The 57,671-nt window shown below is 34.4% G+C and carries 43 protein-coding genes (1 of these 43 running past the window's edge); 20 read left to right on the top strand and 23 right to left on the bottom strand.

The window, feature by feature from the left end:
* The 4 genes from VB776_RS19540 to VB776_RS19525 all read right to left on the bottom strand — a co-directional run.
* On the bottom strand, window positions 1-2,572 hold the 5' portion of the coding sequence (locus VB776_RS19540) for a M1 family aminopeptidase (protein WP_323698552.1). The gene continues 1,061 nt to the left of window position 1, outside the view; only the first 2,572 of its 3,633 coding nucleotides appear in the window; its start codon is at window positions 2,570-2,572; its stop codon lies beyond the left edge, outside the window.
* A 12-nt stretch (window positions 2,573-2,584) separates the two neighbouring features.
* On the bottom strand, window positions 2,585-3,457 hold the full coding sequence (locus tag VB776_RS19535; protein WP_323698551.1) for an ABC transporter ATP-binding protein: 873 nt from the start codon (window positions 3,455-3,457) through the stop codon (window positions 2,585-2,587).
* 162 nt (window positions 3,458-3,619) lie between these two features.
* Window positions 3,620-3,982 (bottom strand): transmembrane 220 family protein, encoded by a 363-nt coding sequence (locus VB776_RS19530; protein ID WP_323698550.1) that lies wholly within the window; start codon window positions 3,980-3,982, stop codon window positions 3,620-3,622.
* Window positions 3,983-4,103: 121 nt separating this feature from the next.
* Window positions 4,104-4,835 (bottom strand): tetratricopeptide repeat protein, encoded by a 732-nt coding sequence (locus VB776_RS19525; RefSeq protein WP_323698549.1) that lies wholly within the window; start codon window positions 4,833-4,835, stop codon window positions 4,104-4,106.
* 466 nt (window positions 4,836-5,301) lie between these two features.
* Here VB776_RS19525 and fsa point away from each other — a divergent pair, with 466 nt between their 5' ends.
* Window positions 5,302-5,958 carry a fructose-6-phosphate aldolase gene (gene fsa, locus VB776_RS19520; protein ID WP_323295119.1) on the top strand — a complete coding sequence of 219 codons (657 nt, stop codon included), beginning with the start codon at window positions 5,302-5,304 and terminating at the stop codon, window positions 5,956-5,958.
* 216 nt (window positions 5,959-6,174) lie between these two features.
* Here the strand turns inward: fsa and VB776_RS19515 are convergent, their stop codons facing one another.
* Window positions 6,175-8,592, bottom strand: a complete 2,418-nt coding sequence (locus VB776_RS19515; protein ID WP_323698548.1) for a TonB-dependent receptor — start codon at window positions 8,590-8,592, stop codon at window positions 6,175-6,177.
* Between the two features lie 365 nt (window positions 8,593-8,957).
* Between VB776_RS19515 and VB776_RS19510 the strand changes: the two genes are divergently transcribed.
* From VB776_RS19510 to porX, 3 genes are all read left to right on the top strand, one after another.
* Entirely contained in the window at window positions 8,958-9,641 is a 684-nt protein-coding gene (locus VB776_RS19510; protein WP_323698547.1) for a cell division ATP-binding protein FtsE, read from the top strand.
* 53 nt (window positions 9,642-9,694) lie between these two features.
* Entirely contained in the window at window positions 9,695-10,681 is a 987-nt protein-coding gene (locus tag VB776_RS19505; RefSeq protein ID WP_323698546.1) for a DUF1028 domain-containing protein, read from the top strand.
* Window positions 10,682-10,782: 101 nt separating this feature from the next.
* Window positions 10,783-12,354, top strand: coding sequence for a T9SS response regulator signal transducer PorX (porX, locus tag VB776_RS19500; RefSeq protein WP_323698545.1), 1,572 nt, complete (start codon window positions 10,783-10,785; stop codon window positions 12,352-12,354).
* 120 nt (window positions 12,355-12,474) lie between these two features.
* On the opposite strand, the gene VB776_RS19495 is transcribed toward porX, so the two are convergent.
* The 14 genes from VB776_RS19495 to VB776_RS19430 form a co-directional block, all read right to left on the bottom strand.
* Window positions 12,475-13,944 carry a Gfo/Idh/MocA family protein gene (locus VB776_RS19495; protein ID WP_323698544.1) on the bottom strand — a complete coding sequence of 490 codons (1,470 nt, stop codon included), beginning with the start codon at window positions 13,942-13,944 and terminating at the stop codon, window positions 12,475-12,477.
* 96 nt (window positions 13,945-14,040) lie between these two features.
* Window positions 14,041-14,916, bottom strand: coding sequence for a hypothetical protein (locus tag VB776_RS19490; protein WP_323698543.1), 876 nt, complete (start codon window positions 14,914-14,916; stop codon window positions 14,041-14,043).
* 33 nt (window positions 14,917-14,949) lie between these two features.
* Window positions 14,950-15,255, bottom strand: a complete 306-nt coding sequence (locus tag VB776_RS19485; RefSeq protein WP_184133426.1) for a DUF4286 family protein — start codon at window positions 15,253-15,255, stop codon at window positions 14,950-14,952.
* Window positions 15,256-15,402: 147 nt separating this feature from the next.
* Window positions 15,403-16,128 carry a gliding motility-associated ABC transporter permease subunit GldF gene (gene gldF / locus VB776_RS19480; protein WP_323698542.1) on the bottom strand — a complete coding sequence of 242 codons (726 nt, stop codon included), beginning with the start codon at window positions 16,126-16,128 and terminating at the stop codon, window positions 15,403-15,405.
* A 65-nt stretch (window positions 16,129-16,193) separates the two neighbouring features.
* Window positions 16,194-16,727 (bottom strand): DUF4199 domain-containing protein, encoded by a 534-nt coding sequence (locus tag VB776_RS19475; protein WP_323698541.1) that lies wholly within the window; start codon window positions 16,725-16,727, stop codon window positions 16,194-16,196.
* 3 nt (window positions 16,728-16,730) lie between these two features.
* Window positions 16,731-17,282, bottom strand: coding sequence for a DUF4199 domain-containing protein (locus tag VB776_RS19470; protein WP_323698540.1), 552 nt, complete (start codon window positions 17,280-17,282; stop codon window positions 16,731-16,733).
* Window positions 17,283-17,436: 154 nt separating this feature from the next.
* Complete coding sequence (locus VB776_RS19465) at window positions 17,437-18,705, bottom strand: dihydroorotase (protein WP_323698539.1); 1,269 nt, start codon at window positions 18,703-18,705, stop codon at window positions 17,437-17,439.
* A 106-nt stretch (window positions 18,706-18,811) separates the two neighbouring features.
* Window positions 18,812-19,192 (bottom strand): glycine cleavage system protein GcvH, encoded by a 381-nt coding sequence (gene gcvH / locus VB776_RS19460; RefSeq protein WP_323698538.1) that lies wholly within the window; start codon window positions 19,190-19,192, stop codon window positions 18,812-18,814.
* A 93-nt stretch (window positions 19,193-19,285) separates the two neighbouring features.
* Window positions 19,286-26,548, bottom strand: coding sequence for a T9SS outer membrane translocon Sov/SprA (sov, locus tag VB776_RS19455; RefSeq protein ID WP_323698537.1), 7,263 nt, complete (start codon window positions 26,546-26,548; stop codon window positions 19,286-19,288).
* 263 nt (window positions 26,549-26,811) lie between these two features.
* Complete coding sequence (gene ruvA / locus VB776_RS19450) at window positions 26,812-27,405, bottom strand: Holliday junction branch migration protein RuvA (RefSeq protein WP_323698536.1); 594 nt, start codon at window positions 27,403-27,405, stop codon at window positions 26,812-26,814.
* 154 nt (window positions 27,406-27,559) lie between these two features.
* Window positions 27,560-29,101, bottom strand: a complete 1,542-nt coding sequence (locus tag VB776_RS19445; protein ID WP_323698535.1) for a lytic transglycosylase domain-containing protein — start codon at window positions 29,099-29,101, stop codon at window positions 27,560-27,562.
* 307 nt (window positions 29,102-29,408) lie between these two features.
* Window positions 29,409-30,827, bottom strand: a complete 1,419-nt coding sequence (gene gatA, locus VB776_RS19440; protein WP_323698534.1) for an Asp-tRNA(Asn)/Glu-tRNA(Gln) amidotransferase subunit GatA — start codon at window positions 30,825-30,827, stop codon at window positions 29,409-29,411.
* A 163-nt stretch (window positions 30,828-30,990) separates the two neighbouring features.
* Window positions 30,991-31,200 (bottom strand): Sec-independent protein translocase subunit TatA/TatB, encoded by a 210-nt coding sequence (locus VB776_RS19435; RefSeq protein WP_323688883.1) that lies wholly within the window; start codon window positions 31,198-31,200, stop codon window positions 30,991-30,993.
* A gap of 108 nt (window positions 31,201-31,308) precedes the next feature.
* Window positions 31,309-31,743, bottom strand: a complete 435-nt coding sequence (locus VB776_RS19430; RefSeq protein WP_323698533.1) for a YkvA family protein — start codon at window positions 31,741-31,743, stop codon at window positions 31,309-31,311.
* A 193-nt stretch (window positions 31,744-31,936) separates the two neighbouring features.
* On the opposite strand from VB776_RS19430, the gene mdh reads away from it, so the two are divergent.
* Window positions 31,937-32,875: a malate dehydrogenase gene (gene mdh / locus VB776_RS19425; protein WP_323698532.1), complete on the top strand. Its 939-nt coding sequence runs from the start codon at window positions 31,937-31,939 to the stop codon at window positions 32,873-32,875.
* Between the two features lie 55 nt (window positions 32,876-32,930).
* On the opposite strand, the gene VB776_RS19420 is transcribed toward mdh, so the two are convergent.
* The 3 genes from VB776_RS19420 to VB776_RS19410 form a co-directional block, all read right to left on the bottom strand.
* Window positions 32,931-33,356: a hypothetical protein gene (locus tag VB776_RS19420; protein ID WP_323698531.1), complete on the bottom strand. Its 426-nt coding sequence runs from the start codon at window positions 33,354-33,356 to the stop codon at window positions 32,931-32,933.
* A gap of 30 nt (window positions 33,357-33,386) precedes the next feature.
* On the bottom strand, window positions 33,387-34,415 hold the full coding sequence (locus VB776_RS19415) for an acyltransferase family protein (protein WP_323698530.1): 1,029 nt from the start codon (window positions 34,413-34,415) through the stop codon (window positions 33,387-33,389).
* 100 nt (window positions 34,416-34,515) lie between these two features.
* Window positions 34,516-35,757, bottom strand: a complete 1,242-nt coding sequence (locus VB776_RS19410) for an ABC transporter permease (RefSeq protein ID WP_323698529.1) — start codon at window positions 35,755-35,757, stop codon at window positions 34,516-34,518.
* 188 nt (window positions 35,758-35,945) lie between these two features.
* Here VB776_RS19410 and VB776_RS19405 point away from each other — a divergent pair, with 188 nt between their 5' ends.
* The 13 genes from VB776_RS19405 (at window position 35,946) to VB776_RS19345 (ending at window position 53,752) form a co-directional block, all read left to right on the top strand.
* Complete coding sequence (locus tag VB776_RS19405; protein WP_323698528.1) at window positions 35,946-38,891, top strand: FAD-binding and (Fe-S)-binding domain-containing protein; 2,946 nt, start codon at window positions 35,946-35,948, stop codon at window positions 38,889-38,891.
* 412 nt (window positions 38,892-39,303) lie between these two features.
* On the top strand, window positions 39,304-40,071 hold the full coding sequence (locus VB776_RS19400; protein ID WP_323688876.1) for a DeoR/GlpR family DNA-binding transcription regulator: 768 nt from the start codon (window positions 39,304-39,306) through the stop codon (window positions 40,069-40,071).
* 357 nt (window positions 40,072-40,428) lie between these two features.
* Window positions 40,429-41,838: an L-fucose/L-arabinose isomerase family protein gene (locus tag VB776_RS19395; RefSeq protein ID WP_323698527.1), complete on the top strand. Its 1,410-nt coding sequence runs from the start codon at window positions 40,429-40,431 to the stop codon at window positions 41,836-41,838.
* Window positions 41,839-41,894: 56 nt separating this feature from the next.
* Window positions 41,895-43,496: a DUF1593 domain-containing protein gene (locus VB776_RS19390; RefSeq protein ID WP_323698526.1), complete on the top strand. Its 1,602-nt coding sequence runs from the start codon at window positions 41,895-41,897 to the stop codon at window positions 43,494-43,496.
* A 100-nt stretch (window positions 43,497-43,596) separates the two neighbouring features.
* A complete protein-coding gene (locus VB776_RS19385) occupies window positions 43,597-44,430 on the top strand; it encodes a transketolase (RefSeq protein WP_323698525.1) in 834 nt (277 codons plus the stop codon).
* Between the two features lie 21 nt (window positions 44,431-44,451).
* Window positions 44,452-45,417 (top strand): transketolase family protein, encoded by a 966-nt coding sequence (locus tag VB776_RS19380; RefSeq protein ID WP_323698524.1) that lies wholly within the window; start codon window positions 44,452-44,454, stop codon window positions 45,415-45,417.
* A 27-nt stretch (window positions 45,418-45,444) separates the two neighbouring features.
* Window positions 45,445-47,052 (top strand): DUF5060 domain-containing protein, encoded by a 1,608-nt coding sequence (locus VB776_RS19375; RefSeq protein WP_323698523.1) that lies wholly within the window; start codon window positions 45,445-45,447, stop codon window positions 47,050-47,052.
* A 1-nt stretch (window position 47,053) separates the two neighbouring features.
* Window positions 47,054-47,989, top strand: coding sequence for a D-ribose ABC transporter substrate-binding protein (locus VB776_RS19370; RefSeq protein WP_323698522.1), 936 nt, complete (start codon window positions 47,054-47,056; stop codon window positions 47,987-47,989).
* Between the two features lie 86 nt (window positions 47,990-48,075).
* A complete protein-coding gene (locus VB776_RS19365; RefSeq protein ID WP_323698521.1) occupies window positions 48,076-48,699 on the top strand; it encodes a DUF2291 domain-containing protein in 624 nt (207 codons plus the stop codon).
* Between the two features lie 12 nt (window positions 48,700-48,711).
* Window positions 48,712-50,208: a sugar ABC transporter ATP-binding protein gene (locus tag VB776_RS19360; RefSeq protein WP_323698520.1), complete on the top strand. Its 1,497-nt coding sequence runs from the start codon at window positions 48,712-48,714 to the stop codon at window positions 50,206-50,208.
* 38 nt (window positions 50,209-50,246) lie between these two features.
* Window positions 50,247-51,221 carry an ABC transporter permease gene (locus tag VB776_RS19355; RefSeq protein ID WP_323698519.1) on the top strand — a complete coding sequence of 325 codons (975 nt, stop codon included), beginning with the start codon at window positions 50,247-50,249 and terminating at the stop codon, window positions 51,219-51,221.
* Window positions 51,222-51,226: 5 nt separating this feature from the next.
* Window positions 51,227-52,714 carry an FGGY family carbohydrate kinase gene (locus tag VB776_RS19350; RefSeq protein WP_323698518.1) on the top strand — a complete coding sequence of 496 codons (1,488 nt, stop codon included), beginning with the start codon at window positions 51,227-51,229 and terminating at the stop codon, window positions 52,712-52,714.
* Between the two features lie 321 nt (window positions 52,715-53,035).
* Window positions 53,036-53,752 carry an OmpA family protein gene (locus VB776_RS19345; RefSeq protein WP_323698517.1) on the top strand — a complete coding sequence of 239 codons (717 nt, stop codon included), beginning with the start codon at window positions 53,036-53,038 and terminating at the stop codon, window positions 53,750-53,752.
* A gap of 592 nt (window positions 53,753-54,344) precedes the next feature.
* Here VB776_RS19345 and VB776_RS19340 read toward each other — a convergent pair.
* The gene (locus tag VB776_RS19340; protein WP_323698516.1) at window positions 54,345-54,800 is read right to left on the bottom strand and encodes a hypothetical protein; all 456 of its coding nucleotides are present in this window, start codon (window positions 54,798-54,800) and stop codon (window positions 54,345-54,347) included.
* 940 nt (window positions 54,801-55,740) lie between these two features.
* Here VB776_RS19340 and VB776_RS19335 point away from each other — a divergent pair.
* Entirely contained in the window at window positions 55,741-56,520 is a 780-nt protein-coding gene (locus VB776_RS19335; protein ID WP_323698515.1) for an alpha/beta fold hydrolase, read from the top strand.
* Window positions 56,521-56,624: 104 nt separating this feature from the next.
* The gene (locus tag VB776_RS19330) at window positions 56,625-57,491 is read left to right on the top strand and encodes a bestrophin family protein (protein WP_323698514.1); all 867 of its coding nucleotides are present in this window, start codon (window positions 56,625-56,627) and stop codon (window positions 57,489-57,491) included.
* Window positions 57,492-57,671: the final 180 nt, after the last annotated feature.

Here is a 57,671-nt window from a genome sequence, read left to right as displayed (position 1 = left end):
TTACATTCTTCCATTTATCACGTTTAATTTCGTATTTAGCAGAAATAATAGAGTAAAAATTCACCATCGGAACATCCATTTTATAATGGAAATACTTACGATTTTGCTCTTCCCAAGTTTTCTGTAAATAGCCTGGAGCAATGGCAGTTTGGTCTTTACTGGTACCAATTACCATTTCAAAACGGATATAATCTGAATCATCACCAAACAAACTCTGTGAAAGCCCAATTTGATTATTCTGTTCCATCATTCTTTCTTTTTCTGGCAATTTATACTTTTTACGAGTATCGTCATCGCCAATTTCAAAGTCTTCGCCATAACCTAAAGAAGGGAAATAGTTATTGTTGAAGAATGTTCCATTATATACTACATTGGTATTAGAACCATTGGCTACAAAACCTTTGGTTTCAAATTTAGTTTTGAAGCTCATCTTCACAGAATCGCCAACAGCTAAAGGTTTATTTAATTGATAAATCGTAAACCCGAAATTATCATAAGCCTTTTTTACTTTAGAACCGCCCTCAAATTTCAAGTACTCAATCTTCATATTATGCAAAATATCATTCTGGATAAGAATATCGCTTAATGCTTTGTTTGTTTTATTTTTTAACCAAAAGTAACCTTCAGCAGTAAAATCACGCTCTTCAGGATATACTTCTACTTTTAGATTTACATCTACAATTCTAGGTTGTGGAGCATTGTCAAATTGTTTTTTCAAGGTTTTTTCATAATCTACTTGTATTTTCTCTTGGTCTTCTTTGGTAGTGTATTTATTCAGTTTATTCGTGTTATAATACACATAAAAACCTGTAGAAATAAAAACAACCAAAGTGCTGACAGCCAAAGTAAGAATCGGTTTACTTAAACGAAGTTGACCAATTTTTATACGAGTTTTCATTAAGGATTCTGTTCCTCTTACGCTCAATAAAACTGATAAAATAAAGAGGATAGCTACAAAAGCCAGCCAATAGAGTTTCATCCATGAGAATGATGAAACAAAATGTCCGTATTTGTTCATGTCAGAATATCCACCTAAACTACCGCTGTTGAATGAAAATAGTGGGTGTTCGATACCAGCACCACTCATGAACATATTAATGATAAAGAACACAAACATCAAAGCAAAACCCACTAATTTGTTGTTGGCAATGGTCTGAATGAAAAATGAGAGCAACGTAAAGGCTACTAAAAAGATAAGTTCGTCGGTAAAAAGTGTTTCAAAATAGAGTGGTAATTCAAAATTAAAATAGCCATGTGCTACCTGAACAGATACTCCAAAGAAAATCAAGCCTAACAGTAAAGCAACATAAATAAAGATTAATCCAATGAATTTGGAGAGTAATCCAACCCAATCTGGAACTGGTAAAGCATCAATAATAAGATTAATATTGACAGTTCTTTCTCTCCAAATTAATTCGCCAGAGTAAAAAACGACGATAATTAAAAAGAACAAATCAAATTCTGACAAAAAGCCTAAAACGTTGGCTGTGATAGGATAGGAGCTTGTTCCATACATTTCTCCAAAATAGAAAGAATTGATGGTTAAATCTGCAAAACCAACAAAAACAATGGCAATAAATGGAATCTCTTTAATGACCATTTTGGCATAAAAAACAGATTGCTGCCAAAGTTGAGTAAGATTTGCCGAGAAATTGGTGAATTGATGAACGATTGGGATTACTACGTTTTCAGGTTTGATAACCGAAACTTCTTCTTTAACGATTTTCTTTTTCTTGAACCATGAAGAAGTAACCACATTAAAACTAAAAGCATAATAAGTAATGGCTAAAATAACAAAGCCTACGCCACACCAAAGTACACGATTCCAGAGCATCATGCCTTCAAGTGGAATCAGAAGATTATTTTTCTGTGCTGGTGTCCAGTACTGAGTATAGATTTGGAAGGTTCTGATTGCGAAAGGGTCAACTAAGGATGCGAGGTCTTTATTTTCTAAATCTTGGGTAATTGTACCTGTGATTTCGTACAAGACAAATAAAATAATCCCTTGTGTGTAAATTAATAAAGGTTTTCTGCTGAGTGTTCCAGCCGCAAAGTAAATAGTGGCTTGAATAAAAAGATTAGTAATACCATAAAAAATAAATGGCTGAAAATAATGCCAAGCATCAAAAGCGTGCATGGTTTTTTCTTTCCAAGATGGATCCCAAGGGAGGAATTTACCAAGCGAAAATCCTAGCATAAAAGCTATCCAAATAGAAGAGTAAATCAAGACCATTACAAAAAAAGAACCCCAGAAACGTCCCATCAAATAATCGAACTTCGACATGGTGGTGGTAAACATTAAGGATTCTGTTTTGTGTTCAAAGTCACGTAAAACGGCTACGCCCATCACTGCTGAACTAATAAAAGTTACCGCAAATGTCATGATGATGGTCATGAAGGAAAGCGAGTAAGGAGAATTGGCTTGTAATTGCCCACCACCCAAACCACCGATGGTAACGTATTTTGAAGTTGCCGCAGCAAAACAAAGAATAAATAAAATCAGGAAATATAGATAAGTAGCTGCTCTGTTCTTTCGATAGCTAAATTCAAAACGTAAAATTTCTAAAAACATAGTCGTGTTGGTTTAGGCATTAGCGAAAATTTTTGCAAAATAAACATCTTCTAAATCTCCATTAACAGCATCAAAAGTGCCATCTGGATTACTGTCAGCCAAAACATGAATCACAGGTGAACCGCCTATGAGTTTATCAGAAATCAAAGTGAAATTTTTCTTATAATCTTCTAATTCAGCTTTATGAATGCGTTTTCGCCAGATTTTTCCTTCAATTTCTTGAATTGCATCAAAAGGATTTCCTTTATAAAGTACTTGTCCTTTGTTGAAAACCGCCATATCTTGACACAACTCTTTTACGTCTTCTACGATGTGTGTAGAAAGTATCACAATGGTATTTTCGCCTAATTCCGATAATAAATTCAAGAAACGGTTACGTTCTGCGGGGTCGAGTCCTGCTGTGGGTTCGTCAACGATGATTAATTTCGGACTTGCCAAAAGTGCTTGAGCAATACCAAAACGTTGTTTCATTCCACCAGAATAACCACCTAAATTCTTTTTACGTGCCTCCCAAAGATTTGTTTTTTGAAGAAGTGATTCTACCAATTCTTTACGTTCTTTAGAATTCGTGATTCCTTTCAAAACCGCTAAATGATTCAATAAAGTAACCGCATCAACCTTTGGATACACACCAAATTCTTGTGGTAAATAGCCAAGGGTTTTGCGTACTTCTTCTTTTTGGGTAAGTACGTTAATATCTCCTAACGTGATTGTCCCAGTATCTGCTTCTTGGAGTGTTGCGATGGTACGCATCAAGGAAGATTTTCCTGCTCCGTTTGGTCCTAATAAGCCAAACATCCCTTGATTGATGGTTAGATTAACGTTTTGAAGTGCTTGAACGCCATTGGAATAGGTCTTGTTCAGGTTTGTAATAGTAAGTTGCATAAAGTTTGGAGTTTGAATTTTATACAAATTACAATTTAACCTTTATTAATTGTTCTGTTTATGATGAATATGTTGATAATTAGATAAATGGCAAAAAAACAGGCAAAGCACAGAAAATAAATTTCTAATGCTTTGCCTGTTGAATTTACATTTTATTGAAAATTATTTTGCTTTAGGTTTGAAAAAGTACATTCCTAGAAATAAGATAAAAGCAAAAGTACAAATCCAAAGTCCGCAAGCTTCACGGGCTAATTCTTGATTGATGGTTTTCATGGATAATCCGCCACCTTCCGAGAAAAAGCCTTCCCAAGAAGTCATTTGGAACCAAGTATTTAATCCTGCTACAAAAGACATAATGGCAACAACCACTAATAATTCTGGATTACTTTTTTCTTGATAGGCCTTTATTGAACAATATGCCGCCACCAAATAAATCGGAATCCAAAGTACTGGGTCGGGGTCATTGTATTGCCAACCTGCAAAAAGCAAGAAAATCATGGTAAAAACTATTCCGAAGTATTTCATCTTTATGAATTGTGAGTTAAGAATTGTGAGTGATGAGTTTTTTTTTTGTCCTTGCCTAAAATAGGTTAGCATCAAATTCTTAAAGCTTATCGCCTATCGCTTACAGCCTACAGCCCAAAAACTATTTACAAAAAGAATCTATCGCCAATTTAGCATCAGGATAACCCAAACGATTTGCCATTTTGAAATTTAAACAACTATCGTCCGATTGTCCTCTTTTTTGTTGTACAATTCCTAAACCATAATATGCTTTAGCGAATTTATTATCTACTTTCACCGCCGCAGTGAAATCGGCTAAAGATTTATCAAAGTCCCCAAATTGAAAGTAAATATTTCCACGATTATACAAAGCATTTACTTCTTTAGGGTCTAATTGAATTGCTTTGTCGAAATCTACAATCGCTTCTTCAGATTTGTGCAAAGCAGCTAAGATTATTCCTCTTTTTACATACAACTCTGCTGTGTCTGGTTGGATTGTAATGGCTTTAGAGCAATCTTGAAAAGCACCTTCCCAATCCGATTTTTCCATTTTTACTGATGCTCGGTTAAAGTAAGGTTGGTAATTGTTTGGATCTAATTTAATGGCTTGTTCATAATCTAATAATGCCGTTGTGAAATCTTTTAATTCAAAATTGGCTGCACCACGCATATTGAAGGCTTTAGCATTATTGGGGTCTTTGTCGATAGCTTGATTCAAGTATTCGATGGCTTCTCTAGCTTTTCCTTGTTTTAATTGTTCTTTCGCTTTTTCTAAAAAAGCATCAGACGAACCCGTGCAATTCACTAAAAGAATGGAAAAAGAGGCTAAATAAAGCGAAAATGAAATTTTTTTTAAAATATTTTTGAGTGTCATAATAGTATGTTAATTAACTGTAAATCAAAAGGTCATCGTATTAATCAGTCAAAATTGACTTGATTTTATCAGAAAACTTTCCTCAAAGTTGCGGTGAAGGTTTTGAAAAAACAACAAAACCTGCCATCTTTGTGACGGCAAATTACCAGCTCCCTCCGAATCCCCCAGGTCTTGACCGAAGCAAGGGTAGGCAGGTTGTAGCGGTGAATTTGCCTTTTTTTGTTTTATGACCATTCATTTACTTCATCTGGCTTTACAAAATTATCTGTAAATCATTTTTCTTTCTTTAGAAAAAATAACTGTTCTATACTGTTATAATTTTTCAGAAAAATGTCTGCTTTCTCAAATGCTTTTCCTAATTTTGTAAACAGTATTTACAAAGAATCAATATCAAGCTTTATTCCTTGAATTTACTTTCGTTTTTAATTAGCGTTTAACTAATATATTTCTCAAAAAACAAATCATCATGAAATTTTTTATTGACACAGCCAATCTCAAAGAAATCCAAGAAGCACAGGATTTAGGTGTATTAGATGGAGTAACTACCAATCCTTCGTTAATGGCTAAAGAAGGTATTAGCGGTAAAAACAACGTTCTTAAACATTACAAAGCAATTTGTGATATCGTTGAGGGAGATGTTTCTGCGGAAGTAATTGCTACTGATTTTGAAGGAATGATTCGTGAAGGAGAAGAATTAGCAGAATTAGATGAGAAAATTGTTGTTAAAATTCCGATGATTAAAGACGGAGTAAAAGCATTAAAGTATTTCTCAGAAAAAGGAATTAAAACTAACTGTACATTGATTTTCTCTGCTGGTCAAGCTTTATTGGCGGCTAAAGCGGGAGCGTCTTATGTTTCTCCATTCATTGGTCGTTTAGATGATATTTCATTCGACGGTATTCAATTAATCGAGCAAATTCGTACTATTTATGATAACTATGGTTTTGATACTGAAATCTTAGCGGCTTCGGTTCGTAACCCAATTCATATTATCAGATGTGCTGAAATCGGTGCTGATGTTATGACTGGTCCACTTTCTGCGATGTTAGCGTTATTGAACCATCCATTAACGGATAGCGGTTTGGCTAAATTCTTAGCTGACCATGCTAAAACGAATGCTTAGTTAGCTATCGGTCTTCGGAACTCGGATTTCAGCTTTCGGAATTAATAAAAAGCTCTTCAAACATCAAAGTTTGAAGAGCTTTTTTTATTGGCTTTCGGATGTTTGCTTTCGGAAGTCGGACTTGTGAGAAAATATTCTTTAAAATCTGAAAATCGACATCAGAGTTCCAAAAGCTTAAAGCAGAAAGCCGACGACCGACAGCTGAAAGCTTAAAAACTAATTAATCGGTACAAGTACTTTTACACTAATATTTCTTCCCATGTTATAAACGCCTTGTCTGCCAGTTGTTTGATTTACATCCAAATACTTCAATCTACTTTGGTGACTTTGATAAGCATTATCCAATAAATTATTGACGTTCAGGTAAACTGAAAATAAAGCTTTCTTCTTCAAATTTGTAATCGTAGCACCCGTTCCAACATTTACTAATGAGTAAGCTGGTGTTTGGGTTTCCGTATTATATGCCAACAGTGCATTGTTCTGTTGTTGATTATGCTCTAATTCTACAGAAAAATAAGTGTTTCTAAGATGCTTCCCCAAAGTATTTTTTGTCAGTTTAATATTACTCAACCATCTTGGCGGAGGCATAAATGGTAGGTACTTCGCAGAATCATTTTTTGCAGAAAGATTTACGCCATTCACAGATGAATAACTTTGTGTAAAACTAAACCAACGTGCCGACGCAGGATTATAAGTAACTACAGCTTCCAAACCCAAAAGTCTAGCATTGCCTTGTTGATAACGAAAAACAGGTACACCATTAATGATGGAATCTTTTCCTGAAATATTCTGTACACGTTCTGAAAAAGTATAATGATTGATACGATTGCTGAACAAATTTACATCAATGTAGAGCGAGCTATTTTCAAAAGTAAAACCTAAATCATTTTGTAACGATACTTCAGATTGTTGATTAATATTTCCGATTTCGTAACGGAAAGTGCCTGCATGTTCACCATTCGATGAAATTTCAGGTACAGATGGCGCTCTAAAACCTCTGGCAACGTTTGTTTTAACAGAAAGTAAATCATTGATTTTATAAACTGCACCAAAACTCCCTGTTGCATTTTGAAATGTTTTATTGAAACCAGCAAAACGTTCGCTAGTATTGTCCGATGGTTTTGTTTGGAATTTTCCTTCAGAATCAATGTATAATTTATGAATATCTAATTGACGAATATCAAATCTTAATCCGCCACTTATGATTAACTTATCGAATTTCTTTTTAGAAAATACAAATACTCCGTTATCGAATAAATTAAAATTAGGATACAAAGTTTCGTTACCACGATTGTTCATCGTTTGTGCCATTCCGTTTGTTCCGATTGTTACTTCAAAATTATTTTTTTCTGGAAAGTTAAATCTTGCATCATAATAAAGCGTTTGCAAATAGAAGTATAAATCGGCTTCAAAAGGTTTTAAAACATTACCATATTCTCTTCTGTGATTTTGTGAGTAAGCTACATTCAAACTCAAAGAACTTTTTCCTAACATTAAATAATTGTTCCATGATGCTTTATAATTGCTTAGTGATTGTGAGTTTGAGGGATTGATAGAAGGGCTTTTTAATTCTTGTTCAGTTACTCTTAAAATCTTACTTTGTCCGTCTAATAATACTTGTTTTGTAAAATACCCTTCTGCATCTCTCAAACCATCGATGATATTAATATCTTGTCCAAATTTTGAAAAATAGATTCTTGAAAAACCCCATTTTTTATTTAACCCAATCATTCCAGAATAGTTAAGTTCCTGAAATTTAGAACCATTTACCAATCCATCAAAAGCATTTTGATAGTTCCCAGCATTTTTATTGCTGAATCTACTCGTCCAAACAAAACCATTTTTGTTACCGCCCAGATTTGCCGAAAATCCATGTAAGCCATTGTTCGTCTGGTAATTATACAAAACACTTCCATTAATTTTCTCAGATTCTGTTGGTGTTGGCGAAATCACAGAAATTACTCCTCCTAAACCATCTGAGCCATACATGAGCGAACCTGCTCCACGAATAATTTCATAACGTTCAATAGAAAATTCGTCAATATGCAAACTATGTTCCTCTCCCCATTGATTATCTTCCTGCCGAACGCCATCATGAACGGTGATTACTCTATTAAAGCCCAAACCTCGAATAATAGGTTTTGAAAGTGTTGGGCCAGTCATGATTTGCGAAACGCCAGGCAATTTCACAATCGCATCAACTAAATTGGTTGAAGTACTTTGTAACCATTGCGCTCTTGAAAGTGCAGCGATTGGCACTGGACTTTCTTTCACTAACGTTTTAATACCTGCACCAGTTATTACTACTTCTTCTAATGAAGTAGCCGAATTTTCCATTTCAAAATCTTGCTTTGTTGCGGTTTTTACGCTTACTTTTTTAGTAATAGTCTTCAAAGAAACATAACTTACTTGTAGCGTAAATTCGCCTTTGGGTAAGTTTTTAATTTGATAAAAACCATTCACATCTGTATTTGTTCCAGTTCGTAACTCAGGAATATAAACGTTCGCTCCAATAATGACTTCGTTAGTTTCATTCAGTACTACTTTTCCTGAAATGACATTTTGTCCAAAGGATTCAATTAAACTAAAGTAACAAATAATGGAATAAAGTATTGGCTTGAAAAAGTTTCTCATTTTGCGATTCTAATTAATAGTTTAGGTTAGTCTAAAAATTATTCAAATGTAAGGCATAAAAATTAATTAGCTACCATAAAATAAAGGTTTTTTTTATTTTTTCTGATGAATGATAAGATGAATGGCTTTGTAAATCAGATGATTAATGAATTTGGAACTGCCTCAAGAAGAAAGTTTGTGAACATCTTGTTTAGATTAATATTGTCAAAAAAGTATTCTAAAATATTTTTTAAGAAAATTTTCAGCAGGAATTTAGACGATAGCCTAGCCTGTACTTTAGGGGGAAATTATCGGACTAAACACAAAAAGTATTTATTGTTATCATTTTGTCAGTATATTTGAAAAAATAACATATCAAGCAAAAAATGTTTACATCAGAACCCGTAGTTGTCATTCAGAGTGCATTTATATATCAAAACGAGCGAATTGTTTTAAACGACGTTAACTTTAGTATTAACAAAGGAGAATTTGTTTTTTTAATAGGAAGAACAGGAAGCGGAAAAAGTTCGTTGTTAAAAACATTATATGCTGATCTTTGGCTTCAACAAGGAAAAGCTAAAGTAGCTGGGTTTACTATCGAAACCATGAAGGCTGCTGAACGTCCTTTTCTTCGTCGAAAAATTGGTGTTGTTTTTCAAGACTTTCAATTGTTTATGGATAGAAATGTGCAAGAAAATTTGATGTGGGTTTTGGAAGCAACAGGTTGGACTGATAGTGCTAGAATGAAAGCAAGAGTTGCAGAAGTACTTATGCAAGTAGGTATGTCAACTTCTCGTGATAAAATGCCTCATCAACTTTCTGGTGGTGAACAACAAAGAGTAGTCATTGCAAGAGCTTTATTAAATGAACCACAAATACTCTTTGCCGATGAACCAACTGGAAATCTTGACCCAGAAGTATCAGGACAAATTATTGAGCTTTTCCATGAAATCAACAAAGCGGGAACAGCAATTTTAATGGCCACACATGATTTTGATATGATTCGTAAATTCCCTGCTCGTATTCTGAAATGTGAAAATGGACAGGTGAAAGAACAACCTCAAGTGTAAATTATTTAGAAGTATTTTGTCGGAAAAATGTAGCAATTAATAATTTTAAACCTATGAAAAAAGTATTAGCATTTATAACGTTTCTCTATTTTACGAGTAATACTTTCGCTCAATTTTCTAAAAACTCAGAGCCTTTTGCACATACGTTTTCAATCGTCGCTCGTGATACCAAAACAGGAGAAATGGCTGTTGGTGTACAAAGCCACTGGTTTAGTGTAGGAACGGCAGTTTCATGGGGACAAGCTGGCGTTGGCGTGGTTGCTACACAAAGTTTTGTTAATAAGTCATTCGGAATAAGAGGTTTGGCATTAATGAAAAATGGCAAAACTGCCCAAGAAACGATGGATATTTTACTGTCGAACGATGGAGGGAAAGAGGTTCGTCAAGTAGGTATTATTGATGCTAAAGGAAACGTTGCAGTACATACAGGTAAAAATTGTGTTGACTTTGCAGGACATATCAAAGGGACTAATTACTCGGTTCAGAGTAATATGATGCTCAATAATAAAGTACCTGCTGCTATGGCTAAAGCTTTTGAAGAAAACTGGAAATTGCCACTGGGTGAAAGAGTTTTAAAAGCCTTGGAAGCTGGACAAGCAGTGGGAGGCGACATCAGAGGAAAACAATCGGCGGCTTTATTAGTAGTAAAAGGTACTTCAACTAATAAACCTTGGGATGAAGACCATTTGGTAGATTTACGAGTTGACGACCACCAAACACCACTGGTTGAATTGGCAAGATTGTTGAAAATTAAAAGAGCATACAACCACATGGATGCTGGTGATTTAGCCACTGAAACCAATGATATGAAAAAAGCCATGGAGGAGTACAATGCTGCCATGAAACTATTTCCTAATAATTTAGAAATGCAATACTGGACAGCTATCACGATGGCTAATAATAAAAGTATTATCAAAGCTTCAGAGATACTTCACAAGATTTATTTGAAAGAACCCAATTGGCGAGAGATGACAAAACGCTTGCCGAAAGCAGGATTATTAAAAGTTTCGGACTTGGATTTTAAAGAATTAACAAGATAATATTTAACTAAAATTAACAAAAAATACAGCAATAAAACGCTGTATTTTCCATTTTAAGTGAACAGTACTGAAATCAGTAATGAAAACAATCCATTTTAATTATGCAATATTCAATTCTATGGGCAGACGATGAAATCGATTTGCTTAAGCCATATATCATGTTTTTGACCCAAAAAGGCTACGATGTTACACCTGTGAATTCTGGTGCGGATGCTTTAGAAGAAGTAGAAAAAAAGAAATTTGATGTAGTTTTTTTAGATGAAAATATGCCCGGAATGACGGGGCTTGAGGTACTTCCTAAAATCAAACAATTGAAGCCTAATTTGCCAGTTGTGATGATTACCAAGTCTGAAGAAGAGGATATTATGGAGGAGGCAATTGGTTCTAAAATTGCTGATTATTTAATTAAACCATTGAATCCCAATCAGATACTTCTTTCGGTTAAGAAAATATTAGATAAGAAAAGATTAGAAGAAGAAAAAACGAATCTTTCTTATCAGCAAGAATTCCGCCAGTTAGCGATGCGCTATCAAGATAAGATGGATCATGCAGAGTGGGCTGATGTGTATAAAAAATTACTTTTCTGGGAATTGGAAATCGATAGAACTGAGAACAAGTCGATGGCAGAAGTAATGAATATGCAGAAATCTGAAGCGAACGCTAACTTCTCAAGATTTATCACAGAAAATTATGAGAATTGGCTAAACGAACCCAAAGGAAATAATCCAGTTTTGTCGCATCAATTGATGAGAAAAAAAGTATTTCCTTTACTCAGAGAAGACTCTCCGCTTTTCTTTGTTTTAATTGATAATTTGCGCTTTGACCAGTGGAAAGTACTAGAAGGTTTGATTCAAGATTATTTTTCTGTCGAAGAAGAATCAACCTATTATTCTATTTTACCAACAACAACAGCTTATGCAAGAAATTCAATTTTCTCAGGTTTGATGCCTTCTGAAATTGAAAAACAATATCCAAAACATTGGGTACAAGATATTGGTGATAGTGAAGACGAAGAAGGTTTTAATCAACATGAAGAGTTTTTCTTTCAAGAACAAATTCGTAAAAGTAGAATGCCTTTTGCGGTAAAATCTTCTTACCATAAAGTTATTCATAATAACCAAGGGAAAAGTTTGGTAGAGAACTTCTCTAAATTGACACAAAATCATCTTAATGTGGTGGTGTATAACTTTGTAGATATGCTTTCTCATGCCAGAACAGACATGGCAATGATTAAAGAATTAGCCCCTGATGAATCTGGTTATAGAAGTTTAACGGCTAGTTGGTTTACACACTCACCTTTGTTTGATTTACTCAAGAAGATTTCTGACAAAAAAGGAAGATTAATTATCACAACCGACCACGGAATGATTCGTGTACAGAATCCAGTAAAAATTGTAGGAGACCGTTCTGTAAATACTAATTTACGCTATAAACAAGGAAGAAATTTAAATTGGGACGATGAAAACCATTTATTAGTTTGTAGAAAACCAGAGCGTTTTTTCTTGCCTAAAGTAAATGTTTCGACTACTTATGTGTTCACAAAAGAAGATTACTTCTTTGCGTATCCGAACAATTACAATCATTACGTCAGCCATTATAGAAATACTTTTCAGCATGGTGGTATTTCGTTAGAGGAATGTATTATTCCATTTGTGTATTTAACGGCGAAATAATTTATAAATATTGAGTAATTACAGCATTTAGAAATCAAAGAAGCGGTCGAAAAACTAATTTTCGACCGCTTCTTTGATTTTAAACTTCGTAGTAATTCGTGTTTATTAACATCAGAAAAACTACAAATCTGCAATTTTCCAGCCTTGACGATATTCACGACCAACGAATTGGTTTGCATCATCAAAGTTTGTGATTTTCATATCTCCACCATTCCAGATTAGTTTATTTCTTCCGTAGAAATCAAAATTGCCTCTCTCATTCTTTTTACGAAGCATATAACTACGAATTGCCAAATTACCCATTAAAACAGTTTCGGTAAGTGGACCTGAATAATCGAATGAAGATGTCAAGCCTTTATGTTCTTTACTTTCATAACCCGCTTTACAAGCTTCAGTCCAACTGATTTGATGTCCATATTCTGGTAAAGATTTTACTTCTGTGGTTGGTTTTGGCATTTCAATTCTTTCACCAGAGTTCAAGTAAATTTTAGGGTCATTTCCATACATTCCGATGGTCATGATGCCTTTCGTTCCTGTTAAAATAATACCATTTGCTCCACCATCATTACTGATGGCTTCATTGGCAGGAATTAATTCAGGGTGCATTGGTCTGATACCACCATCCATCCAAATCATCTTCATTGGTGATTTATTCTTTTTTGTAGCAGGGAATTTAATCTCGACGTGCGATGATGGTGGACAACCTTCAGGAATATATTCAGGAGTCCAATCTTTGATAAATACTGCACCAACACTACATTCTACTTCTGTTGGATAACCCAAACCAAGGATTCTAAAAGCAGAATCAATTGTATGACAACCAATATCACCTAAAGCTCCTGTACCAAAATTCCACCAACCACGCCATTTGAATGGATGATAAAGTGGATGATAGTCAACCCATTGAGCAGGCCCAACCCAAGTATCCCAGTCTTTAGGAGACATTGATTCTACCAAAGGTGGTTTGTCGGTAGGAACAGGAATTCCTTGTGGCCAAACAGGGCGGTTTGTCCAGATATTTACTGTATGTACATTTCCGATTTTCCCTTCTTCAAACCATTTAATCGCAACGTTTTGTGCAGGATTTGAAGAACCCTGATTACCCATTTGTGTAACTACTTTATATTTTCTAGCAGCATTTGTTAGTAATCGTGCCTCAGCGATATTGTGCGTCAATGGTTTTTGGACATATACATGTTTTCCCATTTGCATACATTGCATAGCAGCATAAGCATGGAAATGGTCGGGAGTAGAAATCGTTACGGCATCAATATCCGAACGCATTTCATCTAACATTACTCTGAAATCACGGTATTTTTTGGCATTAGGGAATTTGTCAAAAGCAGTTTTAGCTCTTGCAAAATCTACATCACAAAGAGCAACTACATTAGACGCACCATTATTATAAGCATTGATAATATCTGAAGTCCCTTTACCACCAGCACCAATGGCTGCTATATTGAGCTTATCACTTGGAGCAATGAAACCTTTGCCAAGTACATGGCGAGGTACAATAAAAAAACTACCCAAGGCCAATGAACTCGTTTTGAGGAAATCCCGTCTTGAGTTTTGTTGTTTAGTATCTGACATAATTAAATTGGATTTTGTTTGAGAATAATGCTACAAATTAGCTTTATTATCCCAAACAATTATCCTGATTTAACGATAAAATAGTCAGTGAAAATATTATTTACTTAGTTTTAAATGATAGCCTACACTTGGGAATAAGTAAACATTATTATCATTATCAGAGAGACCTGTAGGAACAAGAATGTTTATATCAAAGGCATGTCTTGGTCTATCAAAACGCAAACCAGCTGAAAAGACAAAACCGTCTTCAACACTTAGTCCATTGCCAATTGCGAAGAAGTTTTCGGTGAAAAAAGTGAGATTAGGAGACGTTTTTTTCATGTATCCTAATGATAGCCCGAAACCACCATTAGTATCTTCTGTGAAGAAAACAGGACTTACATTAAAAAAGCTTTCTTTTTTGCCAAAACTAAATGATGGAATAATGATAGAAGTACTTCCAATTTCTTTTCCACCCATGTGATTTCCTGTGACTGAGAAATTGAATTTATCTTTTGAAATTATGTTTACTTTGGCTTTTATTGAATAGAATTGCGTAGGAATAACGGTAAAAAAACCAAAACCCAAGCTCAATTTTTCGCCTAAAGCTGCTGCAAATTCACTGTAATAGAACAGAATATTATGATATTCTATAGCTTCCTTTTCCATCGCAAAACCAGTAGGAGCAACAAGAAGTCGATTCACAAAACGATTGGGATAATAAGGTTTATTACTTGCAGGTTTGTTTTTGTCGTACAATTCAACACTTAAAATCTGAGCAACATCAACCGTTATTAAACCCAAATTTTCGGTTTGAATTTTACTTTGAACAGTATTTTGTTCAATAATTCTGCCTAATAATTGTGAGCCATCTTTTAAGCGAATGATGTATAAATTTGGGGTAGTTTTTGTGCTATCAGCTTTATAAAAATCTTGTGCATTTACCGTAAAACAAGCTGAAAGAAGTGTCAATAAGAGTAGTAATGTTTTCATTGGTTAGATTTTTAGAGGTTTTAAGCATACTAACTAAGAAATATCTTGGAGTAAACTTGGGAAGAAAACGTATTTACCACGATAGCGTTTATCAACCGCATCGTTCAAATCGTCTAAATAATCGTTTTCAAAAACTTCAAAGCCTTCTATACTATCGAAAAAATATTGGAATGAATACGTAACGCCACCGTTATCAATTTCCGTTAATAATTTCAATATTTTAAAGCTTTTCGGAAAGCCTGTCATCATTACATTTGGAACATGCGTACTTCTCATCCAATCCAAAAAATCCTGTTCTGAATTGACGTCGATATTATATGTGATATTGTGAAATAACATAAGGGTGAATTTTAACTCAAAGCTTTGAGCTTTCAGCCCTGAGCTTTGAACGGTAATAATTGTTTTCTTTTCTCTCTCAAATCTTCAAGCAACAAAATATAAAGTCCTTATTCAAGGTCTTGACTCTAAAATCTTGCTTCTTGTATCTTACAGTCTAATCGTCGATAATTTCAACTTCGTTCCCCAAAGTGCCAAGAAAATTACCGAAACGAAATAAATAACATTTCTGGAATCAATCAAACCCCTTCCAAGGGCATCATATTGATAATCTAACCCAAATTGAGCAAAAACATAAGCAAAGTCGCCCAAGAAAGGTAATTGAGCTAATTGTCCGATTCCATAATAAAGTATCAAACATATCGTAAATGCTAAAATAAATGCTGTTACTTGGTTATCAGTCAAAGAAGAAGTAAATATGCCAATTGCAGCAAAAACACAAGCCAAAAAGAAAAGTCCTAAATATGAACTCAGCACGGCAGCAGAATCAATATTTCCTTGCGGATTTCCTAACTGATAAACCGAATAATAATATAAAGTAGTAGGTAAAAGTGCTAGAAAAACCAAATAGCAACTTGCAAAGTATTTTCCTAAAATGATTTGCCAAGTGGAAAGTGGTTTGGTAAATAGTAATTCAATCGTGCCAGATTTTACTTCTTCTGCAAAAGCCCGCATCGTTGTAGCAGGAATCAAAAACAAGAAAATAAAAGGAGCAATTTGGAAAAAAGATGATAAATCTGCAAAGCCATAATCAAGAATATTATCCTTAAAAAACCATACGAACAATCCTGTTGCGGTAAAAAATACACCAATAACGATATAACCAACAATTGAACTTAGGAAAGTATTTACTTCTTTTTTGAAGATTTGATACATGGTAATTTAAAATTTGATAATGAATTGTTTGCTCTGTCATCAATAACTCTATCGTTTAGGAAAGATTATTCAAAAATTGATTTTTCTTTTTTAAGAATGGCAGAAATCACCAAAGAAACGATTAAACCACCTATAAATCCAACTATAACATTAATAATAAATAAAAAACTAGGGTCAGTTAAATAAGCAATCATTTTTTCATTCAATTCCATCTGTGCATCTGTAGCACCTTGTTCCTCCATTCTTTGTCTCATTACATTGGCTTGTTTTAACATATCTGAATTATCAATGTATTTTACATAAATAATATTGAAACCGCCTGAAACTACGCCCCAAATAGTGCCAGAAAGCAAACCAATACCTAAACCTTCACTGTAGCTCATGAAGCCATTGTTTTGACTCTTGTAGTCGTTCATGGCTAATACTTGTATCAAACAGGTGAAAGCAAAAGAGATTAAAGATAGAAAGAAAACTATGGATGTGTTTTCACTGTTTTTAATGCCTAAAAGTTGTGTAGCGACAGATAAAATGATGGAGATAATTCCAGCGATAATTCCCCACTTTAAAGCAATTCTGGTAGTTGTAGTTTGATTTTCCATTGTTTAAGGTTTTTTTATGTATTGATATTGTCTTCTAAAATACAAAGAAATCATAATAGAAACTAAGACACCCAATGGAGTTTTTCCTTTTAAACCAATTATTTCATCGATAGCAATATCTTTTGGTGATAGAATTTTAAAAGCTTCAACAATCGTCTTAAAAGAGGCAATTCCCATTTCTTTAACGTAGCCGTTTTTTACAGCTGGAACATTCAGCATATCAATAGTTTGCTTGATATAATCTGCCAAAATAGTATTTCCACTAGTGCTTAACCAAAAATATAAACCTAAAGCACTCACACAAGCACCAAAAATATTGGTAAGATTTGCTACTGCAAAGCCTTCCCAAAAATGAAGTGTTTCATCTGGATTACTTTTACGATAATTTTTTACAGCAAAAACCATGACTATAATGCTGAAAAACATAGAAGGTGCTTTTTTGCCATCCAGCGGAATTTGTCCTAAATTATTAATCAAAAGACAGTACGCCAAAGTAAGTAGCCCAGCAATAAAACCGTATATGATAATTGTTTTTGTAAACGATTTGTTAAACATTTTTGTGTTGGTAAAATGGGTTTGTTTTTTGCTTTAGGCTATAAGCAGTTGACTATAGGCTTTAAATTTTGTCGAATCTAATGGTAGTTAAAGGTCTCCCAATCTTTAATTAAAAGCTTACATCCTACTGCCTAAAGCATATTGCCTACAGCAACTAAACTATTACGCTTATCGCTTTTCCTCTTAATGTTTTCCCAATAAAAGGAGAGTTTTTGGAAGCAGAAATGATTCTCTTCTCACGATAAACCCATTCTTCATCTTCAGAGAAAACAGTTAAGTTGGCTTTTTCTCCAACTGCAATTGTTGGAATAGGAAGTTGGAGTATTTTGCGAGGATTCACAGTGATTTTTTCAATCAATTCTTCTAGCGAAATTTTTTCGTTATAAGTATTAATGGCAGCGAAAAGGGTTTCTAAACCGATTACGCCAAATTCAGCCATGTCGAATTCTAATTTTTTAGATTCTTCATCCTGCGGATTATGGTCAGAAGCGATGGCATCAATTGTTCCATCTTCCAAGCCTTCCCAAAGTGCATCAAGGTCTTCCTGAGTACGGAATGGAGGATTTACTTTAAAATTGGTATTGAAATCTGCCAAATCATTTTCCGTAAAGCAAAGCTGATGTGCATAAACATCACAAGTAATTGGCAAGCCAATATCTTTCCCCATTCTGATTAAATTAACAGATTCAGCAGAAGAGATTCCAGAGAAATGTAAAATACTTTTATCAACTGGCAATTCAGTAAAAGGCGTATTCAAAACATATTCCAGAAGTTTTAAATCACGCATTAACATAATTTCTTCTGCCATTTGAGGCATTCCTTTCATTCCTAAAAAAGTACTCATTAGTCCATCGTGCATTTGTCCGAAATGAGTAAGATTGCTGTCTTCGGGACGATTGATAAGTACTCCACCAAATTGTGAAAGGTATTGTAATGTTTTTAAGAAAATATCAGGATTTTGGATGGGATGCTCACCATCTGTAAAAGCTACAGCACCCGCTTGGTGGAGGTCAATCATCTCAGTGAAATCTTTTCCTTCACATTTTAACGTAACAGCCGCCATTGGGTGAAATTTTACTTTTTCACCAGCTCTTTTTAAATAATTGACACTCTCACGAGATTGAACAACAGGCTTGGTATTAGGTAATAAAGCAATTTCAGAAAAACCACCTGCTAAGGCTGCGGCTTCCATAGATTGAAAACTCTCTTTGTACTCGTTACCAGGTTCTTTTGGATGAACTCGCAAATCGAACCAACCAATTGATACGCAAATATTTTTACCTTCAATGATTTCATCGGCTTCTAAATTGATTTCATTTTCAATGTGAAGAATGTTACCATTTTCGACAAAAATATCTTTCACCTGACCGTTGAGGTCGCTGTTTTTACTAACTATTTTAACGGAACGAATAAGAGTTTTCATATTTATGTTTTACCACAGATTGAAAAAAGAGGTTGTTTTGATCTTGAGCTTTTTGTATCAAAAAAAAGCCCTGATTGTCAGGGCTTTATAAAGTATCTGTTTTGGATTAATGTCCAACGTGTTCTTTGTAAGTATCTGCATCCATCAATGCTTCAACATCAGCGATGTCAGCAACCTTCATTTTAATCATCCAACCTTCACCAAAAGGGTCAGAATTTACTAATTCAGGAGCATTAACTAAAGCCTCGTTTACTTCTAAAATTTCACCAGCGATTGGTAAAAATAAATCAGAAACAGTTTTAACGGCTTCTACTGAACCAAAAATTTCGTCTTGTGCTAAGGCTTGTCCTGCTGTTTCAATTTCTACATATACAATATCACCTAATTCACTTTGTGCAAAATCTGTGATGCCTACTATAGCAATATCACCTTCTAATTTTACCCATTCGTGTTCTTTTGTATAACGAAGCTCTGCTGGAAAATTCATCTTTGTTGGTTTTTTGTTGATTTTTGAATTGGGTCGCAAGTTAAATTAAAATTAGTAAAGTTCAAAAAGCTTCTGAATCAATCTGTCGATGATTTATTCTGATAAACTGAATCTTACTTGGAAACCTGCCGCAATGGTTGAACGATAATAAGAGTTTGAAACAAACGGATTATTGAACATTTTATCAAAGTAAACATTCACACTCAGCCTTTTATTGACATTATAACTTGCTTGTGGACGGAACTGGAAATTCATAAATCCTTGAGTAACTACCGTTTCAGCATCTAGTTTTCTTTGAATAGTTCTTGTATCACGGATTGTTAAATTGGCACTAAATTTCAAATCGTTTGGTAATCTTACTCTTCGTCCATTTACTCTGAAAGGCACTAGCATATTTGCTCTGGTAAAGCCCATTCCAACCGTTAAATCTTTATTAGAAAGTTCATTTACTTGTGAATTTGCCAAGTTTAACCCAACATTTCTATCTTGATTGTATTCTATTTTTAATGAAATTTTACTTTTTGTAATCGCATTAAAACCAATGAATGGTGCAAAACGTTCTTCAAATTTTATGGTACTCATTACAAAAACAGGAATTAAAGTGCCATCTGAATTTACTTTCGATGAAAGTGGATACATTAAATTATTCAAATTCAATTGGAAAGGGTCTGTATATTCTAAAGACGACACAAAATTTCCAACACTATAAGTTGAAGTATAAGCATGACTGATAGAAATGTTAGAGAACGTTCTTTTAAACCAACCAATATTTGCTAAACCGTTATAATCAACTCGCCAGTTTGGAAGTGGTAAATTTACAAAAGGGGAGAAGCTCACTTTGTTGGGTGAAACGCCACTGTATGCCGCAAAAAATGCTGGAATCAATACATCTTGAGAATTGATATTATATTCGCCTGAACCTGCTTTTTGTGCATTTAAACGGTCTAAAATAATTTGTCGGTTACTTCTGAAACGATTAAAAATAACGGAATTATTATCAGGAGAATTACTATCAAATGTTGTCAAGAATGATAAAAATGACATGCTATAATTTCCTGAACGAACAGGACTTTGGCTTTGGAATTCTCCACCAACAGTTGCTGGTCTGAAAAATTCTTGATAATTATCTGACCTACTCCATTTTCCTTCCAACTGAATTTTAAAATCTCTGAAAGGTTCTAAAGCACTTCTGTATGTCAAATTTTGTGTTCTTGTTTGTAAAAAAGGGACATTTTGAACGGTACTTTTGGTAAGCCAGCCATTTTCTGCCGCTCTGAAACGGATGTCTCCATCTTGGCTACCCGTAATAAAACCAAGACCAGGAGCAGAACTTTGATTGTTCATTCCTAATAATCCTGGATTCGGCATAAATCCAGCCAAAGTAGTTGACTCGTCGATGTTATAATTAATATTAATGCCACGAATCGTCATTAATAAACGAGTAATACTTTTCAGAATATTCGCTTGTGGTTTTACTATATCTTCGTCATCGCCTGGGCTTCTAGCAATATTTTTTCGTTCAACTCGTGGTTGATTAGCAATTCTCAAAGCACGTACTCTGTTGTACAAAGCCACTAAATCTATTTTTCCTGTGATACCTCTGTTCCGAGTATTTTTAATGATATTCCCGAAAGGAGTACCCAAAGAGTCAACAATATTGTAAGAATTGGCAGCATAAGTATAACCGAATTTATGGTTATAATCAGCAGTCATCCAATCTGTCAACGGTGATTTATTCAGAGGTAAACGCCAAACAGTATTCATCTGTTGGTCATAGTTTTTTGTTCTACCGAATCGTCTTAAATTAGCCGCAACTGAATCTCTATCTTTCTGTGTTTCCAAACCGCCATAAGGCTCATCAATGATGGCATTTGCCGTTGCATTATAATTGACTGTTACATTTTTAGTTAAATTCCAACCTAAATTATAGTAGCGATTAAATAACCAATACTTTTCAAAAAGTGGGGCAACGCCATCCGTCGTAAGAGTGGGAATTCCACTGCTTCCAGCTTGTGTTACTTCAGCATTTCGTAATTGTGTTTTTACAAAACTTCTGTCCATATCCGCTCTGAAAGTAATAGAATTTGGCAAAGGAGATAAGTTGAAATCTTTCACCCAACGCAATAAAGGATGATTACTTTTCATACCTTTGAACGGTTCAATCGACTTTGGATTGCCTGTAAAAGTATAAGTAAGTCCACCACGATGTGAGGTTTGTCTATACTCATCAATTGTCGTATTACTTCTTTTTAATTCTGCAAAAGCATAAGTAAAAGTCAGGTTTTCAACATCCCAAGCATGAGATTTCGCCGTAGGATTTGTCTTTACTTTCCTGATATTGGTTAGATTTAAGCCTTTTCGTTCAGAATTGTCTTGCACCATTCTTTTGTATCTTTCACGTTCTACTGGGTCAGTAATGGTGGCGAGTGTACTATCCAATAAAATATCTGGGTCGAGTGGATTGAAAGTTGGACTTACATTTCTTCTATCATAACTCACATACAAAGGAATTTTCAAACCCCACTTTTCAGGCAAAAGTTTATCAACATTGATATTCGCTGCGATTCCGTATTCAACCGTTGTTTCTCTGGCACGTTCTGAAATTTTAGATTGTACTCCGCCAAAACCATAATTTTTGAATGAACCATTCATGGTTACATTAGCAAAATCTGCCAATTTTAACCCTAATTTTCCAATAGCAGCTTGTCCAGAAGTTTGGTCGAAACCAGACGCTCTTAATTCATCTACCCAAATACAAAATGTTTTTGCTTGTTCATCTGCCGATTTTGGATTTCGTACACCAATCATTGTGGTAAGAATAGCACTTTGGTCTGGGCGACCTACAACCGTCACAAAATAAGTATGTCCATTATTGCCGATTACTTCTTTACGATATGGACTATTCAAACTGATTCCCAATCGGTCTCTTTCAGTTTTTACACTTTTAATAATAGCGAATGGAATATCAATTTCGTTTTCTTCTCGCCAAACTTCTTCAGAAGTAACCGAACTTGCATAACGAGTTTGTTTTAAGCCTTTTGTTTCAATTTCGTAATAATTGTCTGTTAAATCAGTCCCAATTCTGATGAAGGCAGATACTTTATCTTCCACATCATTATTTGGGCTGTTCATGTGGACAAACATTCTTAGGTTTTTGTAATTGATAAAATCAAATAAAGTATTTTTAAAACCCGCTCTTGAATCGCCATCTCTTAAACCATCCACGCATAAACTTAAAGACTGTTCGTTCAATTGTGAATTGCTAATTGTCGTAATATCTCTGTCACGAACAAAGCCAGGTGGCACAGCATAAGGAACAGTATTTGCACCTTTATTCGCTGGTCCATTTTCTTCAATATTTACTGTTGTAATTCTAAAGTTAGCATCATAAGGTTCTGGAACATCCTGTAAGCCTCTTGGTGTAAGTTCGCCAGTATATTTACGATATTGGAAACCAGAAAGCTGGAAAGCGGCAAAACGGAAAACAACGGGTTGTTCCCAACCTGTTAGGAAAGTACGGATAAATCTCATTGATTTAAAGCCATTTACATTTCCCACTTTTGAAGTATAATCTTTAATTGGAATTCTGAATAAAAACCAATCTACGCCATTTTCAGTGATTTTATCAACGATGTAATTTTGCCCAACTACCATTTTTTCTTGCTTAATATCAAGTTCATATTGGTAATATGCTTGGTTGTCGTTTACAGTATTATCATTGTTCAAATCCTCACGGTCGGGCTGCTGATTACTCGATTCTGTATAACCAGAATTTGTATTGGCTGTAGCAGATGTAGTAGGAGAGTTGTTTTCAAGCCCCAAGTAATTTTTATAACGTAAAATTACACTTGAAGTATTGTTATATTTTTCGTTCAAGTAATGAACAAAGTCATCACCAGCAGGGTCAGTTTCGAATTCCAATAAAGCAGTTTGGTCAGTTACTTTTGTACGAACTTCGTTTAGATAAGTACTAAAAAAACGTTGTTCATCAAATTCATCAGTCGATGCAGAGGCTCTGTTTGGCAAACCATCCAAGCCAATATCTTGTAAACTTCTATCGCTATTGTTTGAAAATGCGTTCGTTACGAATTGCTGTTTGGGTGCTAAACCCCAAGTAGTTCTTTCAACGTTTGCAGAAGTACCTGTTACGATTTTTTCACCTGCTGGAATACCATTTTCAAAGTTTGAGAAACCATCAGGAATCACATCTTCTGAAATATCACCTAAGTTGAAAATCAATTTTCCACCAGTTTGGTTACGTCTTTGGCTATTCTGACGGTCAAGTTCTAAATCTCCACTAGCTCTTACAACACCTGTTTCTCCATCTACTAATGGATTCATCATCCAGAATTCAAGCGTTTCGATATTGGCATTGTCAAAATCTGTGTCAGAAGTAATAGCACGAGTAATTGCCCCAAAATTTTGAGTTGGATTATTCAAAAAACCTCTATTGGTCAGACTAGTCGAGAAATTATAAATACCTCTTTCAGAAGGGAAATAGGCTACATCCAATACGCCTAAAGGAATACCCGTAATGTTATTGGCTAACTGACGATTTGGAAATAAACTTGTGATTGAAACGGCTCTTTCATAAGCATATTTACCAGACTCTTCTGCATTTAGCCCAGGCACATTAATGTTTGAACCATTGTTTCCATACAAACTAAAATCAGCAATGTAAGCTGAGATTTTAGCTCTTTTGAAACCACTCTCCAAACTATTGGGGGAACCCTGTGGGAACATCAAAGGAGTTGCTCCTGGTTTCCAAGCGGTTGCTTGGTTACTTAAACTGAACACATTTCTGGCTACTTCAAAATCATCAATAAAAGCATTTCCTTGTACATCGTTGTTAACAGAAGGAATCAATTGAGCAAACTCTCCTTGAAAATCAATGCCAGAAGTTTCTTTGGTAGAAATTAAAGGTAAAGCATCAACTAATTTTGTCAAGAATTTTGAAGGACGTTGAATGGCTGCATCAAAACCGAAAATGGTATTGTTTACAGGCTCATTTCCGATTTGTACTCTTGTTAAAAAGTTCGGCGGACTTTCCTTCATGTGTTGGATTGTAGCACCTAAATGGAAGTTTTGCCCAACGGTATAATCCAAATGTGTTCCTAGAAGTGTTCTGATTTGATTATTGAACAAATCAGGTTTTTCGTAACAAATTTTAATTTCACGTCCAGAATTTGAAACACCAACGTTTAGAATTCTAACTCTTCCAGATTGTGGCTCAACAATATAATCTGTTCCAGCAGCTAAAGGTACTCCTCCCGCAGATACTTGTACCGATTTTGCATCGACACCAATCGGTAAAGAAACATCACCTCCGCCAGCAGATTGATAACTTCCTTTCAAGAAAAATTTATCTTTACTGGTTAACTGTGCAGCATCCGTTTGAGTACTTCTGTAAAGTTTGTCAAAAACATATTTATCAACTAATTGTACTTCATCAACATCAAATTGTTTTTGCAAGGTTGAACCGAAAGGCTCTAACACTGGAAAAATCACTTTGGCATTTTTACTATCAATGGTTACTCCTTCTACAAAATCAAAATTTCCATCAACTTGGGCATCGCCATTTTGGTTGAGTTTATCAAGCCCTAATACTCTAATTAAGGGAATGTCTTTTAATTTTCTACCTTCTTGTAAATTCGGATTGTCAACACCTGTTTGGTCGTCTTTATAAACTACTCTTAATTGAAAAGCTTGTTTTGATAATTGTTGTGTATTAAGTGAATACACGTTTTTCATCATCAAATCCCACATTGGATGTTCCAAATTGTTACGAACAGTTGATGATTTTAGCATTTTCAAAATCAATACTTTATCGTCAGCTTGGTCTTGATAATCTTCTGTCAATTCTCCAACTTGGTGTCTTTGCCCATTTAAAGTATATTCATAAGAAACCGCCAATACTTCATCATTACGCAATGGCGTAATTAATGAAATATAACCTAATTCTGGACTGAATTTATACTCTCTGTCCGACAAACGTTTTGCTCCACGAAGTAAATCGAAGTCAGTTCCTTTCGATAAACCAAATTCGTTTTGCAATCTAAAAGTGGCTTGGTCGGCTTTTCTTACTTCTGCATCGGCTCTGGTGGCAGCATACAAACCGTTGTTAGCATTATCAACTGGCGTTTGCGTACTTCCATTAAAAGGCCGAATGTTTTTACTGGTTTTATTGTAAGGATTGGCTTCGCCCAAATCAGAAAAAGCCACTAAATTTCTCAGTGTTTCAGGGCTTTGTGTTCTGTTGGTAACATATACTTCTACACGAGTAATGGTAATACCCGAAGTAATAATTGGAAGGTTTTTTAAAGAACGTTCGTAATTGTTTCTGAAAAAAGTAGAAAGGAAAAAATGTCTATTTTCATCATAAGCGCTGGCTTTGATTTCAAAGTTTTTACCTTGACTTCCGCCTCTGAGGGTGATACAATCTTGTTTCGAACGTTGTTGAGCCAAAACGGTTGTTACATCCAAATTCCCAAAACGCATCAAGGTTTTTAAACCAAAAAGATTTTGAACACCTGGAATAAGCTGACTGTTTAATTGCCAAGAAGTATTTCCAACTTCTATATTTTGTAAAATGTCTTCTTCGTTAGTTCTCCAGTTTAATTTAAGTTGATTCTGAAAATTGAAACTTGCTTTAGTATCGAAATTGGTATTGATGTTTAATTTATCGCCAATTTTTCCTTGAAAATTTATCTGAGCTTGTTCTGTAAAATTAAGATTCCCAATATATCGTTGTTGAACTGGAATTGCTGGATTATCAATGAATTGCCCGATATAACCGATGTCAAGTAAAATATTTCCATTCGGCTTAAAATCAACTTGAGCACCTCCGAAAATACGGTCGATAGCAGGAGGGAGTTCTATTTTTGGTAATAAGCCTCGTCCTTTAGTATCGTCTTTACCATCTTGTGCGGCAGCATATTTCCGCCAGTAATCTCGCATAAAACGATTTTCTTGAAGTGTAGAATAATCTTTAATGCTAATTTGTTCGGCTGGTCGATATTGCGTATTGTCTGAAAGACCCCTGATTTTTTCATAAACAGAAATTTTTCCAGAAGAATCTAATCTGAATTCAGTATTTAACGCTTTAGAATCTTTAGGGCTAAAAGGAGAAGTTGCCGTTCTATTCGTGAAACGGTTAGCGTAACGGTCTTTTAATTTATAACGAGGACGCCTCCCCGATTTTTTTAGCGTATCCGCTAAGTAAGAAGAAAATATAGCTCTTGCGTTTTTATTAGTCAGCTGATAAGCGGTGCCTCGCATCGGTGAAACCCATGCAAGAGAAGCAAAAACAGACAATATTAACCCTCCAGAAAGTAAGTAAAACTTTTTTCGTTGCACAGTTAAGTAGCTTGATGTTCAAATACCTAAGTATTTTAATTGATGTGGTATTTTTTAAGAAAAATTTGTTAATGAGTAAACGGAATGTTATTTGTTTAAATTTTTCTTAAAACAACATTAAATTTTAATAGAGAAGTACAGCAAGGGTATTTATGTTAGAGGAATAAAAGCTTCTTGCTGAACTTCAAACGAGAAATAGCCACTCAATATTTTTAAATAATATTATTTTTTGAAGTATTAAGTGTTTGCACACATGCTTAAAGTTATCGTAAAGCCATTTTAATTAATTGTTCTACGGTAATTTCAGTTCCTTCTTTCTTCAAAATCGCATCGATACTTTTCTCTGCCACATTTTTAGGAATACCTAAAGTAACCAAGGCAGCTAATGCTTCGTTTCTTACTTTGTTGTTTTGTGTTGGGAAAATTGAAGGCGAAGAAGTACCTAACATTTGCTCTTTTCTAAGCTTATCTTTCAATTCGATAATGGCTCTTTGTGCTGTTTTTGCACCAATACCTTTGATACTCTGTATAGTTTTTACATCTTCATTCATCAAAGCATGACGAATTTCTGCTGAAGACATCGAAGAAAGCATTACCAAAGCTGTATTCGGACCAATTCCAGAAACACTTACTAAATCTAAGAAAAGTAATTTTTCTTCTTGCTCTTTGAAACCATACAAAATATGAGCATCCTCACGAATATTTAAGTAGGTAAAAAGTTTACAACGCTCGGTTCCGTCTTGTAAAGCAGCGTAAGTTTGTAGTGAAATTTTAATTTCATAACCAACACCATTTACATCAATAATAACGTAAGCAGGGTCTTTATAAGTTAATTTACCGTCAATGTAGGCGATCATTTAATGTGTTGAATTATTGGAAAAAGAGCTACAACAATCAATTTTGTTGTGCTTCAATTACCTTTATGAATAGAATTGATAGCTTCAAAAATACGCAAAAGTCCGCATAACTCAAATGTCATGCGGACTTTTAAATGTCTTCTGTCTTGAATTATTAAGAAACTCTGAGTTTCATCCCTGCTTTTACAACATTGTTTTTAATTCCATTTAGTTTTTTCAATTTATCGATTGAAATTCCACCATAACGTTGTGAGATGTTCCAAAGCGTATCGCCATCTTGAACATTATGAAAACGTACTTTGCCTTTGCTTGCATTTTCTTTTTCTTTCTGGTTTGAGCGAGCATACTTTACAGTTGTCGAAACCGCAGATTCTTTGAAAATAACTAGCTTTTGACCTGGTTGGATTGTTGTATTGGCAAGATGATTCCAGTGTTTGATGTCGTACACATCAACATCAAAATGCTCGGCGATTTGATGTAAATTATCTTTTTTCTTAACGATATAAGTTGTTTTCTTTGGTTTTTTATTAATTACAACGTCTTCCATATCATCTTCCACAATTTCCCTTGTGAAAACTGTTCTGGTTTCGTTAGGAATTGAAGCTAAAGTTTGTTGGAAAGTATTGGTTGTATCCTCGTTTTTGTTACTTGCTAAAACGACACCCGGCGTCTGCATTACTTTCTCAATCAAAGTCGAAGGGATTTTGGTAGCAGAATCAAGAATTGACTGGCGGTTTTCTCTGAAAAAAGCCATTTCACTTTTTGGCAATTTTAATTGAAAATTACGAGTACGAGCAGGTAAAATGTGCGTTAAAATTTGTGGATTTAATTTTTGAATTTCTTCTAAATTAATGTTACTCAAGGTCGCAAATTTATCTAAATCAATGTAGGTATTTAAAACGATTGTATCATGAGGAATTGCTGTTTCAATATTTTCAGCATAAATATCATGCGAATCAGCATGGTGCATCATATAAAGAATCCCGATATATTGAGGCACATAAGCTCTGGTTTCACGAGGCAAACAATTGTAGATAGACCAAAAGGTTTGTCCGCCATTACATTTACGAATTGCTCTACGCACGTTACCCGGACCAGTATTATAAGCAGCTAATACTAAATGCCAATCACCAAAAATATTATATAATTGACGCATGTATTTACAAGCTGCTTCAGTTGCTTTTTCTGGGTCAAAACGTTCATCTACGTATTCATCCATTTTCAGACCGAAGTCTAATTTGGCGGTTTTAGGCATAAATTGCCAAAGTCCACCAGCACCAGCTCTTGAAATTACTTTTGGATTTAATCCTGATTCGATTAATGATAAATATTTTAATTCATCTGGAAGACCGTATTTTTTTAAATATTTTTCATAAAGAGGGAAAAACACACCTTTCCGTTCAAGCATCGTTTTGGTAAACGAAGGTTTGCGATAAGCAAAATATTCTACAAATTGATGAGTGACAGTATTATAAGTAAGAGGAATTTCTTTTTGTAAAGCTCCTAGACGTGGTTCAACCGTTTTTGGATCAATTAGCCAAGTAGGTTCTGGCGTAATGACTTGTTGAATAGTTACCGTAGCGGTATCAGTGGTAGCAGTTTGCTGTTCCGAACCTGCTGTTATTTGGGCATTTGTAAATGTGCTTACTGAAAGTAAACAACCAATACAGAATGTTCTAAAAGTGGCGAGTATCATACGGTAAGGATTAGTCTATCTTTGAAAAAGGGTTAACACAAAAAAATACAATTACAAAGCTAAATATTTTTAACTAAAAAAACGAATGATTTATTGTGTTTATGAAAGAATGTATTGTCTTATTATAAGAAAGGAGGAAAATCCTTTTTTATAAAATAAATATTTATATCATCGACACAATCTATATTTTGCCCAAGATTATTCAAAAAAAATGTATCGCTTATCCTTATTTATAAAGGTTTGTAAGCGATACATTTTTGTAATAATTTATAAATCAGAACATTAAGTTTTGAAAACTAAATGTTGACTAAGCAATTAATTTAGCAAAAGTTAATAATTCTGCTTCCTCAAATGCCCCTGCCATGATTTGAAACCCAATTGGCATGCCATCATTATCTACGCCATTTGGAATAGAAATAGCAGGTAAACCCACCACATTAGCTTGAACAGTGAACAAATCACCCAAATACATTTGAATAGGATCAGCTGTTTTTTCTCCTAATTTGTAGGCTGTTGTTGGCGTGGTTGGACAAACCAAAAAGTCGTATTCTGTCAATAAATTATCTGTAAATTCTTTGATTAATCTTCTGATTTTTTGTGCTTTCGTATAATAAGCATCGTAATAACTTGCACTTAAAACGAATGTCCCAAGCATAATTCTTTTACGAGTTTCTTTTCCAAAACCTTCGAACCTAGATTTTTTATAGAGCGACATCAAGTCTGTCGCATCAGTACTTCTATATCCATAGCGAACGCCATCAAATCTTGATAAATTTGAACTTGCCTCCGCAGTTGTAAGCGTATAATAAGTTGGTAAGAAGTACTTAATCAATGGGAAATCCACTGCTTCAACTTCATGTCCTTGTGCTTTTAAATAGGCTAATTTGGCTAAAGTAGCAGCTTTTACTTCAGGTTGTAAACCTTCGCTTTCAACGGCTTCTCTTAAATAGCCAATTTTATATGTTTTCTTTTCTGTTTGAAAAGCAGTGTAAGACGGTACATTTTCGTTGGAAACTGTACTGTCTTGTTCATCTTTTCCAGCGATTATTTCTAACAAAATAGCAGCATCTTCAACTGATTTTGTAATTGGTCCGATGCAGTCGAAAGAAGAGGCATAAGCAATCAAACCCCAACGAGAAACTCTAGTATAAGTAGGTTTTAAACCAACCAAACCACAAAAACCAGCAGGCATTCTTACTGAGCCACCAGTGTCTGTACCTAGCGAAGCCAAACACATATCTGCTTGAACAGCTACAGCAGAACCTCCAGAAGAACCACCAGCTACACGGTTTTCGCCTACAGCATTTAAACATGGTCCAAAAGCAGAGTTCTCATTAGTAGAACCCATTCCAAATTCATCACAATTTTGTCTGCCAATAATAATGGCATCTTCATCTATCACTCTTTGAACAGCAGTTGCTGTAAACTGAGATTCAAAACCATCTAAAATTCTACTTCCAGCTTGTGAAGTATGGTCTTTATAGCAAAGTAAATCTTTGATGCCCAAAACCATTCCTGCTAATTTCTTGGCTGTCCCTGCTTTGATTTTGGCATCAATTTCATCGGCTTTCTCCAAGGCTTCTTGGTCAAAAACAGATAAAAAGGCGTTTAATGTGTTGTTCTTCTCCTCAATATTTTTCAAATAGAACTCAACCAACTGGCGACAAGTAATTTTACCAGCGTAAAGGTCTGTTTGGATATCTTTTAAGGTTGAATATACTTTCATGAATGATTTTAAATTTAGTGTAATGGCAATAGCTTATCTGAAAATAACACTATCGAACTGTAATTTTTTGAAAGTATTCAAAAAATTAATTTATTAATAAAACAAAAGCATAGTTGAGACAAGAAAATTATCTCAACTATGCTTTTGTTAAAATACTTTAATACTATTTTGTATTTGTATCGTCTTCTAAGCCCTTAGTAATTTGTTCCGTAACGTCCTTTTGTGCTTCTTTGAATTCTTTGATGCCTTTGCCCAAACCTTTCATTAATTCTGGTAATTTTTTACCACCGAAAAATAACAACACCGCTAAACCAACCAAAATTAATTCTGGACCGCCCATGTTGAAAATTAGATAAATTGAAGTCAGTATCATGTCCTTAGTTATTAAATATTTGCGTAAAGATAAGCAATGATTTTAGATTTTAGATTTTACGATTTAGTTTTTCTTTGTACACAAAAGCATACAGAGCCTTGTAAAGCTTTATTCTGGAATTAATTCTCCTTTTTCCCAAGCAATAAAATTATCAATATCAGTTTTTAACGAAGTAAATAACCACATTACTAAAGCTAAATCATCAGATAAACCTACCAATGGTAAAAAATCAGGAATTAAGTCGATAGGTGAAATAAAATAAATTAGACTAGCAATAATTTTTAGAATACTAGCCCAAGGAATGATTCTATATTGACCTGTGGCATAAGCTTTCACCATTCTACTTAACGTTGTTATTCTTTCCGCAAGTACTTGCCCAATGCCTTTATTTTCGTTTTTAGCTATATTTTTTGCTTTAATGAGTGCTTCTCTTAATAATTCAAGGACAGCTAAACCTGTACCTGCATATTTTCCAGCTTTTTTGGTAGCAGATTTAAAGAAAACAGATTTCAAAATTCTGCCAACTAAGTCTTCATTATTCATAATTTATGGGATTAATTTTTAAAATCTGATGAATGAACATATCCTTAAAACATAGCAAATATACAATTTACCAAACTTTTACTAAGAATTCTACAAAAAATACTTGTAATAAACCGTTAGTGAATAAGCAAATGGTTTACATTTGCGTAAGATTTTGAACGTATTTACTAAAACAATTAATTTACAATCGATTATGTCAAAAATAACTGTAGTAGGTGCAGGAGCAGTGGGTGCAACCACAGCTGATAACATTGCCCGAAAAGAATTAGCCTCTGAAGTAGTATTACTTGACATCAAGGAAGGCTTTGCAGAAGGTAAAGCACTAGATATGTTTCAAACAGCTGCCATTTTAGGCTGGGATACTAAATTAACGGGTGTTACAAACGATTATTCAAAAACGGCTAATTCAGATGTCGTTGTAATTACTTCGGGTCTTCCACGTAAACCAGGAATGACTCGTGAAGAACTAATAGGAGTAAATGCAGGAATTGTAAAATCGGTTGTTGATAATATTCTAAAGTATTCTCCAGATGCCATTTTTGTAATTGTGTCGAATCCAATGGATACGATGACGTACTTGGCATTGAAAGCTTCTGGATTACCTAAAAACCGTATCATCGGTATGGGTGGAGCTTTAGATTCAGCTCGTTTCAAATGCTATTTATCTTTAGCGATGAATGTTTCTCCAAACGATTTACATGGCTCAGTAATTGGTGGACATGGCGATACTACAATGATTCCACTTACTCGTTTAGCTACTTGGAATGGTACACCTGTTACAGATTATTTAGACGAAGCTACTTTAACGAAAGTGGCTGCTGATACAATGGTTGGTGGTGCTACCTTAACAGGATTATTAGGAACTTCAGCTTGGTATGCACCAGGCGCTGCAAGTTTATCAGTAGTAGAATCAATTATTCGTGATGAAAAACGTGTAATTCCTTGTTCTGTTTTATTAGAAGGAGAATATGGACAATCTGATATTTGTATGGGTGTTCCTGTAGTATTAGGAAAAACTGGATGGGAAAAAATCATTGATTATAAATTGAATGATGCTGAACAGGCTTTATTTGCTAAATCGGCAGATGCTGTTCGTAACATGAACAATGTATTATCAACATTGAATCTGTAATCCAGTAATTATTAGCTCAATAAAATAGGGAATAGCTTCAAAGCTATTCTCTATTTTATTTTAAAGGAGCTTCTGCTACTTCAGTGACAAAATACTCAGTATCGCCCATCCAAGAAAATTTCATATAACGTTGTTCATAACGTACTTTAATGCGTCGTCCAGTTAGCATCGCATCTTCTAATTTTTGAATTACTGCTGGGTCGTCTGAATCTACCGTAAAAGCCCAAAGACGGTTCACCATATTACCCATTTGTCCTTGAGCACCCTCATTCAATTCTCCTTCATAAGTTTTGAAAAGTACTCCCTTTTTAGAGAATTTAGAAATTACTCCAGCTCTATCTCCAACTGAATAAGCCACTTTTGTCATCAGAAAACTAAACATTAACACAACTACTCCTAGTGTGATTATGCCAATGAATAATCGTCTGATAAAAATCATTGTTACTTGTTTTGCCGAATTTATTTGGTCGTTGAATGCCATAATGAAGTGTTTTAATTTTGTATTGGAAGACTATTTATATGTCTGTCTTAAAAAGACATTTTCTAATTTTCGTTTGATGGGCTTTTCTATCCATTCGTAAGCAAGTAAGCTTAATAAACATAAGGTAATGTAAAAGACCATGAAATCTTTAAATGAACTCAAATGAATATTATACATATAAAGTACTTTCCTGAACCACATTCTTACTGGAAACTGAATAATGTAGATTGAATAACTTATTTCTCCTAATTTTACGAATATTGGTAGACTCATGAATATACTTAAATTAGATTGCAAGCTTGATACTAAAAATAAGAAAAAACCTACTCCGAAGCAAAAAATAGCGATATTATTCCAAAAGTTTACAAAGCCAAAACTTACAGATAAGATTAATAATAATCCAATAAATGTTAGAAGTAATGAGGAATTATACTGCTTTTTAAGATATATTAAACCCCAAATTATACCGATTGAAAAAGTGAAAACCCAAGATAAGGCATAAGGAATATCATAAATAAATCCAGTGATGCACAGAATTTGCCAAATACCAGTGATGAATGCTAAAATAATAAGGTTTATTTTTATAGCTCTATTTTTCCTGAAAAAGAAAATCAGCAATGGGAAAATTAAATAAAGAAAAAATTCTATTGATAAACTCCAAGATGGATGATTGATGATTAGGTCAAAAGAATTTATTAGCCATGAGTGAACTAAAATGACGTTGATAAAAATTTTGAAGAAATTACTTGATTGATGATTTAGTACTTCAAAATATAAAGTAAAAAAAACTGAAATAAAATAAATTGGATAGATTCTGAATAGCCTTTTAGCTATATACTTCTCAATATCTTTCCAATTATTTAGTTTATCTACATAATTTATTGCTAAAACAAAACCCGATAAAGTAAAGAAAAATGGCACAGCTACATTGCCATTTCCTAAAAAAACATCAATTGGGGAGTCTGTACGTACATATTTTCGAAGTGATTGCCAATCGTGAAAGATAACAACCCAAGTGGCTACAATAAATCTTATAAAAGTGAGGTGTTTTAAATTCATTATTATTTTTGCTGGCTTTAAGAGATTACATATAAATGCAAATTAATATTACCAGCAAAAATAGTTTATTTTGGTTGTTATGTGAAATAGATTCTTTAATCTACTTTGAACGAATAGCTGTTACAGGGTCTAGTCGAGCTGCTACCCAAGCAGGAACAATGCCTGATAATACACCAATAAATGTAGCTGTAAGTAAACCGAACATGATATTGCCAAAAGTAAGTACTAATTTGAGTGAACCAAAGTCAATGTAAGACATTAGCCAGACTAGAAATATTCCAACTCCACCACCGATTAAACTTAGAAATACGGCTTCAAACAGAAATTGGAAAAGAATAAAGTAATTTTTTGCCCCTAATGATTTTTGAATACCAATAATATTTGTTCGTTCTTTTACAGAAACAAACATGATATTGGCAATCCCAAAACCACCTACCAATAATGAAAACAATGCAATAATTCCGCCACCAACATTCATACTTGCGAAGATTGATTCAAAGAATTTTACAGCACCATCAAGTCTATTGATTGAAAAGTTATTGTCTTGCGTAGGTTTCAAACCTCTTCTACTTCTCATCAAACCCGTTACTTCGCCTTCTAAAGTTTCTTGTCCTTTATCCCAATCATAAGCTTTTACAGCGATGTCTGGCTCAGGCTCGTCTTTTTGGAACAAACTAGCATAAGTAGTGTAAGGAATAAAGGCTCGTTCGTCTGGTGAACCTCCTAAGCTAATTAAATCTTCGCCTTTCTTTTTCATCATGGCGATTACTTTAAATTTAATACCGTTTATTTTAATGGTTTCTCCGATGACGTCACCTCGGTCTGGAAAAAGAGCTTCTTTTACTTTAGCACCCAGAATTACTACAAAAGCTGAATTGTCCGTTTCATTATTTAAGAAATATCTCCCAGTTTCTACAGGAACATCCGAGATCAAGTTATAGTCTTGACTAACCCCTGCCAAATTAGTTTCCATACTGTTGTTACCATTTTTCAAGGTAGTTCTTCGACCATCCATAATAGAAATTGCTTGAGAATTTTCAAGGTTATCAGATAAATACTTGAATTCATTGTACTTCATAGTTGGGCGATTGATGTATTTCCACCAAGGATAATTATTACTCATTACCCAAGGCCATTTGCCCACATAAACAACTCCTTTACCAAATGAGTCGATTTGTTCACGAATTCCCATGTTCATCGAATCAACAAAAGTAAAAACAGCAACAATCGAAAAAATACCAATGGTTACGCCCAAAAGCGACAAAACGGTACGTAATAAATTAGTTCGGAGGGCTTGCCATGCGAAACGAATGCTTTCAAGTAGTTGTCTGAGGAATTTCATACAATATGATTAATATTTAACAAGATAAATTTAAAACCACAAATTTTGACAAACAACTACGATATGACAAGTGGAGTTTATTAATGGGTTGAATGGCAAAATGTGGGTAAGACTGGAAAAAAGTTTTACTCATATCACTTTATGGAATGCGAATACCTTAATTTTACAAGCAAATTACTCTCAACGATATGTCTTCTAAAATTACCATTTCTGATTTTAAGTATTTACAAGAAAGCTTTTCTGGTGAATTATATTATGATAATTCATCAGTTCATAATGCTCAAAAAATTTTATATTCTACCGATGCTTCGGTTTATCAAGAGAAGCCATTGGCGGTGGCGATTCCAAAAAATACAGCTGATATAAAAGCATTGATTAAGCTTGCTAATGAGTTTAAAATTACTTTGATTCCACGTTCGGCGGGTACTTCTTTAGCTGGGCAAGTAGTCGGGAAAGGCATTGTGGTTGATATTTCTAAATACTTTACTAATGTTTTGGAAATCAATCAAGAAGAACGTTGGGTGCGTGTACAACCGGGCGTAATTAGAGATGATTTGAATGTGATTTTAAAACCTTTTGGTTTACTTTTTGGTCCAGAAACTTCCACTTCCAACAGAGCAATGATTGGTGGTATGATTGGTAATAATTCCTGTGGTTTGCATTCCATCGTTTGGGGAACGACTCGTGACCATTTGATTTCGGCAAAGGTATTATTAAGCGATGGCTCTGAAATAGAATTTGGAGAATTGACAAAAGCAGAATACTTCAAAAAAGTAAATGCAAAAACCTTGGAAGGAAAATTATACGGAGATATTTTTAGAACGCTTAACAATCCATTCAACCAAGAAGCGATTGAAAAAGCTTATCCAAAGAAAACGTTAAAACGCAGAAATACAGGTTATGCTTTGGATATGTTGGTGGACAGCGAAATGTTTTTACCCGACAGCGAAAAGCCTTTTAATTTCTGTAAATTATTGGCAGGTTCAGAAGGAACATTGGCTTTTGTGACCGAAGCCAAATTGAATTTATTGCCATTAGCTCCGAAGGAAATCGTTTTGGTTTGTATTCATTGTAATTCTATTCAAGATTCTCTACAGGCAAATTTGGTTGCTTTGGAACATCAACCAATGGCTTCTGAATTGGTGGATAAGTATATTTTAGATTTTACAAAAGGGCATCCAGTTTACGAAAAAAATCGCTTTTTTATTGAAGGCGACCCAGAAGCGATATTGATGGTAGAATTTATGGAAGAAAGCGATGAAGTGCTGAATCATAAAACTTCTGCCTTGATTGCCGACCTCCAAAAAGCGAATATAGGATACGCTTATCCTGTGGTGAAAGGAGCAGAAACCACGCCTGCTTGGGATGTACGAAAAGCAGGTTTGGGATTAATCCGAAATTTAAAAGGCGATATTCAACCTGTGAATTTGATTGAAGACTGTGCAGTTGCCCCAGAAGATTTACCAGCTTATATCGGTGATTTGCAAGCACTTTTGAAGAAACATCAAATCAACGCTTCGTATTATGCTCATGCTGGTGCAGGCGAATTACACGTTGAGCCGATAATAAACTTGAAAACACTTGAAGGAAAAGAATTATTCAGAACAGTATTGAAAGAAACGGCTGAATTGGTAAAAAAATACAATGGTTCATTGAGTGGCGAACATGGCGACGGACGATTGAGAGGTGAATTTATCGAAAGCGTTTTAGGCAAAGAAGTTTTTACATTGTTGAAAGAAGTAAAAACACTCTTCGACCCAAAAAGTATTTTCAATGCCAATAAAATTGTGAATACGCCGCCGATGAATGAGTTTTTGCGTTATGAAGCAGGAAAAGAAAACCCTAAAATTGATACTTATTTTGATTTTAGCAATCAAGAAGGCATTTTACGTTTGGCAGAAAAATGTTCGGGTTCGGGCGATTGTCGCAAGACAGAAGTAACAGGTGGAACGATGTGTCCGAGCTATATGTCGACTCGCATGGAAAAAGACACTACTCGTGCCAGAGCAAATATTTTGCGTCAGTTTTTAACTAATTCTGAACAAGAAAATCGTTTCGACCATCAGGAAATTAAGGAAGTAATGGATTTATGTTTGTCTTGCAAAGGCTGTAAATCTGAATGCCCCTCAAAAGTAGATGTTGGCAAAATGAAAGCAGAGTTTTTACAACATTATTATGATGTTCATGGCGTGCCTTTCCGAACAAAAATGATTGGAAATTTCACTAAATCGCAAGCTTTGGCTTCCAATTTTCCTTCTTTGTATAATTTTATCATTCAAACTCCACTAACTGCAAATATTACTAAAAAAGTACTGGGTTTTGCTCAAGAAAGGTCGATACCAACTTTAGGAAAAACGACTTTAAGAGCTTGGGATAAAAAGAGAGTTTCGACCAAAACTGAAAAAAAAATCTATTTATTCTGTGATGAATTTACCAATTATAATGATGTAGAAATTGGTAAAACCGCCATTTCTTTACTTTCAGCTTTGGGATATGAAGTAATTCTTCCAGAACATTTAGAAAGTGGCAGAACTTATTTATCAAAAGGTCTGGTGAAAGAAGCCAAACAAATTGCGATTGAAAACGTAAAAAATTTATCAAAAATCGTAAATGATGGTACGCCAATTTTGGGTATTGAGCCTTCGGCAATTTTGACTTTGAGAGATGAATACTTAGAATTAGTACCCACAGAATTATTATCAGATGCCGAAAAAGTAGCCAAAAATGCTTTTTTAATTGATGAGTTTATTGCACAAGAAATTGATAAAAAAGTACTGAATAAATCATTGTTTACACAAGAAAAGAAACTGATAAAATTGCATGGACATTGTCACCAGAAAGCCTTATCGTCTTTAGTAGCCACGAAAAAAATGCTTTCATTGCCAGCCAATTATGAAGTACAATTAATTCCTTCTGGCTGTTGCGGAATGGCTGGTTCGTTTGGTTATGAAGCAGAACATTATGAAGTTTCGATGAAAGTAGGCGAATTAGTACTTTTCCCGACCATCAGAAAACAAGCTGAAGACGTAATTATTGCTGCACCCGGCACAAGTTGTCGCCATCAAATCAAAGACGGAACGGGCAGAATCGCACAGCATCCTGTGGAGATTTTGTGGGAAGCTTTGGTGAAGTAACTTGAATTATCATTAAAGAGGCGTTCAAAGTTGTAACGATTTTGAATGCTTTTTTTTATGGAATATTTACTTTCTAAATATTTCTTTTTCCCGAAGCATGATAGTTGATTGACAAGCTTGGTTTCAATTCTTAATGATTCAGGGATTACATAAGTTTTGTGTTTATATTGCTTTTTTGTGCCTGAATGGGCGAGTGACTCTGAAGTACTAAAGAGAAACTAATCAAAAAGAATAGGATTGCTTTTGTTTTCATTATATCAATAGTTTTTTGTAAATATGTAAATAATAGAAGATTTAATTGGTATTAATTTATTTTACGAAGGTAAGATTAAAATAAATATTTTCGAATATTTTTTATATTTTTCTTTTGTTTTTGTTTTATTTCGTTTAGTTTTGTTTCAAAATCAAGGATATGTTGCCAAATCAACGCAGAGAAAAGATTTTAGACCTCTTAAAAGAAGATGGTTTAGCCAAAGTAACTGATCTTGCCAGATTGTTTAAAGTCACGGAAGTGACCATTCGTCAGGATTTAGAAAAGTTAGAAAAAGATGATTTAGTTATCAGAGAACATGGTGGAGCGTATTTGAAAAATATTGAAGACCATGTGCGTGAATTTACGGTTGCTCATAATGATTTGAATGTTCAGCAAAAAGAGAAAATCGCTTTAAAGTGTTTAGAGTTTATCTCAAGTGGCGATACCATTATTTTAGATTCTGGTTCAACTGTCACAGAAATTGCCAAGAAATTGAAAGGCTTTAGAAACCTGACTGTAATTACAAATGCTTTGAATATCGCCATGATGTTGGGAACTGAGCCAGGCATAGAAGTAATTATGACGGGAGGTGAGTTTAAACCGCCAACCTTATCATTAACAGGACAAAAAGCAGCAGATTTTTTTAAAGGAATCAATGTTCAAAAATTGTTTTTGGCTACGGCTGGCATTTCATTGAAAGCAGGATTGACGTATCCAAGTATCAGTGACATTGTGGTGAAAAAAGCCATGATTGATGCCGCAGAAACTACTTATTTAGTAGCAGATTCTACCAAATTTGGCAAAAGTGCTTTTGCTAGTTTAGGTGCTTTGTCGTTGATTGATTATATCATTACTGACAACGAAATCAATCAGGATGATAAATTGCATTTCGAGAAAAATGAAATAGAAATTATTATTGCCGAATAACAAAGTTTGTGAAAATGAATTGTGAGTTAGTGTTTTTGATTATTTGAAACACTAACTCGCATTGATTACCCAACAATACAAAACTCAATTTTATTTAAAATTTCAATCAAAAACATAACAAAACTTCGGACAAATTACGGATACTGTCTTTGTCTTACACCAGATTAAATACCCAAAATACTTGCTTTTAATTGTTATATAGCCTAGTAAAGGAGAAAGTGTTTCTTAGATTTCTAGCAATAAAAAACAAGGGAACGCCAACATTCACTCGTTATCAGAGGATTATTACCACATTAGTAAAATCGAAAACCCTTTGTGGATTTCAAAAAATAATAAACATTTTTTATAGAAAAAGATATGTCAAAAGCTGCATTAAGTTTGGGGATTATCATTGGGAATAGAGATTTTTTCCCTGATAGTTTGGTTGAAAAGGCTAGGGTAGAAGTAATAGACCTTTGCCATTCTCTTGGAATAAATCCAATTGTTTTAGATAGTAATACTTCTAAATTGGGTGGAGTAGAAACTTTTCAAGAAGCCCAAAAATGTGCGAATTTATTCAAACAGTATTCAGAGGAGATTATTGGTGTATGGGTAGTACTTCCCAATTTTGGTGATGAAAAAGGTGTTGCAGACAGTTTGAAATTGGCAAATCTTAATGTTCCTGTTTTGGTACAAGCGTATCCTGACGATTTAGATAAATTGGATGTAGCTCGAAGAAGAGATGCTTGGTGTGGTAAAATTTCGGTTTGTAATAATTTGTATCAATACGGTATCAAATATACTCTTACGACCAAACACGTAATGCGTCCGAATGATGCTGAGTTTATTAAAGACTTACATGACTTCATTTCGGTTTGCAAAGTTGTTCGTGGTTTAAAAAATGTACGTATAGGGGCTATCGGTGCTAGGCCAGGTGCTTTCAATACGGTACGTTATAGTGAGAAAATTTTACAAAGAAACGGTATTTCGATCGTTACTTGTGACCTTTCTGAAATCCTCGGCAATGCCAATAAATTGACGAAAGACGATGCCATCGTAAAAGACCGTTTAGAGAAAATTTTGGCTTATACGCCGATTGGCAAAACGCCAAGTGAAGCCATGATTCAGATTGCGAAATTAGATGCAGTACTGAATAATTTCATGTTAGAACACTCTTTAGACGCTACGGCTATTCAGTGTTGGACTTCTTTACAGAAAAATTATGGCTGTAATGTTTGTACAAGTATGAGTATCATGAGCGAAAATATGCTACCAAGTGCTTGCGAAGTAGATGTAACAGGGACGCTCAGTATGTATGCCATGCAATTGGCTTCGGGTTCGCCAAGTGCCTTGGTAGATTGGAATAATAATTATGCAGATGATGACGAAAAATGCGTATTATTCCACTGTGGCAACTGGGCGAAATCTTTCTTACCCGACATTCAAATTAGTAATGCCCCAATATTAGGTACTTCGGTAGGGGTTGAAAATACTTATGGAGCTTTAGACGGACGCACGCCTGCCATGCCTTTAACATTCGGAAGAATCAGTACTGATGACCCTAAAGGAATTATCAAAGCCTACATCGGTGAAGGCGAATTAACAGACGATGCGTTAAAAACTTTCGGGAATAGAGCCGTAGCACAAATCAATGATTTACAGGGTTTAATGCAATACGTTTGTAGAAATGGTTTTGAACATCACGTAGTAATGAATGCTTCAAAAACGGCAGGTGTGTTGAAAGAAGCACTCAGTAATTATATGGGTTGGGAAGTGTACGTGCATTAGTAAAGCTTTTAGTCTAAAACTAACTATTGAAATATTTTCAATCAAAAAATATCCAAATGAAAACAATCGCTTTTTACTTGAAAAAATCAACTCATTTCTGTTTAATAGTACTGATGACTGTAATTGTTCTTCACCAAAAAGGATATACACAGACTTTAAGCAAAGAAAAAAAGCCGAGAATTGTTATTACTGCTGATCCTGAATTAGATGATAACAACTCGTTGATTCGCTTTTTGCTTTATAGTACAGATCTCGAAATAGAAGGATTGGTTTATGCAAGTAGCGGTTTTCACTGGACGGGTGATGGAAAAGGAACAAAATGGTCTGTGCCAAGAAGAGAATACAGTCGTTTTGGTTTAAACCTTTGTCCTTGTGAATCTTGGCGTTGGACAAAAGACGAACACTTTATTCACGACATTGTGGGAGCTTATGAAAAATCATATCCAAATCTAAAAGTTCACAATGCAAATTATCCAACACCAGAATATTTAAAATCGAAAATTCGATTCGGAAATATTGAATTTGATGGAGATATTTCAAAGGATTCTCCAGGTTCAGAACTTATCAAATCACTTATTTTAGATGATAAACCGAGTCAGTTATTTATCACTGCTTGGGGTGGACAAAGTACGATTGCTAGAGCTTTAAAATCTATTCAGGAGCAATATCAATATACTGTTCAGTGGGAAGCTATTCAAAAGAAAATAGCCAGAAAAGTAGTTTTACTTCCTTCTGGTGATCAAGACGATACTTATGCCACTTATATAAAACCCAATTGGCCCAACATAGAATATCGTCAGTTTAAAAATAGTCCAAATTATGGATACGGAGCTCAGTTGAATGCCAAAAAAGAAGATGCTACTTTTCTAACTGCTACTTGGATGAAAGAAAATATTAGTAGTCGTGGTGCTTTGGGAAATTTATACAGAGTTTGGGGTGACGGAAAGCAAATGGTAAAAGGTGATATTTTGGATTACTTTGGTTTGACTGGCTATACAAACGAGGAACTGAAAAAGATGGGTTATGCAGTATGGATGCCTGTTCAAGAAAAAGGTTCATGGTTGGGCGAAGGCGATAATCATACTTTTATGAATATGCTTGGAAATGGCTTACGAGCATATGAAAACGGTGTTTTTGGTGGTTGGGGTGGACGTTCAATTGCACAAAATGACGCTTCAGTTTCTTTCTTCTCGTTGACAGACACGAGTGCAAATGCAATGGCGAATGTCCTTACAAATGCGAATACTTCGTCTAAAGAAAAAGCATTTTATCCTAACTTTTTCCCACAAGCACAAAAAGATTTTGCTACAAGAATGAAATGGACTGTTACCTCGAAATTTTCGGATGCTAATCATCATCCCATAGTTAGGGTTGAAGGACCACTTAATATTATGGCAGCACCAGGTGAAAAACTTCGATTGAATGGATTTGTATCAGACCCCGATGGAAATAAAGTTGCTGTAAAATGGTGGCAATTTGAAGGAGGAGCATCGCAGCCTGTCGTAAATATTTCGAATGCTAATGCTGTTCAAACAGAAATTCAAATACCTAAAGAAGCTTTGGTAGGACAAACCATTCATTTGATTCTTGAAGCAGTTGACAATGGAACGCCAGAATTGACCAGTTATCAAAGAGTAATCATTACCATTAGAAAATAGTAAGTGAAGAGTTTGGGTATTGGAAGAATCAAACTTGATGATAACACATTCGAGCCAGACAAACTATGCTAAGACAATATTTTCATTAAAAAGATTTCTTATGACAACCAAAGAGTTACAACTTAAATCAGTTGAATATCGCAAGAAAATACTCCAATACATTTACCAAGCAAAAGCTGGGCATACAGGTGGTTCACTTTCTTGTATTGATATTTTGAATGTATTGTATAATGATGTATTAAATGTCAGTCCAGAAAATTTTAAATCTGGGCTTCGTGATAGATATATTCAAAGTAAAGGACATTGTGTAGAAGCTTTGTATGTCGTTTTAGCCGACAAAGGTTTCTTTCCAGAATCAGCCTTAGAAACACTTTGTCAGTACAAATCTTATTATATAGGTCATCCAACCAAAAAAGTAAATGGCGTTGAACAAAATACAGGTGCTTTAGGTCATGGACTTTCGATGAGCTGTGGAAATGCCCTAGCTGCTAAATTAGATAATGCTGATTATAAGGTGTTTACCTTGTTAGGTGATGGCGAATTACCCGAAGGAAGTAACTGGGAAGCCGCACTTTCAGCAGCACATTATAAACTAGATAATTTATGTGCAATTGTTGATTTGAATGGCTTACAAATTACTGCACCAACGCATGAAGTTTGTAATACCGAACCACTAGATAAAAAGTTTGAAAGCTTTGGTTGGGCTGTTCGAATTATCGACGGCAATAATATTGAAGCCTTACAAGAAGCTTTCAATGCTTTGCCTTTTGAAGTTGGAAAACCAAGTGTAATTATTGCCAAAACTGTAAAAGGGAAAGGCGTTAGTTATATGGAAAATACCTTAAAATGGCATCACGGAGTACCTTCTCCAGAACAATATCAGCAAGCTATCGAAGAATTGACAAGCGTTCAAGAAAGTCTTTCTTTAGCTTAAACCCTTAAATCGCTTAGTAAATTGGGAGCAACGATTGATAATATCGCTACAAAAGATAAAGCCAATTTGGATGTTTTTTCAGAAGTACTCCAAACATTGGCAGAAACCGACAAGAATTTATTGGTAGTAACCAGTGATTCAAGAGGTTCAGGAAAGTTAGTCCCATTCGGACAAAAATATCCAAAACAAATCGTAGAAGTAGGCATTGCCGAACAACATTTAGTAGGAATGGCAGCAGGTTTGGCATCATCTGGCAAAAAAGTATTTGCTGTTTCACCAGCTTGTTTTTTGGCGGCAAGAGCTTTAGAGCAAATCAAAAATGATGTCGCTTATTCTGATAATCCTGTAAAATTAATTGGTATCAGTGCAGGTGTGAGTTACGGAGCTTTAGGAAGCACCCACCACAGTTTGCACGATTATGCGGTGATGCGTGCTATCAATAATCTTACGGTTGTTGCACCAGCAGATAATTTTGAAACTGCCGAAGCTATTCGTCAAGCTACTGCAACTGATTCGCCTTTTTACATTCGTTTTGGCAAAAAAGTAATGCCATTGTTGAGTGAAACCAATACAAAATTTGAGTTTGGAAAAGGAAGAGTCATCAAAGAAGGAAAAGATATTGTACTCATTGCCACTGGCGAAGCCGTATATCCAGCATTACAAGCAGCAGAGCAATTGGCAACAGAAAATATTGATGCTGCCGTAATAAGTATGCACACCATCAAACCACTAGATACTGAATTGATTGCCCAATATGCAGCACAATGCAAGGCAATTATTACGGTAGAAGAACACAGTATTTATGGCGGTTTGGGCGAAGCTTGTGCTTCTTTTTTACTTCAAAATCAATTAAGTAAGCCATTTAAAATTATTGGATTACCAGATGAATATACCGTAAGTGGTTCTCAAAATGAGATTTTTAATCATTACGGCATTTCGGGAATTGGAATCAAAAATGAGGCTTTAAGATTATTGGGTAATCAATAGCATTTCAATTATAATACTATTCAACCGATGAAAATTCTTTTAGCTTACTCTTTGTTTTTCGTTATTTTTCATTCAACGATTGCTCAATCAACAATTGAACAATGGGATAGATTTGAACTTACTTTAAAATATCAGTCTAAAGTAAATGCTTTCACGAATGTAAATTTGAAAGCAACATTTACCAATAAAGATACTTCCTACACAATTGCTGGTTTTTATGATGGCAACGACAATTTTATCATTCGTTTTATGCCACAAAAAATGGGAACATGGAATTACGTTACCCAAAGTAATATTGCAGCTTTGAACAATAAAAAAGGAACGTTCGAGTGCATAAAAGCGACTGGCAATAATCACGGAATGGTGAAAGTAAGCGATGTTTATGCTTTTAAATATGCCGATGGGAAACCGTATTTCCCGTTAGGAACTACGTCCTACGCTTGGACGCACATGCCAAATGAAGTACAAGAGTTGACGCTTAAAACTTTAAAAAATTCTGGTTTCAATAAAATTAGAATGGGCGTTTTTCCTAAAAATTATGATTTAGTGAAAGAAGAGCCTACACTTTTTCCTTATGAATTATTAGAAGTAAAAAAAGATGCGAATGGAAAAGAAGTAAAGGTTTGGGATTTTACAAAATTCAATCCTGAGTTTTTTCAACATTTAGAAAAGAGAATTGATAATCTCCGTGATTTGGGAATAGAAACTGATTTAATCATTTTTCATCCCTACGATAAAGGAAGATGGAGATTTGACGAAATGCCAATGGAGGCAAATCTCAATTATATTCAATACTTAACAGCTCGTTTGTCTTCTTTTAGAAATATTTGGTGGTCATTAGCTAATGAATATGATTATGTGAAAAGTAAAACAGATGCCGATTGGTTGACGTTGACCAAGGCTGTTGTAAAAAATGACCCTTACCGTCATTTATGTTCAATTCATGGAAGTACAGCAAAATATTTTGACTATTGGCGACCAGAATTTACACATGTTTCTGTGCAAGACGAAGCACCAGTGATGAATTGGGGAGCTGCTTCTATCGCTCGAAATATTTATAATAAACCAATTATTTACGATGAAGTAGGCTACGAAGGAAATTTGAAACAGCGTTGGGGACGCTACAGCGGAGAAGAAATGAATCATTTGATTTGGATGGGCATTATCGGCGGTACTTATGTTACTCACGGCGAATCGTATATGTTCAAAGACCATAGAGATACTATTTTTTGGGCAAAAGGCGGTGAATTTAAAGGCACAAGTTGGAAAAGAGTAGCTTTTCTGAGAACAATTTTAGAAGAAATTAATACGCCACTTGAACCCGCTGATATTAGTCGAGATAGTAAAATTGTCACCAATGGGAAAGGTGTTTATTTGATTTATTTTGGCAAAGAGATTAATCAGCAATGGCTTTTCAATTTGCCACAGAAAAATGCTGAATTCGGAAAACCCAAAAAAGGGAATCGCTACAAAGTAGAAATTATTGATACTTGGGAGATGACCACCAAAGTAGTTCCAAACACTTTTGAGCTTTCAGAAGTAAATGATTATCGCCTCTACGATAAAGACCTGAAACAAGTAAGACTTCCCTTGAAGCCATATTTAGCTTTAAGAATCACTGAAATTCCTAATTAACATGAAAAAATATCTATCCCTAATGTTGTTGTTTTTGTTGACAATGGCTTGTCAGCAGAAAAAAACTTCGGAAGGTCCAAAGAAAATGGCAATTGTCGTTTCCACCCTCAACAATCCGTGGTTTGTGTTTTTGGCTGAAAATGCAGCAGCAAAAGCCAAAGAATTAGGGTACGAAACCAAAATATTTGATTCGCAAAATAATACTGCTTTGGAATCAGACCATTTCGAAAATGCGATTGTTTCGGGTTATCAAGCAATTTTGTTTAATCCAACCGATGCTGATGGAAGTGTGGTGAATGTTCAAAAAGCCAAAGATGCGGGCATTCCAGTTTTTTGTATGGATAGAGAAATTAATTCTGCGACTGCCGCTACTTCACAAATTTTATCAGATAGTTTTTCAGGATGTGTCGCCATTGGGAAATTTTTCGTGCAACAGCTCAATAAAAAAGGGAATTATGTAGAGTTACTTGGTTTGGTGGGGGATAACAATACTTGGGCTCGTTCAAAAGGCTTTCATAGTTTGGTCGATAATTATCCAAATCTTAAAATGGTGGCACAACAAAGTGCAGATTTCGACCGCAACAAAGCGATGGAAGTAATGGAGTCTATTCTGCAAGCCCAACCCAATATTGATGCCGTTTTTTGTGGAAATGATGCGATGGCAATGGGTGCTTATCAAGCTTTGGCGGGTGCAGGCAAAGCCAATAAAGTAAAAGTATTTGGTTTTGATGGAGCAGACGATGTAGTCGGAGCTATCAAAGACGGAAAAGTTGCAGCAACCGGTATGCAATTTCCAAAAGTAATGGCACAAATGGCAGCAGTGTATGCCGATGAGTATTTGAAAGGCAAAAGAGATTTTCCTGCAAAAATTCCAGTAGCCGTTGAATTAGTGACCAAAGAAAACATTGCTCATTATACCGCTTTCGGTAAAAAGTAATCGAAAATAAATGAATTGATTTTATGTCAACCTATTTTAGGCAAGGACAAATGACAATTCACAACTCATAATTCAAAACCATCACTATGAAAATCGTCAAAATTGTTGTTGCTAGCATTGCAGTACTTTTTATTGGCTATCATTCTATCGAAATAAAAAAACTGGACGAAGTAAAAAAAGCCTCAACAGAAACCTTTGATGCTTTAGCTTTTGCCCATAATTTTTTAGAAAAAACGCTTCCTCCAAGTTTCAGTAAAGCTCCTTCAGTAGCAACACTTTTAGCATTACTTTCTAAAGAACCTAAAAAAGCATTTCAAGAAATGTCAAATGCTGTGGCGATTGGCAATATCAGGTATTTTTTGGTGAAAGGAGAAGGGCAAATTACCAAGATTCAAGACGATGAAATACAAGTATTGTTGCCCAATCAAACTCAACCAATCAGCGTGAAATTAGCTACAGAATTTATTTACGGAAATGCCATTCGTGATGCCGCTGGCGTATTTGATATTAAACAATTTACCAATACTTCCGACATCAATAATATTTCTGCTGAAATCAATAAAATCATTAGAACAGAAAGAGTACCAGCTTTTAAAAAGCAAATAAAAGTGGGTGATTCCATTCAATTTGTTGGTGCTTTAGAAATGAATCAAGAGTATTTGAAGCTTCAAAATCTTGAGATTTTACCTATCGAATTCAATAAAATATAAGCAGGCTCAATAATGTTATCAGCGAAAAATATTACTAAAAAATTCTCGGGTGTTACTGCTCTTGATGCCGTTTGTATTGATTTACAGGCTGGCAAAGTAAATGCCATTATCGGTGAAAACGGAGCAGGAAAATCTACTTTGATGAAGATTTTGAGTGGCGTTTATACAGAATATGAAGGAACGATTTTCTTACAAAATAAGCCACAAAAATTTGCGAGTACTAAAGAAGCTGAAAATGCAGGAATTGCCATCATTCATCAGGAATTAAACATGATTCCTTATTTGAGTGTAGTCGAAAATATTTTTTTAGGAAGAGAAGTAAGTAATGCTTTCGGACTTTTGGATAAAGCTTTTATGCTGAAAAAAACGCAAGCTTTATTACAAAAACTTTACTTAAATATCGACCCCAATACGCCTGTAAAAAACCTGAAAGTTGGTCAACAACAATTGATTGAAATTGCCAAAGCTTTATTGGTTGATGCCAAAGTAATTATCATGGACGAACCTACTTCAGCCATTACAGGTGCTGAAGTAGATGTTTTGTTTGAAATCATTACCGAGCTAAAAGCCGAAGGAAAAGCCATTGCTTATATTTCTCATAAACTCGACGAGCTTTTTAAAATCGCTGATACTTATACCGTTTTGCGTGATGGAAAAAGTATAGAATCAGGCGAGATGAGTGCTGTTACTCGTGATAATATCGTTTCAAAAATGGTGGGTCGTGAATTGGTGATGATTCCCAAGAAAAAACAGGAGGGAAGTAAAACAGAATTGTTAAGAGTAAGTCATTTAGGCATCAAACACGAAACTTTCGGAAAAAGTGATTTGCTAAACGATATTTCATTTGTACTAAATAAAGGCGAAATTCTGGGCATTTTTGGATTAATGGGAGCAGGAAGAACCGAATTGTTTGAAGCTATTTTTGGTTTAGCACCACGCAAAGTTTCAGGAGAAGTATTGATGGAAGGACAACGGCTTCATATTCATTCACCAGCGGATGCTGTGAAAGCAGGTTTGGCTTTAGTGAGTGAAGACCGCAAAAAAGATGGCATTGTACCTGAGCTGAGTGTGAAGCAAAATATTTGTATTACAACGCTTCCAGATTTATTGAGTAATGGTGTGCTTGATAATCGAAAAGAAAATAATCTTGCCGATAAGTATATTCAAGAATTGCGGATAAAAACGTCATCGTCTGACCAATTAATAAAAAATCTCAGCGGAGGAAATCAGCAAAAAGCCATTTTGGCAAAATGGTTGGCGACGAAACCCAAAGTATTATTATTGGATGAACCAACTCGTGGAATTGACGTAAATGCCAAAGCCGAAATTTATAAACTCATCAATCAATTAGCAGAATCAGGTTTAGGTATTATCATGATTTCATCAGAATTACCTGAAATTTTTGCTGTAAGCGACAGAGTAATCGTATTGAGTGATGGAAAAGTAACAGGCAATTATACCATTAGCGAAGCCTCAGAAGAAATTTTATTAAAAGCAGCGATTGCCTAAGTAAGAACAAACGCTCAGAAATTCAAAAAGACATACACATGAATTTGATTATACAAAAAGAGAAATTGTACAAATTGCAATCGCTGATTGCCCTTTTTGTGCTATGTATTATCATCAGTATTTTATCTGATAAATTCCTGACGATTGCAAACGGTTGGAATGTACTTCGCCAAATCTCTGTAAATATTTGTATTTCTGTCGGCATGACTTTAGTTGTTCTTACCGCAGGAATTGATTTATCTGTAGGCTCAGTCTTGGCTTTATGCGGAGCAATTACGGCTGGTTTATTGAAAAATGGTATAGAATTACCTGCACAGAATTTATTCATCGGTTTTACTTTACTGGGAGCAATTATTGTAGGATTAGTTTTTGGTGGAGCGTTGGGCTTTTTCAATGGTTGGGTAATTACTCGTTTCAAAGTTCCTCCATTCGTAGCAACTTTAGCCATGCTGACGATGGCAAGAGGACTAACCATGCTTTGGACAAAAGGTTTTCCCATCAGTAATCTAGGAACAAACTTTGATTATATCGGTACAGGTTGGTTTATTGGCGTTCCAGTTCCCGTTTGGATAAGTATTTTCGTTATCATTATCGCACTCGTTCTTACTACCAAAACACCATTAGGACGTTACATTTATGCGATTGGTGGAAACGAAAATGCGGCTAGATTATCGGGTATTAAAATTCATAAAATCAAATTGATAGTTTATACTTTAGCAGGTGGTTTAGCCGCTTTAGGTGGATTGATGGTAACCGCTCGTTTAGATTCTGCTCAACCAAATGCAGGAACAGGTTATGAATTAGATGCCATTGCCGCAGTTGTAATTGGTGGCACTTCGCTTTCGGGTGGGAGAGGTTCTATTTTAGGAACAGTATTGGGTGCAATTATCATCGGAGTATTGAATAATGGTTTGGTTTTATTAAATGTATCGCCTTTCTGGCAACAAGTAGTAAAAGGAATGGTGATATTACTAGCGGTAATCATCGACCGTGCTAATGCTAAAAACGACTAATTTCTATGCAATATATTTTGGCAATCGACCAAGGGACAAGTAGTACAAAAGCTTTAATTTTTGATGAAAATGCTCAAGTAATCGCAAGAGCTTCTGAGCCACTTCAAACACAATATTTAGCAGATGGTTTTGTAGAACAAGACCCACAAGGTATTTATGATAATGCCATGACAGCCGTTAAAAATTGTTTAGCGGATTTTCAGGAAAAAGGTTTTGAGTTAACACAAATCAAAACTTGTGGCATCAGTAATCAAAGAGAGACTTTTATTCTTTGGGATGAAAATGGGAATCCTCTTCATAATGCCGTCGTTTGGCAATGTAAACGTTCGGTACAAGTATGTGAACGTTTGAGCCAAGAAGGTTTATCAGAAAGTATAAAAGAAAAAACAGGTTTAATCATCGACCCTTATTTTTCTGGCACTAAATTGATTTGGTTGTATGAAAATAAGCCAGCAATCAAGCAAGCAATAGACGAAGGGAAAGCATTTTTTGGAACAGTCGATACTTGGTTATTGTATAAATTAACAGGCGGAAAAATATTTGCAACGGATTATACCAACGCTTCAAGGACATTATTTTTTAACCTTCATTCACTTGAATGGGATAAAGATTTACTTTCAACTTTCAATCTATCAACACTTAATCTTCCTGAAGTAAAAGCATCTTCTGCCAATTTTGGAATAAGTACTTTTGGCGGAATTTTTACAGAAGCCATCAGTATTTCTGGCATGATTGGCGACAGTCACGCTGCTGCATTTGGAGAAGGTTGCTTTGAAGCAGGAACTGCCAAAGCTACTTTAGGAACAGGTTGTTCAATTTTAATGAACATCGGTAACAAACCCCAAAAATCGCAAAATGGAATGATTACTACCATTTGTTGGAGTACAGAAGGTAGAATAGATTATGCTTTAGAAGGTGCTATTGTAAGTTGCGGAGCTAGTGTAGAATGGGTGAAAAATGAATTAGGTTTGTTTACAGAAAGCAAGCAAACGGAAGGTATAGCAACATCAGTTCCTGATAACGGAGGTGTTTATTTGATTCCTGCTTTTAGTGGTTTAGGCGCACCTTATTGGGATATGAAACGCAAAGCATCTATTCATGGCTTAACTTTTGGAACGAATAAAAATCACATTGTTCGGGCTATTTTAGAATCCATTCCTTTTCAGATAAAAGATGTTGTTTTGGCAATGGAAGAAGATTCAGCAATCCATTTACAAGAATTAATGGTAAACGGAGGAATGACTTCCAACGGTTTCGTATTAAGTACTTTATCAGATTTATTGAATATTCCAGTCGTCAATAAAGGAATGCCAGACGTTTCTGCTTTGGGTGCAGCTTTGATGGCTGGTTTAGGAGTACAAATTTTTGAATCGGTAGATTCGCTCAAAACATTGTTCGGAAAAGCACAAGCAGTATTACCGCAAGAAAATAATCAAGTAAAAATTAATACAGCCTTCAGGGCTTGGAAAAATATTATTCAAGAGAACTCCTAAATTCCTTCCTTTCTCTCTCTTTATACATACCTTATTTCTTAAATAAATGATAGAAATAGGGTATGTATTGCCTAGATTCCTAGCTTTACTATTCCTATTAGAGTGCTTTTAAACGATTCCTCATTACTATTTTTTCCCTTCTTTACAATTCATTTCGCCCATCATGTAGAGCTATTTGCTCAATTGTACGCTTAATCTATAGTTGTTTGTTGCTGGTATAAATCTTTTAAGTGCTTGATTATAAACTTAAATGATAGCCTAAAAAATCAGAAATTTTTATTGTGATTTTTTGCCTCTCATTTAATCAAATTAATCATAATTATGAAAACGACTTCCTTTTTAGCTAATATTCCAAGTAAAATGGTATTACTTGTAATGTTGATTAGCACCAATTTTTATTCTTGTAATTCATTTAAAAAACTGAATAATGCCCAAAGAGGTGCTATCATTGGTGTTGGAACTGGAGCAGCAATGGGTGCTGCAATCGGTAGAAAATCTAAAAATCCTGCTATCTATGCCATCGTTGGTTCTGCGGTCGGTGGTATTGCTGGTACATTCGTAGGAAAGTATATGGATAAGCAAGCTGAAAAACTTAAAAAAGATTTAGATGTGTTGGCAGATGTAGAAAGAGTAGGAGAGGGAATCAAAATCACAATGAAATCAGGTGTTTTGTTTGACTTTAATTCATCCAAAATCAATCCTACTGTTAATGAAAATCTGATAAAGTTTTCTGAAACCTTAAAGCAATATCCTGACACAGAAATTTTAGTAGCTGGACATACTGATAATATAGGTACGGAAGCTTATAACATGAAATTGTCTCAGCAAAGAGCAGACGCAGTTGCAGCTGTATTGAAAGCAAATAATGTGTCAAAAAGTCGTTTGACAGTACTTGGTTATGGAGAAAAAGATGCTGTGGCAGACAATACTTTAGAATCAGGAAGAGAGCAAAATAGAAGAGTAGAATTTGCCATTGTTGCCAATGATAAATTGAAAAAAGAAGCTACTAAGGCTACTACTGAAACGAGTTTGAAATAGTAATATCAAATGAAAATGCTTAAAAAATGTAAACCTTCATTTTCTAAGCATTTTTCTATCTTGTAAAATTTAAGAATTATGCTCATTTACATATTTTTTAAGGGTTTGATACCGCCTTTAAAAACCAATTTTTTATTGATGAATTTGCTTTTTAGAGGAAATTGTATGTTCTCAAAATATAGAGATGTTAACTTCTTTAATGGTATCCGAGTTTAATATTGTAATTCTTTTTCTAATCGGTCAAAATTTTCTTCATTTTTGTCAACAACAAAAGCTTTTAGTTTACTGCATTCTTCCTAAGCCCAAGTACGATAAACTAATTCTCTTTGTACGTTAAAAATTCTTGAACTTACAATTTCACAATCGGGCGTTGTGTGGATAATTTCTGTTGCCATTTTTTGTAATGATGTTCGTTATTATATTAATGTTTGTCTATTTTTTTATTTCGAGCTTTAAGCTCAATCTGAAATAAAACGATTTTAATTCAATAGGGCTGGACTTAAGTCCAGCCCTATTGAATTAATGTTTCTGAAAAACTTTTCTCATCATTATTAGTGTCTTACAAACAATTCGCCAATTACATTGATAATCATTAATTGTCTAATATATTATCATTACCAAATAGAATTGCAATTCCATCTTCATTTTTCACCAAATCAATAAGTTCTTTTTGAAAGTTGTCAATGGCATTTAGCTCAACAATTATTTCAAGCTTTAGTTTATTCTTTTCTTCTGGTCTGTATGTTGTTGAAACATTACTTTCAATGTTTATTTCTACTCCAATATGTCCGTTTTTGTCAATAGGATAATATTTCATTGAGAAATAAGAATAATCGTCCTTTATACCCGCTTCATAAAATAATGTCTCGTCATTTTTAGGATAACTTATTAATGTTTCTGCAAAATCGGCAACGTTTTCAAATTGGTCATAAACTTCTGTTTCTCCTTTAAAATAAGCGTTGGATGCTATCACTTTTAACTCAAACATGTGTTCATCTTTCCAGATAGATTTTAATTCAAGAAATGATTTTTGATTACTTAAATTCATTTAATTTCTGTTATAATATTTTTTTGTTGTCACTGTTTGTATTTTTACAAATAATTTAGCAATAATTGTTCAATTTTGTATCACTAGGGCTGGACTTAAGTCCAGCCCTAGTGATACAATGTGCATAAAGTTTTCTTAAAATATAAGTGATATAAATCAAACAATTATTGCTTTGATTTACCTTTTGAATGGCTATTTCTTAAACGATTTTTGTTTGTCAAATCGTCAAACCAACTCCAATTTACCTTCTTTTCCCCCAATCCATCCAAACAAAACGCCTCTTAAAATCAACAAAATTTTGATGAAGGAAACAATTATTTTTTTGCATCAAAATATGTTTTTTGGGCAAGCTAAAAATGCTATTTTGATGACTAATTTTACAATTTTGTTTGTTTACAAAACTTTTTTGCTTTAAAACAAAATTTCATTGTAAACAAACAAAACTATTTTGCATACAAACAAAATTCCATTGTAAGTATGCAATGCTTTTTTGCTTTAAAACAAAATTTCAATGTAAACAAACAAAACTTTTTTGCTTTAAAACAAAATTCCATTGTAAGCATGCAAAACTTTTTTGCTTTAAAACAAAATTTCATTGTAAACAAACAAAATTGTTTTGCTTTAAAACAAAATTCTAATGTATTTTAGCATTGATTTGTATAAATGCTTCATTAATAATGATTTAACTTGTTTTTCAAATTCATTTCTTTGATTTGATACTTTCAAGAGTGAGGAAATTATCAAAGATTTCAATATTTTCTTTCTTACAGTTTTGATGCTATTTTTTAGTATTAAAAAGATGTTTTTTCACGCTTTTTAGCATGTATTTTTAGAATGAACAATAAAGTTTTTCTATTAAATATTTCACCTAAGTATATTTGTAGAAACGATGCTTTTTTGTTTATAAAATCTTTTATTAAGCTTCATCTCTATCAAATCCATGTACAAAAAAATCTATTGTTTTCTGCTTTGTTCTGTAGTCTTTTTAAACTGTTCAAAACCTTGTATTGCTCAATCTTCTTCAACTAATGTAACAAGCTTTAAAGTACTTGAAGATAGTCTTATGCTTTTTGATAAAAATAGAGATAGACAAATTCCTGTTGCTTTGTATTTTCCACAAACTACTAAAAAACTAAAGAATCAGCCATTAGTAATTGTTAGTCATGGATATTGGCAAAACAAAGGTGGTTCAAATAAAGCTTATACTTCTATTGCTAAAAAATTAGCTACTCATGGATATTTTGTTGCCAGTATTCAGCATGAATTGCCAAATGATGATTTAATACCAACAACTGGAATTCCACAAATAGTGAGACGTCCTTTTTGGGAAAGAGGAAGTGATAATATTCTCTTTGTATTAAATGAATTGAAAAAAACTCAGTCTTATTTAGATTTTAAGCATGTAGTACTTATTGGGCATTCGAATGGAGGAGATATGTCTATTTTATTTGCACACAAACATCCTGATTTGGTTGATAAAGTGATTTCATTGGATAGTCGTAGAATGCCTTTCCCCAGAACAGCACAACCAAAATTATACTCTTTGCGTTCGAGTGACCAAGTAGCAGATGAAGGCGTTTTGCCAAGTATTGAAGAACAAAAAAAGTATGGCATTACTATCATTAAATTAAATAATACTATCCATAATGATATGGACGATAATGCCAATGAGGCTCAGCGAAAAGAAATCAATGATTATATTATGCGTTTTTTGAAATGATTTGATTGTGCTTATTTCTACAAGGCTTCCACTTGAAAATAGAAGCCTTGTCGTATATTTACAAAAATCTTCATCCCTAAATCTAACAAATCCATCAAACTAAAATGATTAATTATAACCCTAAAGAATGGTTTACGTTTATTTTCAGAGTTCATAAAAGCGATACTGTTCGTCAGCTGATGCCCATGATAATTAGTTTATCTATTTATGTGGCTTTGGTAGCATTTTTAGAAATAGAAGTGTTTAATTTAGGCGAGAATAGCCATCTCAAAAACATTACGATTCTGCATGGAATGTTGGGTTTTGTGATTTCTTTACTTTTGGTTTTTAGAACCAACACTGCTTATGAACGTTGGTGGGAAGGTAGAAAACTATGGGGAAGTCTAACAAATACTTCCAGAAATTTGGCTATGAAAATCAATGCTATATTGCCTAAAGACAATGAAGCTGATAGAACTTTTTTTAGAGAACATATCGTTGAATATGCCTTTGCTTTGAAAAGACATCTTAGAGGACATCAACGAGACAGTGAAGTATTTCAATCTAATGTTATCATCGACCATGAATTACATAAGCCCAATCATATTGCGGCTTTGATGTACACACGTTTGAATGATTTGTACAATCAAAAAGTAATAAGTGGCACACAATTACTTTTTTTGAATGAAGAATTTCGTGCGTTTACTGATATTTGTGGTGCTTGCGAACGCATCAAGAATACACCCATTCCGTTCTCTTACTCTGTTTTTATTAAGAAATTTATTTTCTTTTATGTGATGTCGCTTCCTTTTGGTTATGTGTTTAGTTTGGGTTATATCGCCGTGCCGATTGTGGTTTTTGTATTTTATGTTTTGGCAAGTTTGGAAATAATTGCTGAAGAAATTGAAAATCCTTTTGGTGTGGATGATAACGATTTACCATTGACAATGATGTCGAAGAATATTCAAAAACATGTTGGAGAGATTTTGTAGAATTAATAAGAGTTGTTAACGTTAAAATTTAATATTTTTCAATAGAGTCGGACTTAAGTCCGGCTTCCCTTTAATCTTGTAAATATTTAATAATCAATATATTACCAATAAAATAACCCCGGGAAAGTGTCAATACTGGCAATTTTCGGGGTTTTTCTGTATTTTGTTTCTGCTAAAAAA

The sequence above is a fragment of the Arcicella gelida genome, assembly GCF_034931025.1.
Lineage (GTDB): Bacteria > Bacteroidota > Bacteroidia > Cytophagales > Spirosomataceae > Arcicella > Arcicella gelida.
The sequence above is the reverse complement of the archived record's forward strand: the minus strand, read 5'-3'. Positions and strand labels throughout refer to the sequence as shown.

Excerpts from the sequence above, each read along its gene's own strand:
- VB776_RS19385 (WP_323698525.1), top strand. The coding sequence starts at position 43,597 with ATGACAACCAAAGAGTTACAACTTAAATCAGTTGAATATCGCAAGAAA.
- VB776_RS19430 (WP_323698533.1), bottom strand. The coding sequence starts at position 31,743 with ATGAATAATGAAGACTTAGTTGGCAGAATTTTGAAATCTGTTTTCTTT.
- VB776_RS19435 (WP_323688883.1), bottom strand. The coding sequence starts at position 31,200 with ATGATACTGACTTCAATTTATCTAATTTTCAACATGGGCGGTCCAGAA.
- ruvA (WP_323698536.1), bottom strand. The coding sequence starts at position 27,405 with ATGATCGCCTACATTGACGGTAAATTAACTTATAAAGACCCTGCTTAC.
- VB776_RS19495 (WP_323698544.1), bottom strand. The coding sequence starts at position 13,944 with ATGTCAGATACTAAACAACAAAACTCAAGACGGGATTTCCTCAAAACG.
- VB776_RS19465 (WP_323698539.1), bottom strand. The coding sequence starts at position 18,705 with ATGAAAACTCTTATTCGTTCCGTTAAAATAGTTAGTAAAAACAGCGAC.
- VB776_RS19395 (WP_323698527.1), top strand. The coding sequence starts at position 40,429 with ATGTCAAAAGCTGCATTAAGTTTGGGGATTATCATTGGGAATAGAGAT.
- VB776_RS19510 (WP_323698547.1), top strand. The coding sequence starts at position 8,958 with ATGTTTACATCAGAACCCGTAGTTGTCATTCAGAGTGCATTTATATAT.
- VB776_RS19375 (WP_323698523.1), top strand. The coding sequence starts at position 45,445 with ATGAAAATTCTTTTAGCTTACTCTTTGTTTTTCGTTATTTTTCATTCA.
- VB776_RS19405 (WP_323698528.1), top strand. The coding sequence starts at position 35,946 with ATGTCTTCTAAAATTACCATTTCTGATTTTAAGTATTTACAAGAAAGC.
- VB776_RS19360 (WP_323698520.1), top strand. The coding sequence starts at position 48,712 with ATGTTATCAGCGAAAAATATTACTAAAAAATTCTCGGGTGTTACTGCT.
- fsa (WP_323295119.1), top strand. The coding sequence starts at position 5,302 with ATGAAATTTTTTATTGACACAGCCAATCTCAAAGAAATCCAAGAAGCA.
- VB776_RS19475 (WP_323698541.1), bottom strand. The coding sequence starts at position 16,727 with ATGGAAAATCAAACTACAACTACCAGAATTGCTTTAAAGTGGGGAATT.
- VB776_RS19530 (WP_323698550.1), bottom strand. The coding sequence starts at position 3,982 with ATGAAATACTTCGGAATAGTTTTTACCATGATTTTCTTGCTTTTTGCA.
- VB776_RS19365 (WP_323698521.1), top strand. The coding sequence starts at position 48,076 with ATGAAAATCGTCAAAATTGTTGTTGCTAGCATTGCAGTACTTTTTATT.
- gatA (WP_323698534.1), bottom strand. The coding sequence starts at position 30,827 with ATGAAAGTATATTCAACCTTAAAAGATATCCAAACAGACCTTTACGCT.
- VB776_RS19505 (WP_323698546.1), top strand. The coding sequence starts at position 9,695 with ATGAAAAAAGTATTAGCATTTATAACGTTTCTCTATTTTACGAGTAAT.
- VB776_RS19525 (WP_323698549.1), bottom strand. The coding sequence starts at position 4,835 with ATGACACTCAAAAATATTTTAAAAAAAATTTCATTTTCGCTTTATTTA.
- porX (WP_323698545.1), top strand. The coding sequence starts at position 10,783 with ATGCAATATTCAATTCTATGGGCAGACGATGAAATCGATTTGCTTAAG.
- gldF (WP_323698542.1), bottom strand. The coding sequence starts at position 16,128 with ATGTATCAAATCTTCAAAAAAGAAGTAAATACTTTCCTAAGTTCAATT.
- VB776_RS19410 (WP_323698529.1), bottom strand. The coding sequence starts at position 35,757 with ATGAAATTCCTCAGACAACTACTTGAAAGCATTCGTTTCGCATGGCAA.
- VB776_RS19340 (WP_323698516.1), bottom strand. The coding sequence starts at position 54,800 with ATGAATTTAAGTAATCAAAAATCATTTCTTGAATTAAAATCTATCTGG.
- VB776_RS19515 (WP_323698548.1), bottom strand. The coding sequence starts at position 8,592 with ATGAGAAACTTTTTCAAGCCAATACTTTATTCCATTATTTGTTACTTT.
- gcvH (WP_323698538.1), bottom strand. The coding sequence starts at position 19,192 with ATGAATTTTCCAGCAGAGCTTCGTTATACAAAAGAACACGAATGGGTA.
- VB776_RS19470 (WP_323698540.1), bottom strand. The coding sequence starts at position 17,282 with ATGTTTAACAAATCGTTTACAAAAACAATTATCATATACGGTTTTATT.
- VB776_RS19490 (WP_323698543.1), bottom strand. The coding sequence starts at position 14,916 with ATGAAAACATTACTACTCTTATTGACACTTCTTTCAGCTTGTTTTACG.
- VB776_RS19335 (WP_323698515.1), top strand. The coding sequence starts at position 55,741 with ATGTACAAAAAAATCTATTGTTTTCTGCTTTGTTCTGTAGTCTTTTTA.
- VB776_RS19415 (WP_323698530.1), bottom strand. The coding sequence starts at position 34,415 with ATGAATTTAAAACACCTCACTTTTATAAGATTTATTGTAGCCACTTGG.
- VB776_RS19390 (WP_323698526.1), top strand. The coding sequence starts at position 41,895 with ATGAAAACAATCGCTTTTTACTTGAAAAAATCAACTCATTTCTGTTTA.
- VB776_RS19420 (WP_323698531.1), bottom strand. The coding sequence starts at position 33,356 with ATGGCATTCAACGACCAAATAAATTCGGCAAAACAAGTAACAATGATT.
- VB776_RS19345 (WP_323698517.1), top strand. The coding sequence starts at position 53,036 with ATGAAAACGACTTCCTTTTTAGCTAATATTCCAAGTAAAATGGTATTA.
- VB776_RS19400 (WP_323688876.1), top strand. The coding sequence starts at position 39,304 with ATGTTGCCAAATCAACGCAGAGAAAAGATTTTAGACCTCTTAAAAGAA.
- VB776_RS19330 (WP_323698514.1), top strand. The coding sequence starts at position 56,625 with ATGATTAATTATAACCCTAAAGAATGGTTTACGTTTATTTTCAGAGTT.
- VB776_RS19350 (WP_323698518.1), top strand. The coding sequence starts at position 51,227 with ATGCAATATATTTTGGCAATCGACCAAGGGACAAGTAGTACAAAAGCT.
- VB776_RS19355 (WP_323698519.1), top strand. The coding sequence starts at position 50,247 with ATGAATTTGATTATACAAAAAGAGAAATTGTACAAATTGCAATCGCTG.
- mdh (WP_323698532.1), top strand. The coding sequence starts at position 31,937 with ATGTCAAAAATAACTGTAGTAGGTGCAGGAGCAGTGGGTGCAACCACA.
- VB776_RS19445 (WP_323698535.1), bottom strand. The coding sequence starts at position 29,101 with ATGATACTCGCCACTTTTAGAACATTCTGTATTGGTTGTTTACTTTCA.
- VB776_RS19485 (WP_184133426.1), bottom strand. The coding sequence starts at position 15,255 with ATGTTATTTCACAATATCACATATAATATCGACGTCAATTCAGAACAG.
- VB776_RS19370 (WP_323698522.1), top strand. The coding sequence starts at position 47,054 with ATGAAAAAATATCTATCCCTAATGTTGTTGTTTTTGTTGACAATGGCT.
- VB776_RS19535 (WP_323698551.1), bottom strand. The coding sequence starts at position 3,457 with ATGCAACTTACTATTACAAACCTGAACAAGACCTATTCCAATGGCGTT.